At 59.3% G+C, this 57,671-nt stretch carries 46 protein-coding genes, 1 tRNA gene and 3 pseudogenes (2 of these 50 cut by a window edge); 31 read left to right on the top strand and 19 right to left on the bottom strand.

Translation table 11 applies throughout. From position 1 onward, the window contains the following. Together ACZ9H3_RS03630 and ACZ9H3_RS03625 are read left to right on the top strand one after the other, a co-directional pair. Positions 1-1,991: pseudogene (locus ACZ9H3_RS03630) on the top strand (ABC transporter permease); it begins 488 nt to the left of the window's first position. Further along, positions 1,981-3,051, top strand: a complete 1,071-nt coding sequence (locus ACZ9H3_RS03625; protein ID WP_476219631.1) for a lipocalin-like domain-containing protein — start codon at positions 1,981-1,983, stop codon at positions 3,049-3,051. The pseudogene ACZ9H3_RS03630 and the gene ACZ9H3_RS03625 overlap by 11 nt, the downstream one beginning before the upstream one ends. Positions 3,052-3,057: 6 nt before the next feature. Here the strand turns inward: ACZ9H3_RS03625 and ACZ9H3_RS03620 are convergent, their stop codons facing one another. Further along, positions 3,058-3,876 carry a helix-turn-helix domain-containing protein gene (locus ACZ9H3_RS03620; protein ID WP_065761410.1) on the bottom strand — a complete coding sequence of 273 codons (819 nt, stop codon included), beginning with the start codon at positions 3,874-3,876 and terminating at the stop codon, positions 3,058-3,060. Positions 3,877-4,050: 174 nt separating this feature from the next. Between ACZ9H3_RS03620 and ACZ9H3_RS03615 the strand changes: the two genes are divergently transcribed. The 7 genes from ACZ9H3_RS03615 (at position 4,051) to ACZ9H3_RS03585 (ending at position 11,995) form a co-directional block, all read left to right on the top strand. Further along, positions 4,051-5,493: an alanine/glycine:cation symporter family protein gene (locus tag ACZ9H3_RS03615; protein ID WP_099774681.1), complete on the top strand. Its 1,443-nt coding sequence runs from the start codon at positions 4,051-4,053 to the stop codon at positions 5,491-5,493. Between the two features lie 97 nt (positions 5,494-5,590). Next, the gene (locus ACZ9H3_RS03610) at positions 5,591-6,583 is read left to right on the top strand and encodes an asparaginase (protein ID WP_476219629.1); all 993 of its coding nucleotides are present in this window, start codon (positions 5,591-5,593) and stop codon (positions 6,581-6,583) included. Positions 6,584-6,699: 116 nt separating this feature from the next. Beyond that, positions 6,700-7,356, top strand: coding sequence for a DNA oxidative demethylase AlkB (gene alkB, locus ACZ9H3_RS03605; protein ID WP_476219627.1), 657 nt, complete (start codon positions 6,700-6,702; stop codon positions 7,354-7,356). Between the two features lie 134 nt (positions 7,357-7,490). Then, positions 7,491-8,573, top strand: coding sequence for a bifunctional DNA-binding transcriptional regulator/O6-methylguanine-DNA methyltransferase Ada (gene ada, locus ACZ9H3_RS03600; protein WP_476219626.1), 1,083 nt, complete (start codon positions 7,491-7,493; stop codon positions 8,571-8,573). Between the two features lie 166 nt (positions 8,574-8,739). Then, positions 8,740-10,170: a purine-cytosine permease family protein gene (locus ACZ9H3_RS03595; RefSeq protein ID WP_099774674.1), complete on the top strand. Its 1,431-nt coding sequence runs from the start codon at positions 8,740-8,742 to the stop codon at positions 10,168-10,170. Beyond that, positions 10,167-11,003: a nitrilase family protein gene (locus tag ACZ9H3_RS03590; protein ID WP_476219624.1), complete on the top strand. Its 837-nt coding sequence runs from the start codon at positions 10,167-10,169 to the stop codon at positions 11,001-11,003. Before ACZ9H3_RS03595 ends, ACZ9H3_RS03590 begins: the two co-directional genes overlap by 4 nt. Before the next feature lie 128 nt (positions 11,004-11,131). Beyond that, on the top strand, positions 11,132-11,995 hold the full coding sequence (locus ACZ9H3_RS03585; protein ID WP_454241476.1) for a LysR family transcriptional regulator: 864 nt from the start codon (positions 11,132-11,134) through the stop codon (positions 11,993-11,995). Here the strand turns inward: ACZ9H3_RS03585 and ACZ9H3_RS03580 are convergent. Then, on the bottom strand, positions 11,969-13,135 hold the full coding sequence (locus tag ACZ9H3_RS03580; protein ID WP_476219621.1) for an HPP family protein: 1,167 nt from the start codon (positions 13,133-13,135) through the stop codon (positions 11,969-11,971). The two genes, ACZ9H3_RS03585 and ACZ9H3_RS03580, sit on opposite strands and share 27 nt — an antisense overlap. Positions 13,136-13,631: 496 nt before the next feature. On the opposite strand from ACZ9H3_RS03580, the gene ACZ9H3_RS03575 reads away from it, so the two are divergent. Next, complete coding sequence (locus ACZ9H3_RS03575) at positions 13,632-15,344, top strand: amidase (protein WP_476219620.1); 1,713 nt, start codon at positions 13,632-13,634, stop codon at positions 15,342-15,344. Positions 15,345-15,561: 217 nt separating this feature from the next. Here ACZ9H3_RS03575 and ACZ9H3_RS03570 read toward each other — a convergent pair. Together ACZ9H3_RS03570 and ACZ9H3_RS03565 are read right to left on the bottom strand one after the other, a co-directional pair. Continuing rightward, a tRNA-Gln gene (locus ACZ9H3_RS03570) sits at positions 15,562-15,636 on the bottom strand. Positions 15,637-16,007: 371 nt separating this feature from the next. After that, positions 16,008-16,520: a GNAT family N-acetyltransferase gene (locus ACZ9H3_RS03565; protein ID WP_476219618.1), complete on the bottom strand. Its 513-nt coding sequence runs from the start codon at positions 16,518-16,520 to the stop codon at positions 16,008-16,010. A gap of 292 nt (positions 16,521-16,812) precedes the next feature. On the opposite strand from ACZ9H3_RS03565, the gene ACZ9H3_RS03560 reads away from it, so the two are divergent. Then, positions 16,813-17,547 carry a phytanoyl-CoA dioxygenase family protein gene (locus tag ACZ9H3_RS03560; RefSeq protein ID WP_476219616.1) on the top strand — a complete coding sequence of 245 codons (735 nt, stop codon included), beginning with the start codon at positions 16,813-16,815 and terminating at the stop codon, positions 17,545-17,547. A gap of 8 nt (positions 17,548-17,555) precedes the next feature. On the opposite strand, the gene arsJ is transcribed toward ACZ9H3_RS03560, so the two are convergent. From arsJ to ACZ9H3_RS03540, 4 genes are all read right to left on the bottom strand, one after another. Further along, on the bottom strand, positions 17,556-18,776 hold the full coding sequence (gene arsJ / locus ACZ9H3_RS03555; protein WP_476219614.1) for an organoarsenical effux MFS transporter ArsJ: 1,221 nt from the start codon (positions 18,774-18,776) through the stop codon (positions 17,556-17,558). A gap of 13 nt (positions 18,777-18,789) precedes the next feature. Continuing rightward, positions 18,790-19,794, bottom strand: a complete 1,005-nt coding sequence (locus ACZ9H3_RS03550; protein ID WP_330522665.1) for an ArsJ-associated glyceraldehyde-3-phosphate dehydrogenase — start codon at positions 19,792-19,794, stop codon at positions 18,790-18,792. A 111-nt stretch (positions 19,795-19,905) separates the two neighbouring features. Beyond that, positions 19,906-20,622 (bottom strand): arsenical resistance protein ArsH, encoded by a 717-nt coding sequence (arsH, locus tag ACZ9H3_RS03545; protein WP_099774662.1) that lies wholly within the window; start codon positions 20,620-20,622, stop codon positions 19,906-19,908. A gap of 73 nt (positions 20,623-20,695) precedes the next feature. Next, positions 20,696-21,052, bottom strand: a complete 357-nt coding sequence (locus ACZ9H3_RS03540) for a metalloregulator ArsR/SmtB family transcription factor (RefSeq protein ID WP_065761202.1) — start codon at positions 21,050-21,052, stop codon at positions 20,696-20,698. A gap of 360 nt (positions 21,053-21,412) precedes the next feature. On the opposite strand from ACZ9H3_RS03540, the gene ACZ9H3_RS03535 reads away from it, so the two are divergent. The 8 genes from ACZ9H3_RS03535 (at position 21,413) to ACZ9H3_RS03500 (ending at position 31,794) form a co-directional block, all read left to right on the top strand. Continuing rightward, entirely contained in the window at positions 21,413-22,492 is a 1,080-nt protein-coding gene (locus ACZ9H3_RS03535) for an ArsO family NAD(P)H-dependent flavin-containing monooxygenase (RefSeq protein WP_476219610.1), read from the top strand. 27 nt (positions 22,493-22,519) lie between these two features. Next, positions 22,520-23,557 (top strand): permease, encoded by a 1,038-nt coding sequence (locus tag ACZ9H3_RS03530; RefSeq protein ID WP_099774655.1) that lies wholly within the window; start codon positions 22,520-22,522, stop codon positions 23,555-23,557. Between the two features lie 19 nt (positions 23,558-23,576). Beyond that, the gene (locus ACZ9H3_RS03525; protein WP_099774653.1) at positions 23,577-23,813 is read left to right on the top strand and encodes a thioredoxin family protein; all 237 of its coding nucleotides are present in this window, start codon (positions 23,577-23,579) and stop codon (positions 23,811-23,813) included. Positions 23,814-24,186: 373 nt separating this feature from the next. Beyond that, the gene (gene speF, locus ACZ9H3_RS03520) at positions 24,187-26,367 is read left to right on the top strand and encodes an ornithine decarboxylase SpeF (RefSeq protein ID WP_476219608.1); all 2,181 of its coding nucleotides are present in this window, start codon (positions 24,187-24,189) and stop codon (positions 26,365-26,367) included. Positions 26,368-26,404: 37 nt separating this feature from the next. Next, complete coding sequence (locus ACZ9H3_RS03515; protein WP_476219606.1) at positions 26,405-28,705, top strand: Orn/Lys/Arg family decarboxylase; 2,301 nt, start codon at positions 26,405-26,407, stop codon at positions 28,703-28,705. Between the two features lie 80 nt (positions 28,706-28,785). Then, a complete protein-coding gene (potE, locus tag ACZ9H3_RS03510; RefSeq protein ID WP_330522670.1) occupies positions 28,786-30,126 on the top strand; it encodes a putrescine-ornithine antiporter in 1,341 nt (446 codons plus the stop codon). Between the two features lie 47 nt (positions 30,127-30,173). Then, positions 30,174-31,079, top strand: a complete 906-nt coding sequence (locus ACZ9H3_RS03505; RefSeq protein WP_099774645.1) for an amino acid ABC transporter substrate-binding protein — start codon at positions 30,174-30,176, stop codon at positions 31,077-31,079. A gap of 76 nt (positions 31,080-31,155) precedes the next feature. Then, complete coding sequence (locus ACZ9H3_RS03500; protein WP_099776659.1) at positions 31,156-31,794, top strand: START domain-containing protein; 639 nt, start codon at positions 31,156-31,158, stop codon at positions 31,792-31,794. A gap of 11 nt (positions 31,795-31,805) precedes the next feature. On the opposite strand, the gene ACZ9H3_RS03495 is transcribed toward ACZ9H3_RS03500, so the two are convergent. Beyond that, positions 31,806-32,306, bottom strand: a complete 501-nt coding sequence (locus ACZ9H3_RS03495) for an HPP family protein (RefSeq protein WP_099774643.1) — start codon at positions 32,304-32,306, stop codon at positions 31,806-31,808. 109 nt (positions 32,307-32,415) lie between these two features. Between ACZ9H3_RS03495 and ACZ9H3_RS03490 the strand changes: the two genes are divergently transcribed. Further along, positions 32,416-32,973, top strand: coding sequence for a TetR/AcrR family transcriptional regulator (locus ACZ9H3_RS03490; protein WP_099774641.1), 558 nt, complete (start codon positions 32,416-32,418; stop codon positions 32,971-32,973). Between the two features lie 16 nt (positions 32,974-32,989). Here the strand turns inward: ACZ9H3_RS03490 and ACZ9H3_RS03485 are convergent, their stop codons facing one another. After that, on the bottom strand, positions 32,990-33,871 hold the full coding sequence (locus tag ACZ9H3_RS03485) for a LysR family transcriptional regulator (RefSeq protein ID WP_099774639.1): 882 nt from the start codon (positions 33,869-33,871) through the stop codon (positions 32,990-32,992). A gap of 99 nt (positions 33,872-33,970) precedes the next feature. On the opposite strand from ACZ9H3_RS03485, the gene ACZ9H3_RS03480 reads away from it, so the two are divergent. The 10 genes and pseudogenes from ACZ9H3_RS03480 (at position 33,971) to ACZ9H3_RS03435 (ending at position 43,416) form a co-directional block, all read left to right on the top strand. Further along, positions 33,971-35,035, top strand: coding sequence for an alkene reductase (locus ACZ9H3_RS03480; protein ID WP_476219601.1), 1,065 nt, complete (start codon positions 33,971-33,973; stop codon positions 35,033-35,035). An 11-nt stretch (positions 35,036-35,046) separates the two neighbouring features. Beyond that, entirely contained in the window at positions 35,047-35,883 is an 837-nt protein-coding gene (locus ACZ9H3_RS03475; RefSeq protein ID WP_102052243.1) for a pirin family protein, read from the top strand. A gap of 48 nt (positions 35,884-35,931) precedes the next feature. Continuing rightward, positions 35,932-36,516, top strand: a complete 585-nt coding sequence (locus ACZ9H3_RS03470) for an isochorismatase family protein (protein WP_099774635.1) — start codon at positions 35,932-35,934, stop codon at positions 36,514-36,516. A gap of 77 nt (positions 36,517-36,593) precedes the next feature. Continuing rightward, positions 36,594-37,481 (top strand): annotated as a pseudogene (locus ACZ9H3_RS03465) (LysR family transcriptional regulator). A 108-nt stretch (positions 37,482-37,589) separates the two neighbouring features. Continuing rightward, a complete protein-coding gene (locus ACZ9H3_RS03460) occupies positions 37,590-37,811 on the top strand; it encodes a LysR substrate-binding domain-containing protein (RefSeq protein ID WP_256587977.1) in 222 nt (73 codons plus the stop codon). 175 nt (positions 37,812-37,986) lie between these two features. Further along, positions 37,987-38,445 (top strand): (2Fe-2S)-binding protein, encoded by a 459-nt coding sequence (locus tag ACZ9H3_RS03455; RefSeq protein WP_476219598.1) that lies wholly within the window; start codon positions 37,987-37,989, stop codon positions 38,443-38,445. Continuing rightward, on the top strand, positions 38,445-40,703 hold the full coding sequence (locus ACZ9H3_RS03450; RefSeq protein WP_476219596.1) for a xanthine dehydrogenase family protein molybdopterin-binding subunit: 2,259 nt from the start codon (positions 38,445-38,447) through the stop codon (positions 40,701-40,703). Before ACZ9H3_RS03455 ends, ACZ9H3_RS03450 begins: the two co-directional genes overlap by 1 nt. Positions 40,704-40,784: 81 nt before the next feature. Then, positions 40,785-41,786 (top strand): annotated as a pseudogene (locus tag ACZ9H3_RS03445) (XdhC family protein); the annotation flags it as partial. Then, positions 41,760-42,458, top strand: coding sequence for a nucleotidyltransferase family protein (locus ACZ9H3_RS03440; protein ID WP_476222683.1), 699 nt, complete (start codon positions 41,760-41,762; stop codon positions 42,456-42,458). The pseudogene ACZ9H3_RS03445 and the gene ACZ9H3_RS03440, both read left to right, overlap by 27 nt. A gap of 31 nt (positions 42,459-42,489) precedes the next feature. Continuing rightward, on the top strand, positions 42,490-43,416 hold the full coding sequence (locus tag ACZ9H3_RS03435) for a transporter (protein WP_330522674.1): 927 nt from the start codon (positions 42,490-42,492) through the stop codon (positions 43,414-43,416). An 85-nt stretch (positions 43,417-43,501) separates the two neighbouring features. Here the strand turns inward: ACZ9H3_RS03435 and ACZ9H3_RS03430 are convergent, their stop codons facing one another. Beyond that, on the bottom strand, positions 43,502-44,200 hold the full coding sequence (locus ACZ9H3_RS03430) for an ion channel (RefSeq protein WP_476219593.1): 699 nt from the start codon (positions 44,198-44,200) through the stop codon (positions 43,502-43,504). Positions 44,201-44,427: 227 nt separating this feature from the next. On the opposite strand from ACZ9H3_RS03430, the gene ACZ9H3_RS03425 reads away from it, so the two are divergent. Beyond that, on the top strand, positions 44,428-45,432 hold the full coding sequence (locus ACZ9H3_RS03425) for a diguanylate cyclase domain-containing protein (protein WP_476219591.1): 1,005 nt from the start codon (positions 44,428-44,430) through the stop codon (positions 45,430-45,432). 204 nt (positions 45,433-45,636) lie between these two features. Here the strand turns inward: ACZ9H3_RS03425 and ACZ9H3_RS03420 are convergent, their stop codons facing one another. The 8 genes from ACZ9H3_RS03420 to ACZ9H3_RS03385 form a co-directional block, all read right to left on the bottom strand. Beyond that, on the bottom strand, positions 45,637-46,044 hold the full coding sequence (locus ACZ9H3_RS03420) for a hypothetical protein (protein WP_476219589.1): 408 nt from the start codon (positions 46,042-46,044) through the stop codon (positions 45,637-45,639). Positions 46,045-46,195: 151 nt separating this feature from the next. Next, positions 46,196-46,804 carry a tyrosine-type recombinase/integrase gene (locus ACZ9H3_RS03415; RefSeq protein WP_476219587.1) on the bottom strand — a complete coding sequence of 203 codons (609 nt, stop codon included), beginning with the start codon at positions 46,802-46,804 and terminating at the stop codon, positions 46,196-46,198. Between the two features lie 151 nt (positions 46,805-46,955). After that, positions 46,956-49,682: an ankyrin repeat domain-containing protein gene (locus tag ACZ9H3_RS03410; RefSeq protein WP_476219585.1), complete on the bottom strand. Its 2,727-nt coding sequence runs from the start codon at positions 49,680-49,682 to the stop codon at positions 46,956-46,958. A gap of 659 nt (positions 49,683-50,341) precedes the next feature. Continuing rightward, entirely contained in the window at positions 50,342-51,220 is an 879-nt protein-coding gene (locus ACZ9H3_RS03405; RefSeq protein WP_476219584.1) for an OST-HTH/LOTUS domain-containing protein, read from the bottom strand. Positions 51,221-51,291: 71 nt separating this feature from the next. Beyond that, entirely contained in the window at positions 51,292-52,122 is an 831-nt protein-coding gene (locus tag ACZ9H3_RS03400; protein ID WP_476219583.1) for a class I SAM-dependent methyltransferase, read from the bottom strand. A 471-nt stretch (positions 52,123-52,593) separates the two neighbouring features. Next, complete coding sequence (locus tag ACZ9H3_RS03395; RefSeq protein ID WP_476219581.1) at positions 52,594-54,348, bottom strand: amidohydrolase; 1,755 nt, start codon at positions 54,346-54,348, stop codon at positions 52,594-52,596. 75 nt (positions 54,349-54,423) lie between these two features. Further along, positions 54,424-56,247 carry an amidohydrolase gene (locus ACZ9H3_RS03390; RefSeq protein ID WP_476219579.1) on the bottom strand — a complete coding sequence of 608 codons (1,824 nt, stop codon included), beginning with the start codon at positions 56,245-56,247 and terminating at the stop codon, positions 54,424-54,426. A 351-nt stretch (positions 56,248-56,598) separates the two neighbouring features. Then, on the bottom strand, positions 56,599-57,671 hold the 3' portion of the coding sequence (locus ACZ9H3_RS03385) for an OsmC domain/YcaO domain-containing protein (RefSeq protein WP_476219577.1). The gene runs 1,132 nt beyond the window's last position; only the last 1,073 of its 2,205 coding nucleotides appear in the window; its start codon lies beyond the right edge, outside the window; its stop codon occupies positions 56,599-56,601.

Raw genomic sequence — 57,671 nt, 5'->3', positions numbered from 1 at the left:
AGATGGCCAATACCTGCCGCCCCTGCACGTGCAGGGGCAATTGGCCCCTGGGGTGATCGTTGTCGATATTGGCTACGCGCAAACACTTCTGAAAGCGCCAGGGCAGGTTTCACGGCTGCTGATGCCAGCGGCCTTCGCCGACAGCGCACCGCGCCTGCCGGCCAACCTGGCTGGCACGTTGCAACTGCACACTTCAAGCGACGCACAGGACTTGCAGCGCCTGACCGAGAGTTTCCACCTGAACCTAAGCGCCCTTGGCCTGCTGGCGTTCCTGGTCGGCCTGTTTATCGTGCATGCCGCCATTGGCCTGGCCCTGGAGCAACGCCGCAGCCTGTTACGCACCTTGCGCGCCTGCGGCGTAAGCCTCGCCGCGCTGGTCAGCGCACTGGCACTTGAGCTTGGTCTGTTTGCCCTGTTGGGCGGTCTGGCCGGCGTGCTCAGCGGCTACCTGCTGGCGGCCTTGCTGCTGGATGACGTCGCTACCAGCCTGCGCGGCCTCTACGGTGTGCAGGTGGCCGGGCAACTGAGCCTGTCACCCACATGGTGGCTGACAGGCCTGACCATCAGCCTGCTCGGTGCGCTCTTGGCCGGAGCAAACAGCCTGTTGCGCGCAGCTCGCCTGCCACTGCTGGCCCTGGCACAACCACACGCCTGGCAGGCGGCACAAAGCCTCTGGTTGCGCCGCCAGGTCCTGTTGGCGTTTGGCCTGGCGCTGCTGGCCTTGGCCTGCTGGCGGTTCGGTGACAGCCTGCGTATCGCCTTTGTGATGATCACTGCCTTGCTGCTGGCCGCCGCTCTGCTGCTGCCGGCCTTGCTCGACGCAGCGTTGCTGCTGCTCGCACGCTACTGTCAGCGGCCGCTGGCGCACTGGGTTCATCGCCGACAGCCGCCAACAGCTACCGGCGCTGGCCCTTGCCCTGATGGCACTGCTGTTGGCCTTGAGCGCCAGTGTGGGCGTGGGCAGCATGACCGAAGGCTTTCGCAAGACCTTCATGAGCTGGCTCGACCAGCGTCTTGCCGCCGAGCTTTACCTGAGCCCACGCGATACTGCACAAGCGCAGGCGATCAATGACTGGCTGACTGCCCAGCCGCAGGTCGAAGCCGTGCTGCCGCGATGGCGCGTAGAACTGCGCCTGCAGGGTTGGCCCGCCCAGCTCTTTGGCATCACCGATCACCCTTACTACCCGCAGCACTGGACGCTACTTGAGCAACAGGATGACGCCTGGCGACAACTGGCCACCGGCCAGGGCGTGATGCTCAGCGAACAACTGGCCCGCCACCTTCACCTGAGCCTGGGTGATCGCCTGTCACTGCCTGCCCCGGCTGCAGCGCCCAGCCTCAGGGTTGTCGGGGTGTATGCCGACTATGGCAACCCGAAGGGGCACCTGCTGGTCAGTGCCGATTGGTTGCAACGCTACTGGCCCGATGCGGATTTCTACGCCCTGAGCGTGCGCCTGGCCGCACAGCAGGTAGCGCCACTGATGGCGCAGCTGCAACAACAGTTTGCCCTGGACAGCAACCAACTGACCGATCAGGCGTCCCTCAAGCGCTGGTCCCGCGAGGTCTTCGAGCGCACCTTCGTCGCCACCGCTGCGCTCAACAGCCTTACCCTGGCGGTCGCCGGAGTGGCGCTGTTCATCAGCCTGCTGACCCTTGGCCAGAGCCGCCTCGGGCAGTTGGCCCCGCTGTGGGCGCTGGGTGTCGAGCGGCGCACGCTGGCCTGGTTGAGCCTGGGGCAAACCTTGATGCTGGCCGGCCTGACGGTGTTGCTGGCAATCCCCTTGGGGCTGTTACTGGCCTGGTGCCTGGTTGCTGTGGTCAATGTGCAGGCCTTTGGCTGGCGGCTGCCGTTGCAGGTGTTTCCATCACAACTGCTGCAGTTGGTTGTACTGGGCCTGCTGACCAGCCTGTTGGCGGCCATCGGGCCGTTGTGGCAACTGCTGCGTAGCCAACCGGCTGACCTGTTGAGGCAATTCGTCGATGAAGCGTAAGGTCCGGATCATCGCCTGTGCCCTGCTGCTGAGCGGGTGCGACAAGGCCCCGCCAGCGATTGAGGGCTTTGCCGGGCTTGGCCAGGCAACTGCGACCTACACACCGGTAGTGCGTGGACAAGCGCTGAGTTTTCCTGCTGACCACGGCGCCCATGCGGGCTACCGCATCGAGTGGTGGTACGTCACGGCCAATCTCACCGACGAGCAAGGACATGACTGGGGCGTGCAATGGACCCTGTTCCGCTCCGCCTTGCGCCCAGGCGCCGAGGTAGCCGGCTGGTCCAGCCCGACCGTGTGGCTGGGGCACGCCGCGCTGAGCAGCGCGTCCAGCCATCAGTTCAGCCAGACCCTTGCCCGTGGCGGCATCGGCCAGGCGGGTGTCGACGCGTACCCCTTCCGTGCCTGGATCGACGACTGGTCACTGGCCAGCACGGCAGGCCAAGGGCTTGAGCAGTTGCAGATGCGCGCTACCGGCAACGGCTTCAGCTATCGCCTGCAACTGATCAGCCAAGGGCCACTGGTGCTGCATGGCGACCGCGGCTACAGCGAAAAGTCTGGCCAGGGCCAAGCGTCGTACTACTACAGCCAACCGTTTTATCAGGTCAGTGGCGAGGTTGAGCGCCATGGCCAACGCTACCCGGTCACGGGACGCGCCTGGCTCGACCGGGAATGGAGCAGCCAGCCGCTGAGCAACACACAACAGGGGTGGGACTGGTTCTCGCTGCACCTGGAAAACGGCGCCAAGCTGATGCTGTTCCAGGTGCGCCAACGCGACGGCCAGCCCTATCGAGCAGGTACCTGGATCAGCCCCGACGGCCACGCCGAGCCGTTGCGAAGCGAGCAAATCCGGCTCGACCCGCAAGCCTGGACGCGCCAGGACAACGGCAAGCAGCTCCCCACTCGCTGGCGCTTGCAAGTCGCCACGCACAACCTGGACGTACAGGTCGCGGCCCTGCAACCCCATGCCTGGATGGGTACTACCGTTGCCTACTGGGAAGGCCCGGTGCAACTGCTGGGCAGCAATACCGGGCGTGGTTACCTGGAGATGACCGGCTACTGACGACGCTCAGGCAATCTCGAACAAACCGTTACGGATGGGCCCGACCTCCAGGCGCGCGCGCACATCATCATCGATGCGCGGATCATCCGGCCGGTACAAGCGGACCTGACGGTAAGCATTGATCCGGTTGATTTCCGGCCCCAGGTACTCCCACACCACTCGGGTGCAGGTCGGGGTGCGCCGGTCACCACTGGAGACGCCGGTCTTCAGCCCATTGAGGCGGGTGATGCGGCTCTTGAAGCTGGGGATGAGGATGGTCTGGCTCATCTCGTTGACCGTCAACGACTCGTAGTCGACCAGAAACAGGCGATCCTGCAGTTGGAACGCTGCCCCCAGGTAGCGGCAACGCACCCAGTCTTCGGCCTGTACGTCGATGCTGCTGGTGCGTTCCTGACGCTCCTGGCGTTCGAACAGGAAGGTACCCCGCTCTTCACGCAAGTGCACCAGTGACAGCAGGATCGAGCCCGGCACCGACATGCAGTTGGAGTACTCGAAGTAGTAACCGCAGTAACGCGACAAGTTACCGCCGTGATCACGCAAAGGACGCAGCAACTCGACCAGCGGGTCCTCCTGACCGGCGCCAGGCAGCACGGTAACGCGCGCGCCGATGAGACGGGCGAACTGCTCTGGCGGCAAACCCAGCTCGTAATCCTCGACACCGAAAAAGTCGCCGATGCGCTTGAGGTTGTAAGGCGTCGGTTGGCTCTGGCCGCTGAGGTACTTGTTGAACTGTCCACGGTTGATCGACAGCTGGCGGCAAACCTCCGAGATAGAGCGGTAGTGGCTGCAAGCCAGTTTGAGGTTTACGCCCAGGTTTTCACTCATTGATGCACTTCCGATTGATGCTAGCGGCGCCAGTTTAGCATCAAGTCGCATCATTTCAGATCAACCCGCGAAATTGTAACCAGGCTTTTCTTGGCCAACCATGCGCGCCATGCCTGCACCGCACTGTTGCGGTCGTTTGTCTTTCACTTAAACAATAAGAATCGAGGTCTCTTCATGCTCGAAGCGCTCAACGATTTCCTTTCGGGGAAACTCCTCATCGTGCTGATCGTCGGACTGGGTAGCTACTTCACCTTGCGCTCTCGTTTCGTCCAGTTCCGTCATTTCGGCCACATGTTCAGTGTGTTCAAGGAATCGCTGCGCGGCCAGGCAGGCCAACTGAGTTCGTTCCAGGCCCTGATGCTGAGCCTTGCCGGCCGTGTCGGTGCCGGGAACATCGCCGGTGTCGGCATTGCCGTTACCCTCGGCGGCCCAGGCGCGGTGTTCTGGATGTGGGTTACTGCACTGGTCGGTATGTCCAGCAGCTTTTTTGAATGCACCCTGGCCCAGGTCTACAAACGCAGCGACGGAGACGGCCTGTACCGTGGCGGCCCGGCGTACTACATCCAGCATGGCCTGAAACTGCGCTGGATGGCGGTAGTGTTTGCCGTGTTGCTGCTGGTGACCTATGGCTTCACCTTCAACGGCCTGCAGTCCTATACCGTTACCCACTCGCTGCAAAACGCGTTTGGCTTTGAACCACAGCAGACCGGCTTTGCCCTGGCAGCCTTGCTCTGCGTGGTGTTCATCGGCGGCATCAAGCGTATCGCCTCGGTGTCCGACCTGCTGGTACCGGTCAAGACCCTGGCCTACATCGGTGTCACCCTGTACGTGATCATCACCCAGATCGAGCACGTGCCGGCCATGCTGGAAACCATCATCAAGAGCGCCTTTGGCCTCGACCCGGCATTCGGCGGTCTGCTGGGCAGCGCCATCGTCATGGGCGTGAAGCGCGGGGTTTTCGCCAACGAAGCGGGCCTGGGCAGTGCGCCTAACGTCGCCGCTGTTGCCGCGGTGCGCCACCCAGCCGCACAAGGCGTGGTACAAGCCTTCAGCGTGTTCCTCGACACCTTCGTGATCTGCACCTGCACCGCTCTGCTGATCCTGCTGTCGGGTTTCTACACACCAGGTTTTGAAGGTGACGGTATCGCCCTGACCCAGAACTCGCTGGCCGCGGTAGTCGGTGACTGGGGGCGTCTGTTCGTCAGCGTTGCGCTGTCGCTGTTCGTCTTCACCTGCATCCTCTACAACTACTACCTGGGCGAAACCAGCCTGCAGTTCCTCAGCCGCAACCGGCTGGTGCTGATCGCCTACCGCGGACTGGTGGTACTGCTGATCCTATGGGGTTCGGTGCAAGACCTCTCCACCGTCTTCGCCTTTGCCGACATCACCATGACCTGCCTGGCCTTCGTCAACCTGGCCGCCCTGGCCATGCTGTTCAAGGTCGGCCTGCGGGTCATGCGCGACTATGACGAGCAGCGCCGTGCCGGCATCGCGCAACCGGTGTTCGACGCCGCACGCTTCGCCGACCTCGACCTGGACCCGCAAGCCTGGCCCGTGGGCCAACACGCCGAAAGCCCGGCGCACGCTGAACCCCAACTGGCACCGGCGCAACGCTGAGTGACCACCTGAAGGCCGCCCTATGCCGGGGCGGCCTTCCCTGCCACTGCTCCCGCGATCTTTCACACCGCACTTTCCATCTGCCTGGACGCTTCCCATGCGCGCAGTAAAGAACCTTCTTGTCCTCTATACCGGCGGCACCATCGGCATGCTGCAAACGCCACAAGGCCTGGCCCCGGCCAGCGGCTTCGAGGCACGCTTGCACGATTACCTGCTGGAGCACCCCGATACCCCGACACCCGCCTGGCGCCTGCTTGAACTGGAACCGTTGCTGGACAGCGCCAACATGCAGCAAGCGAACTGGCTGGCCATGCGTGACACCATCGTCAACGCCGTGGTCGAAGATGGCCACGACGGCGTCCTGCTGCTGCACGGTACCGACACCCTGGCCTACAGCGCAGCGGCGCTATCATTCCTGTTGCTCGGCCTGAATGTTCCGGTGGTGCTGACCGGCTCGATGCTGCCGGCGGGCGCACCGAACAGCGATGCCTGGCAAAACCTCAGGGGTGCCCTCGGCATCATGGCCTCGGGTATCGAGGACGGCGTACACCTGTACTTTCACGGTGCCCTGCTGCACGGTGCCCGTGCCAGCAAACTACGCAGCGAAGCCTTCGATGCGTTCGCCGAACTGCCTCGTCATCGTGAAGGCGCTCGCGCTGAAACACTGCCAGCACGCCTGTGCTATCGCCAGCCACGCACACCGGTCAAGCTGGCGGTGCTGCCACTGTTCCCCGGCTTTCAGGCTGAACAGCTTCGCAGCGTGCTGAACAGCGGCATCCAGGGCCTGCTGCTGGAATGCTACGGCAGCGGTACCGGGCCATCCGACGATGCCGCACTGCTGCAGGTGCTGAGTGAAGCGCGTCAGCGCGGCGTAGTGCTGGCGGCCATCAGCCAGTGCCCACAAGGCAGCGTACTGTTCGACACCTACGCCGCCGGCAGCCGCCTGCGCGATGTCGGCCTGGTCTCCGGTGGCGGCATGACCCGGGAAGCGGCCTTGGGCAAGCTGTTCGCCCTGCTCGGCGCCGGGCTGAGTGTGGGCGAGGCCGAACACTGGTTCGCCCTGGACCTGTGCGGTGAACGCGCGGCCTGACCGACCACTGGGCACGGGCTGGCGCGCAGTTGAGCCCGGTGCCCACGTAATGGAGTACATTGGTGCTGATGTGACGGGCCAAATGGCCGCATCCTCACAACCGCGAAGCAAGCACCATGAGCACACTCGATCTGTTTGAAGGTCTGCACACACCGACGCAGGCCATGGAACCCCTGGCACACCAGGCCTGCGTGTTGCGCGGCTTTGCCCTGCCCTTCGTCGAGGCAGTGCTGCCGGCCCTGGCCCACATCTGCGAAGTCGCGCCGTTTCGGAACATGGTCACCCCAGGCGGTTTCGGCATGTCCGTGGCCCTGACCAACTGCGGGCATCTGGGCTGGACAAGCGACCGCAGCGGCTACCGCTACAGCCCGATCGACCCCGCCAGCGGGCAGCCCTGGCCGGAACTTCCAAGCGCGTTTCTGGCGCTTGCGACAGCGGCGGCAAACGCAGCAGGTTTCCCCGACTTTGTGCCCGATGCCTGCCTGGTCAACCAATATCAACCCGGTTCGCGGATGTCCCTGCACCAGGACAAAGATGAACGCGACTACACCTGGCCGATCATCTCGGTGTCTCTTGGTATCCCGGCCACCTTCCTCTTTGGCGGCCATCACCGGGCTGACAAGCCCCAACGCGTGCCACTGTTTCATGGCGATGTGGTGGTCTGGGGCGGTGAAGACCGGTTGCGTTACCATGGTGTAGCGCCGATCAAGGATGCGCTGCATTCAGTGATGGGCGCGCAACGCATCAACTTTACCTTCCGTAAGGCGGGTTGACGAAACACCGTTTCATCGTGTCTCGATGAGTGACTCATGCTGTCGATGGAATTCAACCGCAAGAGTCGGAGTGCCTCACTGCGGGTAGCGGCTTAACGTGCAGCCTGTAGGCCACTGACAGCGGGAACAGCATTATGAACACAGACAAGGACAGCGCCACAGTGCCGGCCACTTCAGTGGAGCAAGACCCACGCTGGCAAGCCGTACTGGCACGCGACACAACGGCCCATGGGCAGTTTGTCTATGCCGTACGCACCACCGGCGTGTACTGCCACCCGGGCAGCACTGCCCGATTGCCGCGAGCGGAAAACGTCGAGTTTTTCAACACGCCAGAGGCAGCAGAGGCGGCCGGCTATCGTCCCTCGAAACGTGCCGGGGCTTTGCCGTCCATAGTGCTGGCCCAGCATGCAGCGCGAGTGGCCGATGCCTGCCGGCTGATCGAGAGCAGCACTGAACTCCCCTCACTCGCTGACCTGGCGGCCTATGCCGGCTTGAGCCCGTTTCACTTTCATCGGGTGTTCAAGTCCGTGACCGGCCTGACCCCAAAGGGCTACGCCAATGCCCACCGCGCGCGCCGGGTACGCGAGCAACTGGCCCTCGGCGGCCGGGTCACCGATGCCTTGTATGAGGCGGGCTTCAACTCCAACAGCCGTTTCTATGCGGCTTCGGACCACCTGCTTGGCATGCGCCCGAGTGATTATCGCGCCGGAGGCCAGCACCTGGATATCCGCGTTGCCGTGGGTGAGTGCTCACTGGGCTCGATTCTGGTCGCGCAGAGCGCGCGGGGTATTTGCGCGATTCTCCTGGGAGACGACCCGCAACAGCTGCTGCACGACGTGCAAGACATGTTCCCCAATGCCAATTTCATCGGCGCCGACACCAACTTCGAGCAACTGATCGCCACCGTGGTTGGCTTCGTCGAAGCCCCGGCCCTGGGTCTGAACCTGCCTCTGGATGTGCGGGGCACGGCCTTCCAGGAACGGGTATGGCAGGCCTTGCGCGAAATCCCCGCAGGCAGCACCGCCAGCTACGCGCAGATCGCCGAGCGCATTGGTTCACCCAAGGCGGTGCGCGCCGTGGCTCAGGCCTGCGCCGCGAACACACTGGCCGTGGCCATCCCCTGCCATCGCGTGGTGCGCAGCGACGGCAACCTGTCGGGCTACCGCTGGGGCGTGGAGCGCAAACGCGCCTTGCTGGCGCGTGAAGTCAAGCCCTGATGACCGGTCTCAAGTAACCGCCGGTATTACTTCAGAAATTTCTGAAGTAATTATTTCCCTACGCCGATTCCCTCGACCTTACTCACTGTCGGAACATCCACCCCACTTATGTCCGCCAGTGCGGGCCCATTACACGCGTACACAACAACAAGACATGAGGTTCCCAGTGAGCAACGCCAACAAGGTCACCGCTCGACCGAAAATCGAGGTTCGCTCCATCGACTACGTGCCGCGCACCGAACGCCATGGCAAGGTCTGGCATCAGGCACCATTCTGGTTTACCGGCAACTTCGTCCTCACCACCATGGTCACCGGGTTCACCGGCCCCGCACTGGGCCTCGGCGCCTTGTACTCGATACTTGCGATCATTATCGGCGTCTGCTTCGGCACCTTCTTCATGGCCTTTCACGCCAACCAGGGCCCCCGCATGGGCCTGCCACAGATGATCCAGTCACGCGCCCAGTTCGGCCTCAAAGGCGCCATCGTGCCCTTCGCTGCCGTGGTGTTCGTGTACATCGGTTTCAATGTGTTCAACGTTATCCTCGCCACTGACGCCATCAACACCGTACTGCCCGGCCAACGTGCCCCCTGGTACCTGGGCGTCATCGCCGTTGCCGTGGTGCTGGCGGTGGTGGGTCACGACCTGCTGCACACGGTTCAACGCTGGCTGACCTACGTGATGATCGTGGTGTTCGGCGCCTTGACCGTCAGCGCCGTGATGACCCTGCAGGCCGATGCGGCCCTGGACAACGCACACTTCTCCTGGGGTGCCTTCCTGGTACAACTCTCCGCAGCCGCGGGCTACCAGATCAGCTACTCGGTGTACGTCTCTGACTACTCGCGCTACCTGCCTCATGATACGCCTGCCCGCAAGGTGGTGTTCTGGACCTACCTCGGCGCGGCCGGATCGGCCCTGTGGCTGATGTCGCTCGGCGCCTTCCTGGCCTCGGCCCTGCCATCGCCGGATGCCATCGGCAGCGTGCGTGAAGTGGGCAACCAGTTCATCCCGGGGCTGGGCACCTTTACCGTACTGATCTCGATACCGGCGCTGGTCGGCATCATGGCCGTCAACTGCTACGGGGCGATGCTTACCAGCATCAGTGCCATCGACAGCTTCCGCAAAGTCACCCCGTCACTGAAAATCCGCGTCTCTGGCATTGCCATCATCGCTGCCATCGTCTTCATCGTCGCGCTGGCGATTCCCGAGAGTTACCTGGGCAGCTTCAACACCTTCATCCTGTTGATGCTGTACTTCCTGGTGCCATGGACGGCGGTGAACCTCGTCGACTTCTACGGTGTGCGCAAGGGTCACTATGTGATCAGCGAGATCTTCAATCCCAATGGCATTTACGGCGCCTGGGGCAAGGCCGGCCTGAGCGCCTACGGCATCGGCCTGCTGGCGATGGTGCCGTTCATGTCGCTGAGCTTCTACACCGGCCCCGCAGCCGCCGCCCTCGGCGGTGCCGACATTGCCTTCGCCGTTGGCCTGCTGGTAACCGGTGTGATCTATGCACGCCTCTGCCGAACCCTGGACCTGAACGCCGAACAACGCCTGCTGGCCGCCAACGACCGCCAGCTTGAGGAAGCCACACGATGAAACCAACGCCCACACACCTCACCGTCGCCTGCTGCCAGTTGGCCCCCAGGGTCGGCGACCTTGAGCACAATCGGCAACAGGCACTGGCCGCCATACGTGCGGCAGCCAGCCAGGGCGCGCAGGTGGTGGTTCTGCCAGAGTTGGTACAGAGCGGCTACGTCTTCATCGACAAGGCCGAAGCCCTGAGCCTGGCTGAAACCGCCCACGGTGAAACCCTGCGCCAATGGGCGGTGCTGGCCACGGAGCTGGATGTCGTCATCGTCGGCGGCTTCTGCGAGCGCACCGAACGCGACGAGCTGTACAACAGCGCGGCATTGATCGATGCCAACGGCGTGCAGGCCGTGTACCGCAAAGCGCACTTGTGGAACGATGAGAAACGTTTCTTCACCCCCGGCAACTGCCCGCCGCCGGTGGTTGAGACGCGCTTTGGCCGCATTGCCGTGATGATCTGCTACGACCTGGAGTTTCCTGAATGGGTGCGGCTGCCGGCACTGGCCGGCGCCGAACTGCTGTGCGCCCCCGTGAACTGGCCGGACGGCCCTCGCCCTGCCGGAGAGCGTCCTGCTGAAGTGGTGCGGGTGCAGGCCAACGCCTCGGTCAACCGTCTGTATATCGCCGCCTGCGACCGTCGTGGCACTGAACGCGGTGTGGACTGGGTCGGCGGCTCGGTGATTGTCGATGCCAACGGCTACCCCTTGGCCGGGCCACTGCACGGCGCCGCTGCCGACCCTGCGATCATCCTTGCCCACCTGGACCTCAGCGAGGCCCGCGACAAGCGCATCAGCGCCAACAATCACGTACATCAGGACCGCCAGCCGGCACTCTACGATTGAGTGCATTGCGCGGCTGACACCGCCCCTGCCAAACCGGCGTCGGCCTTGCCGGCGCTGCCTCACCCACACATCTCGCCCCATGCCCGACAAAACCACTAGAATGGCCACCTTGCTGATCAGGTGCATTCATGGATATCGAGCTGGCCCGAACCTTTCTTGAGATCGTCCGTTGCGGCAGCCTGGCCTCGGCGGCCGAGCGCTTGCACGTCACACAGACCGCCATCACCGCCAGGGTGCAGAAACTCGAACAACAACTGGCCTGCCAACTGTTCGTGCGCAGCCGCAGCGGCGCCAGCCTTACCGCCGACGGCGAAGCCTTCGTGGTGTACGCCAACCAACTGGTGCAAACCTGGGAAGCCGCGCGCCGCGACCTGCCGCTGCCCGATGGCTGCCATCAGGTGCTGCACATCGGCGGCGAAGTCAGCCTGTGCAACCCACTGATGCTCAATTGGGTCAGTGCCCTGCAACGGGAACTGCCAAACCATGCCGTGCGCTGTGAAGTCGGCGAGCGCAACAGCTTGCTGCAAGAGCTGGAGCTAGGGGTACTCGACGCGGTGCTGGTCTATCAGCCAAGCTACGGCCCGGGCCTGCAGGTCGAGCAACTGATGGAAGAGAAGCTGATCCGCATTCGCAAGGCCTGCACGCCCGAACCCTACGTCTACATTGATTGGGGCGATGCCTTCCGCCGCCTGCACGATGCAGCCTTGCCCGAATGCGCCCGCCCGGCACTGAGCTTCAACCTCGGCCCGATGGCCCTGCAGTACATACTCGAACACGGCGGAAGCGGCTATTTTCGCACACGCGTGGTACAAGCCTACCTGGACAGCGGCGTGTTCGAGCGCGTGCCGCAAGCGCCCGAATTCACCTACCCCACCTACCTGGTGTATGCCCGCGAACGCGACTCGCAAGTGCTGCAACAGGCGTTCAGCGTATTACGCGAAGTCGTCGCCCGCGACAATGACTGGTCACAACGCTGGGACCCGCAGATCTGAGCGCACCGTTGCCACTTTGCTGAGCAACTGACGCTTGAGCGCGGCAATCAGGTCGGTCTGGGTGATCACCCCTACCACCTGCTCACCGTCCAGCACCGGCAGGCAATGCAACCCTTGCTCACAGAGCAACGGCAGCAGCGTGACCGCCTGCTGCTGACTGCCGACACTGACCACACGCCGGCTCATGATCGTCTCGAGCCGCACCGACTGACGCCGACCAAACAGCGCACGCCAACTGAACCGTTGCTGGGCCATGGCCGGGCCAATCAAATCACTCAGGCTGACAATCCCGACCAGGCGCTTCGTCTCATCGAGCACCGGCAAAGCCTTCACATGATGACCCGACAACTGCTGCCAGGCCTGCTCCAGCGTGGTGCCGGGCGTGGCGAACTGTACGTCCCGTGACATCACCCTGGCTGCGGTAATCCCGCCAAGGCTACGCTTCAACGCCTGCTGCTCGGTGGCCATGATGATTCGTTCCAGTTCATCACGGGTGACATCGACAAACTCGCCCAACGCTTCCAGCGCCTGATCCAGATCTTCGCCACTGACCCCTACCCGTTCACTCGGCAATGGGTCGAGGGTATGGTGCAAGTCCTTGCGCGGCGCAGCCGTCTTTGGGTAGCGCACCCCGGTTGCCCGGTTGTACAGCACCGCCACCAGCAACAGGCACAAAGCGTTGAGCAACACGGGCTCCAGGACCTGAACACCGAGTACAGCGAGCGAGGGGTCCGCCAATGCCAGGCTCACCGCCAGTGCCCCGCCCGGCGGATGCAGACAACGCAGCAGGCACATCAGCAGAATGGCCAACATTAGTGCCGAACTGGCGGCCAGCAGCCCGGGGCCGATCCAGTGGTGCAGCCCCAGCGCCACCAATGCGGCGATGACATAGCTACCGATCAGCGGCCACGGTTGTGACAACGCCCCGGAGTGCACCCCGAACAGCAACACGGCCGACGCCGCCAAAGGCCCCAGCAGATGCAGGGCCACCGCGCTGCCGAACAGCGCGCTGCACACCGTGCCCGCGAGCAAAACACCGAGCAACGCGCCAAGACCGGCGCGAAACCATTCTTTGGGGGGGATATTCAGCGTTGCCGGGGCAAGGCGCTGCAGCCAATGACGCAGTCCACGGGTAGACATGGGAGGAGCAAATACCTTTTGAAAAACACGCACCGTCAATACCGAGCGATACACCTTGCGCAAGCAGCCATGCGGGGCAAAACTCGATTGCGCAGGGATTCTGAAGGAGATGAGTACGCTGGCGGTAATGCAAAAAAATGAGGGGAAACTGCATTATTTTTGAGGGGTGCGACGAGGGAGTGCCTCCCCCCTTGAACCCTGGGCGGGAATGGCAATGTGCTTATGGTTATCAGAACGTCACACTGACGTGCGTCACAGGCCGTATTGCAACCAATAACTGCCAGAACGTGCCGCGTCAATAGAAGTCGACCGTAGCAGCAAACCGTTACACTAACGCACCCGCTCCTGGTGTGTTGATAGACAGGACGCCCAAGCGCTTACCCGGCCCAGCGTGCAAGCCCGGCCCCTGCCGTGCAATGAGAACCGACATGAGACACCCTGTTCAGACAACTGACATCCCAGTATCCAATTCCCCGTGTGACGGAGCACCCGCAGCATGATCGAGGTAACCGAGGTTTCCATTGCCGACCTGCGTGCGGCGCTCGAATCCGGGCAGACAACAGCGGTCGCGCTCGTCCAAGCGTACCTCGCCAGGATCGACGCCTATGACGCCCCTGGCACAGCCACTGCGCTCAATGCAGTGGTGGTTCGCAACCCTGACGCACTCAAGGACGCGCAGGCTTCCGATGCCCGTCGGGCCAGGGGCGAAACCTTGGGGCCACTCGATGGCATCCCCTACACCGCCAAGGACAGCTATCTGGTCAAGGGCCTCACCGCCGCCTCTGGCAGCCCGGCATTTGCCGACCTGATTGCCTATCGCGACGCGTTCACCATTGAACGGCTGCGCGCCGCCGGTGCGATCTGCCTGGGCAAGACCAACATGCCGCCCATGGCCAACGGTGGCATGCAGCGTGGGGTCTACGGCCGAGCAGAGAGCCCGTACAACGCCGACTACCTCACCGCCCCCTTCGCATCGGGCTCATCGAACGGCGCCGGTACTGCCACCGCGGCCAGCTTCGCAGCCTTCGGCCTGGCCGAAGAGACCTGGTCGAGCGGGCGCGGCCCAGCCTCGAACAACGGCCTGTGCGCCTATACGCCTTCGCGTGGGGTGATTTCGGTGCGCGGCAACTGGCCACTGACGCCGACGATGGACGTTGTCGTGCCGTACGCCAGAACCATGGCCGACCTGCTCGAAGTGCTCGATGTGGTGGTCGCAGAAGATCCCGACACCCGCGGCGATCTGTGGCGGATGCAGCCCTGGGTGCCGATTCCGAGTGTCGCCTCGGTTCGTCCTGCCTCCTACCTGTCGCTTGCCGCGAAGCCTGAGTCACTCGCTGGCAAACGGCTCGGTGTTCCCCGCATGTATATCAATGCAGACCCCGAAGCAGGCACCTCAGAGGCTCCCGGCATCGGTGGCCCGACCGGGCAGCGCATCAATACCCGCCCGTCAGTGATTGCGCTCTGGGAAGACGCACGAAAGGCACTCGAAGCCGCCGGGGCTGAAGTGATCGAAGTCGATTTCCCGCTGGTCTCCAATTGCGAGGGTGATCGCCCAGGGGCGCCGACCGTGTTTACGCGAGGCCTGGTGTCCAAAGAGTTCCTGCATCACGAACTGTGGGACCTGACCGCCTGGGCGTTCGATGACTTCCTGCAGGCCAACGGCGATCCGAAGTTGAACCGTCTGGTCGATGTGAACGGCCCGCTGATCTTCCCCCACGACCCGGGTACCCTGCCCAACCGCGAGGGCGACCTTGCCGCTGGCATGGACGAATACGTGCGGATGGCCGAGCGCGGGATTACGCCGTGGGACAAGATCCCGACCGTGCCAGACGGGCTGCGCGGGCTTGAAAAGACCCGCCAGATCGACCTTGAAGACTGGATGGAACGGCTTGGCCTGGATGCGGTGATCTTCCCGACGGTGGCCGATGTTGGGCCAGCAAATGCCGATGTCGACCCTGAAGCGGCAGACATTGCCTGGAGCAACGGCGTATGGGTCGCCAACGGCAACCTCGCCATCCGCCACCTCGGGGTTCCAACCGTCACCGTACCAATGGGTGTGATGAAGGACATCGGTATGCCCGTGGGGCTGACCTTCGCTGGGCGCGCCTATGACGATTCAAACTTGTTGCACCTTGCTTGCGCATTTGAATCGACCGGGAACAAACGAATGATCCCACCACGCACACCACCGCTGTCGGCTGGCCAGTAACCGAAATGCCGGGATTGGGGCAGTAAAGGCCCCGATCCCGGCCATCAAATGCAGGACAGGGACATGGCAGTGCGCCAATCGGTGCTATGCCAGAGACGTTACATTGAGGTAAATGCTGCTGATTCAGGAAACACTAGATCGCGCTTCCCGAAAAGACGAACACCCTGAACTCGAGCAGAATCTGCGCGCTGAGCCATACGTGGATGCTGATAGAAAATGGCAGGGGCGGCTGGATTCGAACCAACGCATGGCAGGATCAAAACCTGCTGCCTTACCGCTTGGCGACGCCCCTGTATCTGTTGCGACGAGTGCCATGACTCGATTGATCATTCTGCAGCTTGCGAACCAGCGCCGCTGCAGGAATGTGCGAAATTTATCAACTTTCGCGCTGTATGGGAAGCCTCAAAAACAAAAAAATCGGTTTTAAAACAGCAATTTACTGTCTCACCGCCAAGAGTCCCCAATCAGGCTACCGTCATTCCTCGTTTGCTTGCGGCAATGTCGCCTAGAGGCATCGCCCAGGACGGGCCCCTTGCGAACCCGCGAAATGCGTGCAGAAACTAAATTCCTGCACGGTAGAAATCAAACTGAAAACACCTCGATTTCATGAAGATTTCATTACCTGGCCGAAGGTTAGCAGTGCTTTCAGTACCCTACGCGTACTCAGTGCACCACGCGCGGTAGCAGGAAGCTCAACAGTTCGGGGTCATCATCCGGCTCGATAGCCTGAACCGCGCGCGGCAGGTGCTCCATGACTGAACCCCAGAATGCCGCTGCGGCTTCATCCTGATAGTAGTAACGCACCAGCCAGGCATGCTCCGCACTCATCAGCATCTGGGCCGCTACAGCACGCCCGATGCCTTTACGGCGGTACTTTTTCAGGATGAACAGATCCGCCAGTTCCAGGGCATCGATACCGGGTAAGTCACTGCGCTCGATCAGCAGAAAACCGGCAATGAAACCGTCGACCAGCAACAGGTTGGCGCTCCACTGCGACTCTTGCCAGTAGCGCTGCAGGTGCTCATCGTGGATATAGAAGCGACCGTCCAGTTCAACGTCTTCCTGCTCCCAGTCCGAGGACTCGTAGGCATAGAACTGGTACAGGTTACGCACCAGTTCGATTTGATCAGGGCTGGCCTGCACCAGTTCAAGGGTGATGTCAGTCGTCGAAGGCATGGGAAGCTCAAAGAGAAAATACTAATGGCGGCCGCAGGCAACGGCCGTTTTGCGCGCGCTATTGTTTATAAAAAAAGGCGAGAATGCTACCGGTGATCCGTGCAGTTGCTAAGGATCATGCGGTTGGTGTTGCAACGCCATCACCGTCAAGGTCCTGCTGGCACACCTGACTGATCGTCGTAGTGGGCTCGCAAACGCTGCGCTGAGTCATTGGCCGGTTTTGTCGATTGCTTTAGTCTAGCGCCGGGCCACCCTGCAAGACGCGTTGGTGGCGATGAGAACTGAGGACGCTATGACAGACCGCGAACAGCTCCATCGAGAGGGTTATGTGCTGCTCCGTCGCGTAATCCCAAGCGAGTGGCTGAGTGACCTTCGTGCCGTGTTCGATGCGGGCGTGAAGCCGTCTGACCAATGGCCGGTGCCGCGCGGCATGGACTGGCGTCACTCGCTGCTGGACACCGACGCGAAGGTTCAGGCGGTGTGTCGTCTGCCGCAGGTACTGACGGTGGTTGGCGAGCTGATTGGAGAACGGTTCTTCCTCGCACAGGTCGAGGGTCGCGAACCCCTTGCAGGTGGCGGCCATCAGCAACTGCACCGCGACTTGTCGGCGCAACGACCAGGCGACATCGTCGGTGCTTTAGCTTATTTCGACGATTATGGCCCTGAGAACGGCGCAACCCGTATCGTCCCCGGCAGCCATCGCCCCGTGCACGGAGCACCGCCGTTCGACTTCAACGACGAGTCCCGGTCTGTGCAGCTTTCAGGCTCTGCGGGTGACATTCTGGTGTTTGATGTCGATCTGGTGCATGCCGCCAGCCTGAACGCAATCGGCGCACGCCGTCGCACCCTGCTGATCAGCTATTTTTCTGAGCGTCTGTACGCGTCGCACCTGCAAACAGTGGGCCTGCGAAATGTACGGATGGACACGAGCGATCGATTCGATCCTTCGGATTTAGCCTTCGTTGGGTATGACGATGGTGGTCATTCTGTACGCTCAACCGACCCAAGCGTGGTTCAGGCCGGTTGATTGAATCGTTAGTGCACAATCGCGTGCCGAGGCAAAGCCACGGAAATCAGTGCGGCCAACAGGACGAATGCGGTGGAAACCCACAAGCACGCCTCCAGCCCGTAACGCTGATAAATCCAGCCCGACAACACAGTGCCCAGTAATCGTCCCATTGCATTGGACATATAGTAGAAGCCTACGTCCAACGACACCCCGTCTTCCTTGGCGTAGGAAACGATCAGGTAACTGTGCAGCGACGAGTTCACGGCAAACAGTGCGCCAAACACCAGGAGGCCGCCCAGCAGCACAAGTTGCGGAGAGCTGCCCGCCGAGAGCCCCAGGGCAATGGCCGCAGGCAGGCCTGCCAACAGCCCCGCCCAAACGAAGGCAGCCCGCCCATCAGGAACGTGGCCGCGTTTCTTTCCTGTGATGTTTGGAGCCAGCGATTGGATAATGCCGTAGCCGATCACCCAGGCAGCCAGGAATCCGCCCACCTGCCAGAAATCCCAGCCAAACACGCTACTCAGGTAGACCGGCAAGGCCACCACGAACCACACATCGCGGGCACCAAAGAGGAACATTCGCGCTGCCGAGAGGATATTGATTGCCCGGCTCTTGGACAGGATGTCGCGGAACTTTGGCTTTCCTTTGGCCCTGCCAAGATCTTTCTTCAGCAAGAACAGGCTAGCTAGCCAGATCAACGCCAAGACCGCCGCCATGACCAGTACTGCGCTTTTGAAGTCCATCAGCGCGAGCAATGCGCCGCCTAGGAAGAAGCCAACGCCCTTCAATGCGTTCTTCGAGCCGGTAAGGATCGCTACCCACTGGTAGAGCGTGCCTTGTTGACTGTCGGGCACCAGGAGTTTTATTGAACTCTTGGCGCTCATCTTGTTGAGGTCTTTGGCAATCCCCGACATTGCCTGGGCACCCATCACCCAAGGGATGGTCAGCCAAGCCGCAGGTACGGCAAGCATCAACAACGCCGCAACCTGGAGCCCCAGACCAATGTTCATGGTGCGATTCAGCCCCACCCGGGCGCCAAGGTAGCCACCCAACAGATTGGTAATGACCCCGAAGATCTCGTAGAACAGGAACAGGAACGCAATCTGCAACGGGCTGTAGCCCAACGCATGGAAGTGCAACACCACCAACATGCGCAGTGCACCGTCGGTGAGCGTAAAGGCCCAGTAATTACCGGTGACCAGCAGGTACTGGCGCACCTGCGGGGAGAGGGCTGACAGCGCGTGCATGATCACTCCCTTCTCAGCCTGCCAAACCGACCAGCCTGGCCAGCTCGACAGCACGGTTGGCGTACCCCCACTCGTTGTCGTACCAGGCGTAGATCTTCACCTGGGTGTCATTGACCACCAAGGTCGAGAGCGCATCAATGATCGAGGAGCGCGGGTCGGTGCGGTAGTCGATGGACACCAGCGGGCGTTCTTCATAGCCCAGGATATTTTTCAGCGGGCCCTCTGCGGCCGCTTTAAGCAACGCGTTGACCTCATCCACGGAGGTAGCGCGCTCGACTTCGAACACGCAATCGGTAAGCGAGGCGTTGGCCAGCGGCACGCGCACGGCATGGCCGTTCAGCTTGCCGCGCAGCTCAGGGAAGATCTCGGCAATCGCGGTGGCAGAACCCGTGGTCGTCGGGATCAGGCTCATGCCCGAGGCACGGGCGCGACGCAAATCCTTGTGCGGCTGATCAAGGATGCTCTGGGTGTTGGTCAGGTCGTGAATAGTGGTGATCGAGCCGTGGCGAATCCCCAGGTTTTCATGGATCACCTTGACCACCGGGGCCAGGCAGTTGGTGGTGCAGGAGGCAGCGGTCACGATACGGTGCAATGCCGGGTCGAACAGGTGTTGGTTAACCCCCATGACAACGTTCAGCGCGCCGCTTTCCTTGACCGGCGCGCACACAACCACACGCTTCACACCCTGATCCAGGTAGGCCTGAAGTACCGCAACGGTTTTCATCTTGCCGCTGGCTTCGATGACCAGATCGCAACCCGACCAGTCGGTGTCGGCAATCGCCTTGTTGGCGGTCACCTTGATCCGCTTGCCGTCAATCACAACCTGATCACCCTCGGCGCTCGCTTCGTGGCACCAGCGGCCATGCACCGAATCGAAGTTGATCAGGTGCGCATGCGTTGCTGCGTCGCCTGCCGGATCGTTGATCTGCACGAACTCAAACTCAGGCCAGCTCCAGGCTGCACGCAAGGCAAGACGACCGATGCGACCGAAACCGTTGATACCTACTTTTATACGCATGTGTTTGTTCTCTTGAAGCAACGGCCTGCAGGTAGTTACGACGTGACGATGTCGGACTTGTAGATGCCGTTGATAATGACGTACGGGCATTACGAAACAGTAACGAACCCTTCAAATGGCGCGTTGATTGACACGCCTGGAGAGTTCTTCTGCGGACTCCTTTCGCTCGGAATAACGGTCGACCAAATAGTCGGAGCGCTCACGCAACAGCAGGGTGAATTTCACCAGTTCTTCCATCACATCCACGACGCGGTCGTAGAACGTCGACGGCTTCATACGGCCCTCTTCGTCGAATTCCAGGTAGGCCTTGGGTACCGACGACTGGTTCGGAATGGTGAACATGCGCATCCAGCGTCCGAGTACGCGCAACTGATTGACCACATTGAAAGACTGAGACCCTCCACTGACTTGCATCACGGCCAGGGTCTTGCCCTGGGTCGGACGCACGGCGCCCATGGCCAGCGGTACCCAGTCAATCTGCGCCTTGAACACGGCAGTCATCGCACCGTGACGCTCAGGTGAGCACCAAACCTGCCCCTCCGACCACTGCATCAGCTCGCGTAGTTCCTGCACCTTGGGATGGTTGTCCGGAGCATCGTCAGGCAAGGGCAGACCGGATGGATTGAAGATTCGTGTTTCGGCACCGAAATGCTCCAGCAAGCGAGCGGCTTCCTCCGTCAGCAAGCGGCTAAACGAGCGCTCGCGGGTCGAGCCGTACAGAAGCAGGATGCGTGGCTTGTGCGTGGCCAACAGGGTACTGCCAAGCTTATCGGGAGTCGGCAGTTCGACCAGTTCAGCATTAAGGTTGGGGAGATGTTCTTCAGTCACGGATTGACTCCTGAGCAAGTGCGCCCTGCGGGCTATCTCATAAAAGCCGAGCACAGCTCGGGCAAGCGTTGACTCAACAGCAAGCAGAAAGGCGCTGTGGGCGGTCACCCATCACGTCAAGGCGCTTGGCGTCGGGGCTGAGCCAACGCTGGTTGGCGTCAAGGGTGCTCTTGAGCACAGCGATCACCCAGGCCGGGAGGTTGGGATGCAGGCGGTAATAAACCCATTGCCCCTGCCGACGATCCTCAAGCAAACCGCAATTGCGCAGCTGTGCCAGATGACGGGAAATCTTGGGCTGGCTTTCATCGAGCGCACAGGTGAGCTCACAAACGCACAGCTCTTGCTCACGAGCAATGAGCAACATCAGGCGAACGCGGGTCTCATCGGCCAGGCATTTGAATACGGTGGTTGGCGTCAGGGGGTCAGCCATAGGGGTCTCGACGTTTGGTTTTCACCAGCACAAACCTCTTGATATGTTCATGGCTGTCGTGAAGAGGATGGCGGTAAGCATCGGGCTTGGCGCTCATTGCCAAGTTCAGGGGCTTATATGGTTAAACGAATATATGATTTTTCAAATATACAGTAAAGCGCCACCTTCGTTTCCTGGCTGGTTGGCGAGTCAAGAGGCCTGTGGTTTGCACGAAACGCAAAACGCATAGCAGTCATGGCCATCTGAAAATGCACTTTTTTCGCCTGATAATCGCAATGGCTTTGTGAGCCAGATCAGTTGGCGTCAAAACGGAGTCGCTATACTAAGCACCGCCCCGCATCGACTCCAGGCTCCCCTCCCATGGCTCATCCGCTTAGCAGTCAACTAGACATCGTCATCATCGGTGGGGGCCAATCAGCCTTGGCTGTAGCGTATTTCCTGCGCCGCACCCAACTTTCTTTCGTCATCCTCGACGCAGAGGAAGCGCCAGGGGGCGCCTGGCGTCATGGCTGGAACTCACTGCGCCTGTTCTCACCGTCCACCTGGAGTTCAATCCCCTGCTGGATGATGCCCCCCACGCAAGATGGCTACCCGACACGAAATCATGTGATCGGGTACCTCAACCAGTACGAGCAGCGGTACCAGTTTCCGGTCGAGCGCCCAGTGCAGGTCTCGCGTGTGGAGCGTACAGCGTCTGGCTTGCGAGTACACGCTGACGACAGGCATTGGGATGCCAAGGTTGTCATCAGCGCGACAGGTACCTGGAGCAACCCTTACATTCCTCACTACCCCGGTGCCGAACAGTTCGCTGGGCGGCAGTTGCACTCTGCGAACTATGTTGAAGCACATGCATTTGCGGGCAAGAAAGTGCTGGTGGTGGGCGGCGGTAATTCCGGGGCGCAGATTCTGGCAGAAGTTTCCAAGGTCGCCGAGACCACATGGGTAACCCCTGCTGAACCGGTGTTTCTGCCTGACAATGTTGATGGGCGGGTACTTTTCGAGCGTGCGACTGAGCGATTGAAAGCTCAACAGGAGGGGCGTGTCATTGACCAACCCGTCGGCGGGTTGGGAGACATCGTCATGGTGCCTCCCGTTGTCGAGGCTCGTGAGCGTAACGCTCTCAGATCTGTACGCCCTTTTGAACATTTCACTCGCAACGGCGTGAGGTGGGCCGATGGAACTGAATCTGCCGTGGATGTGGTGATCTGGTGTACCGGATTCAGGCCAGCCCTGCAGCATCTGAATGGACTTGGCGTAATCAATGCCGAAGGCCGCGTTGACGTCGAAGGCACTCACTCGACCCAAGAACCGAGGCTATGGCTGGTCGGCTATGGCGAGTGGACAGGTTCGGCTTCTGCCACGTTGATCGGCGTAACACGCACCGCACGTAGCACCGTCAACGAAATTTCAGCCTTTCTTGGCCATTCGTCCGTGGTCTAGTGCGTCTGCACCCTGGGAGTCGTGTGCATGAACGAAGTAATTGTGCGCTGGCCTGAACGTAACCCCCGCCTCTTTTTGGCAGTGGCCGCGTCTGTCTGGTTCGGACTGTATGAGGCCCTGATTCCTGCGTCCGAAGCGTTGGTCGCAACGCTTCCGGTTGATCGCAATAGCCACCTTGGCGGCGCCTTACAGTTTTTCTTCTACGACACACCCAAAGTGCTGATGCTGCTGACCGGCATTGTGTTCTTGATGGGCATGATCAACTCCCACTTCACGCCTGAGCGCACCCGCGCAATGCTGGCGGGACGAAGCGAGGGGATGGCCAATGTCATGGCCGCGTCACTTGGTGTGTTTACTCCATTTTGCTCCTGCTCAGCCGTTCCTCTATTCATAGGTTTTGTTCAAGCGGGCGTGCCACTAGGGGTGACGTTCTCTTTCCTCATTTCCGCGCCTATGGTGAATGAGGTAGCGCTGACACTGTTGCTTGGCCTGTTCGGCTGGAAGATCGCACTGCTGTACCTGGGCTTGGGTTTGTTTATTGCGGTTGTCGCAGGTTGGGTCATTGGACGCCTGAAAATGGAGGCCTATCTGGAGGACTGGGTTCGTGAAATGCCCAAAATCCAGGCAACCGCCGGTGACACGAGTATGCCGCTGTATGAGCGGATAAATGCCGGGTTTAGCAGCGTACGTGAAATCGTTGGGAGAGTATGGCCTTACATCCTTGCCGGTATTGCCATTGGCGCAGGCATTCACGGGTATGTGCCTGAGGATTTCATGGCCAGCTTCATGGGCAAGGAAGCCTGGTGGTCGGTTCCGCTCGCGGTACTTATCGGCATCCCCATGTACACCAATGCTGCAGGCATCATCCCGATTGTGCAGGCACTGCTCGCAAAGGGCGCGGCGCTGGGCACTGTGCTGGCCTTCATGATGAGTGTCATCGCCCTCTCCCTTCCGGAGATGGTGATCTTGCGCAAGGTGCTGAAGGTTCGCCTGATAGCCACCTTCATTGGGGTCGTCGGCGTCGGCATTCTCATCGTCGGTTACCTCTTCAACTTCGCGCTTTAATCCACGTATTGAGGTTTTTATGAAAGACATCAAGGTTCTGGGTAGCGGTTGTGCCAAATGCAAATCAACGGTGGCCATCATCGAACAGGTGGCGAGCGCGACAGGCATCCCGGTGAAGCTGGAGAAGATCGAAGACATGCAACAGATCGTCAGCTACGGGGTTATGTCCACGCCCAGCGTTGTGATTGATGGAAAAGTTGTTCACTCAGGGGGCGTCCCCTCCCGTGACAAGGTCGAACAGTGGCTCAGCGCTTGAGGTAGGCAGCCAGCGACACAAGGGCAAACAGGGCCCTGTCCATCGCTGACAGGATCTTTAGGGTTCGCACGCTTACTGGCTCACGCCCCGCCTCTGGCGGCCTTGGTAGTGGTTGCCGAGGTAACCCGTGATTGTTTCATGACATTGACCCTATCGACGCCCGACCTCGCTGGCACGTGACTGTGAAGTTCTGTGGATGAAATCGACAGCGTGCAGCCTCGCTGTTCACCCTTTCGACAAAACATTACGCGCTCATCAATCATGATCTATAACCAATAAAACCGATGGCTTGGGGTCGGAATCATTAACCCACCCTAAACACTGCTGTTCCATTGAAACAGACGACATACACACCCCCTTAAGAGGCCCATTCATGGACGCCTTGAAAGTCGCTGCCAATGATTCGGTTCGTGCTTGCTTCAATACCACTCGAGACGTTGTACCCCTGGATCAAACCGACTACACCGACGTCGCCGCTGCAGTGTTTTCGCTGGACGATGTGCTGGCGGGAGCGCTTGAGGTCATTAAGCGTAACGGCTTTGATATCCCCATTTTTTTCGCCGTCGAACAAGGCGGTAAACGTGCCCTGGAAGACTACAAGCGTGTGCAGGACGTACTCCTGCAGGTCAATGGTGTTTTCGAACTCTCCAGTCATAACGCCGACTATTACGGTCATCAACTAGAGACCGCGGCCAAGGACTATGAGGACGCCCTCCTGCCTCCGTTCTTCAACGCACTCAAGTACTACACGGAGGCGGCCAACTCAACATTTGCCTGCCCCGGCCACCAGGGTGGCCAGTTTTTTCGCAAACACCCGGCAGGCAGGCAGTTTTTCGACTTCTTCGGCGAAACACTGTTTCGCGCCGACAGGTGTAATGCTGACGTCAAACTGGGCGATCTGCTGATTCATGAAGGCCCTGCACTGCTTGCACAAAAACATGCAGCCACGGTGTTCAACGCCGACAAGACCTACTTCGTGCTCAACGGCACCTCGGCCTCCAACAAGGTGGTTACCAACGCCCTGATCACCCCAGGTGACCTGGTCCTGTTCGACCGCAACAACCATAAGTCCAACCATCAGGGTGCTTTACTCCAGTCGGGCGGCACTCCGGTTTACCTGGAGACTGCGCGCAACCCTTACGGTTTCATCGGCGGTATTGATGCCCACTGTTTCGATGAAGGCTACCTGCGTCAGTTGGTCAGCGAAGTCGCGCCAGACAAGGCAACCCTGCCACGCCCGTTTCGCCTGGCGATCATCCAGTTGGGCACCTATGACGGCACCATCTACAACGCCCGTCAGGTGGTAGATCGTATCGGCAAGTTGTGCGACTACATTCTTTTCGATTCAGCGTGGGTAGGTTACGAACAGTTCATTCCGATGATGAAGGATTGCTCACCTCTGCTGCTGGATCTGAATGAAAACGACCCGGGCATCTTCGTCACCCAATCCGTCCACAAACAGCAAGCCGGTTTTTCCCAGGCCTCGCAGATCCATAAAAAAGACCGCCACATCAAAGGGCAGCCGCGCTACTGCAATCATGCCCGTTTGAACAACTCGTTCATGGCCCAGGCCTCCACCAGCCCTTTCTACCCGCTGTTCGCGTCTCTGGATATCAATGCACGTATCCACTCCGGTCGCAGTGGCGTGCGGCTGTGGGACGACTGCATCAAGTTCGGCATCAATGCACGCAAGTTGATCCTGGAGGCCTGCACCCTGGTCCGGCCGTTCGTGCCGGGCACCATTGACGGCCGGCCGTGGCAGGACTATCCGACCGACGAAATCGCCAAGGACATCCGCTTTTTCGAGTTTCAGCCAGGGGAGCGATGGCACGCATTCCCAGGGTATGCCGACAAGCAGTATTTCATCGACCCCTGCAAACTGCTGTTTACAACACCGGGCATCAATCCCGCCGACGGCAGCTATGCGGATTTCGGTATTCACGCCGGCATACTGGCGAACTTCCTACGCCAGAACGGCATTGTTCCGGAAAAATGCGACCTCAACTCGATCCTGTTCCTGCTTACCCCCGCAGAAGACTGGGCGAAGATGAGCCATCTTGGCGCACAGATCGCCCGTTTCGAGCGGTTCATCAACGATAACGCCCCCATGAGCCGGGTGCTGCCCACGGTCTACGAGCAGTATCAGGAGCGCTACAGCGGCTACACGATCCGCCAGCTCTGCCAGGAAATGCACGACCTGTACCGCCAGCACAACGTTCAGCAATTGCAGAAAGACATGTTCCGCAAGGCGCACTTTCCGAAAAAAGCGATGAACCCTCAGGACGCCCAGATCCAGTACATCCGCGGCAACGTCGAGCTCATAGCACTGGCTGACGCCGACGGCCGCATCGCCGCCGAAGGCGCCTTGCCCTACCCGCCTGGCGTGCTCTGCGTAGTGCCGGGGGAAATATGGGGCGGCGCAGTACTGAAGTATTTCCTGGCGCTGGAAGAAGGCATCAACCAACTGCCCGGTTTCACGCCGGAACTGCAAGGCGTGTATTTGAAACAGGACGGTGGACGCACCCGCGCTTACGGCTACGTGCTCAAGACTTGACGCGACACACGCTATCCACCCTCAAGGAGCCTTCCCGATGAGTCAATCGCAAACGCGCTTACCCGCCGACATGGTTCAACGCTTCCCCGTGCTGATCGTGATCAATGCCAAGGGGCACGACGACAGCATTATCGTGCGCAGCGCCCACGCCATCGCTGATGCGCTGCATGAACATGAACTCGGGGTGGAGCTGGTGGGGTCGCTCGATGAGGCAGAGATCGCCATCAGTGCCAACTCAACTTACAGCTGCGCCATTATCGGCTGGGGGCTATGCGACGCGGCACCTGAACAGGCGCTGCGACTTATTCGCCTGATCCGGCGACGCACCGCACAGTTGCCGATCATGCTGGGCCTGAGCCAAGCGACCCAAGGCCAGATTCCGCTGGCGTTCTTCGAGCACATCGACGGGATTATCTGGCAACCTGAAGACAGCCCTCAATTCATCGCCGGACGCATCGAAACGGCTGCCCGTCGCTACCTCGACAGCATCCTGCCGCCGTTCTTCGGTGCCCTGGTCAATTTTGCCGGCACCCATGAGTACTCCTGGCATACACCGGGCCATACCGGCGGCACGGCGTTCATGAAGACCGCCGTCGGACGTAGCTTTCTCGAATTCTATGGCGAGCAAATGCTGCGTTCAGACCTCAGCGTCTCGGTTGGCGAGCTAGGCTCGCTCAACGACCATTCCGGCCCGGTGGACGAAGCAGAAAAATACGCCGCGCGGGTGTTTGGTGCCGACTACACCTTCTTCTCGATGGGCGGCAGTTCCGCGAGCAACCAGATGGTCTTGCACGCTGCCGTGACCGACGGCGATGCAGTACTGGTCGACCGTAATTGCCATAAATCGTTGAACTATGCGCTGAACATGTCCGGTGCGGTACCGCTGTACTTGCGCCCACGCCGTAATGCACGCGGCCTGATCGGCCCTGTACCGCGCAGCGAACTGACACCGGCAGCCGTGGCCCAGAAACTCGCCGACAGCCCCTTGGCAACCCACAAGCAGGCACGCCCGGTATTGGCCGTGCTGACCAACTCGACCTACGATGGCCTGTGCTACAACGTGCAGGTCACCACCCGAGAGCTGAGCCAGAGTGTCGACCGCATCCACTACGATGAAGCCTGGTTCGCCTACGCGCGTTTCAACACACTCTATGAAGGACGCTATGGCATGCACCGTGGCGAGCGCCATGCCGATGATGCGACAGTCACCGTCACCCACTCGACCCACAAACTGCTGGCTGCGCTGTCACAGGCGTCGATGATCCACATCCGCTCAGGCAAGGTGCCGGTCAAGCCGGCACTGTTCAACGAAGCCTTCATGATGCACACCTCGACGTCGCCGCAATACAGCATTATCGCGTCGATCGATGTCTCGTCGAAGATGATGGACGATGCCGGCGAGTACCTCACCGACGAATCGATCAGCGAGGCCATTGCCTTCCGCCAGGCCATGGTGCGCCTGAGCAACGAACTGCGTGAGCGCGATCCCGGCGACTGGTGGTTTGGCGTCTGGCAACCGGATGAGGTCAACGGCGTGCCCTTTGCCGAGATCGACCCCGATGCGCTACACCGAGGCGATGCCTGGGTGCTCAAACCAACGGCCAGTTGGCACGGGTTCGGCGACCTGGGTGACGACTACTGCATGCTTGACCCGATCAAGGTCACGGTGCTTACGCCCGGTCAGACACTCGAAGGCGCAATGGAGCCCAGCGGTATCCCGGCCCCCTTGGTCTCGACCTTCCTCGCCAGTCGTGGAACCGTGGTGGAAAAGACGGAACCGTACTCGATACTGCTGCTGTTCAGCATCGGCGTGACCAAAGGTAAATGGGGCACGTTGGTCGCTGGCCTGATGGAATTCAAGAGGCACTACGACAACAATTCGCCGCTGGAACAGGTACTGCCCGACCTGGTCGCCAGCCATGGTGATCGCTATCGCGACATGGGCCTGAAGGACCTTGCCGAGCAGATGCACCAGGACATGCTTGCCTCGAAAATGCTGCACAACATGGATGCTGCCTACACCCTGCTACCTGACCCGGTCGCCTCCCCCCGCGCCACCTACGCCAGGCTGGTTCGTGGCGAAATAGAGCAGATTGCCGTACGCGACATGCTTGATCGAACGGTCGCGGTGCAGATCGTTCCCTATCCACCGGGCATCCCGCTGATGATGCCGGGAGAGAAAGCCGGTGCCGACAAAAAGGCCATCGTCGATTACTTGCTGGCAATGGAGCTGTTCGATGGTCACTTTCCGGGTTTCGAGCATGACAACCATGGCATCGAAATCGAGCGTGATGGCCAGGGGCGGCCAACCTACAAGGTGTATGTGGTCAAACAATAGCGTTTAGCCCCCTCCCCTGCGGCTTGCAGTAAACCGCCGGAATCAGGGTCAGTGCTTTTGAGAGCGTAAGGAGTTTTCAGATGGCTGATTCAAGCAAGAAAATGAGCCTCGTGGGGCTGACCACTCTGGTAACGGTCAACATGATGGGCTCCGGCATCATCATGCTGCCCACAAGCATGGCCCAACTCGGCGCAGTATCACTGTTGTCATGGCTAGTGACCGCTGTTGGGTCCATGGCCATCGCCTACTGCTTTTCCCAATGTGGCATTTTCTGCGCACGATCAGGCGGATTGTCTGCCTATACCGAAGAGGCGCACGCAAAGTCCGGGTTCTTCCTCTGTTCGTACCTGTACTTCCTGTCGCTGGCCATCGCCAACGTCGCCGTCGCCATTTCCGCAGTGGGTTACATGACCTCATTCGTGCCCTGGCTGGGCAGCGGCGCCATTCCGTTGTTCATCGGTACAGTGGGCCTGCTCTGGTTGACCACCCTGGCCAACTTTGGCGGGCCCAGCATCACCGGCAAGATCGGTGCAGTCACCGTCTGGGGCGTGATCATCCCGGTGGCAGGCCTGTGCATCATCGGCTGGTTCTGGTTCAAGCCTGACGTGCTGGCCGCGGCCTGGAACCCTAACAGCCTGCCGATCTCCGAGGCAGTGAGCAAAGCCATTCCCTTGACCCTGTGGGCATTTCTGGGCATGGAGTCGGCCGCGCAGGCCTCCGATGCGGTAGAAGACCCCAAACGTACAGTACCGCTGGCCTGCCTGTTCGGGACACTGGGGGCTGCGGTGGTGTATGTGCTGTCGACTACCGTCATCCAGGGCATCATCCCCAACGCTGAGCTGGCCAACGCGTCAGCACCTTTCGCACTCGTCTATGCGCACATTTTCAACCCAACGGTCGGCAACATCATCATGGCGCTGGCAGTGATGGCGTGCGTAGGCTCGCTACTGGGCTGGCAGTTCACCCTGGCGCAAACGGCCAAGATGACCGCCGACCAAGGCATGTTCCCGAAACTGTTCAGCAAGGTCAGCGCACGGAATGCACCGATCATCGGCATGATCGTCTGCGGCGTACTGCAGACCCTCATGGCACTGTCGACCATTTCGCCCAATGCCAGTGCCCAGTTCAGCAAACTGGTCAACCTGGCGGCAGTGACCAACCTGATTCCCTACGTGACAGCGCTCACCGGGCTGCTGGTCATGATGTACAAGGCCAAGGCTTCATCAGCAGTCAACACACGCAATACCGCCGTGCTGCTGGTTGCCGTGGCCTATTCGTTGTATGCCCTCTATGCCTGCGGTAGAGACGCCGTGTTCGGTGGCACTCTGGTGCTGGCCTTCGGTTACCTGCTCTACGGCTTCCTCGCCAAACGTTTTGTCAATGAGCCTCAAACCGCCCAGGCCAGGGCCGGCAATCCTTAGGCGTTGCTGTCAGGACTGCAAAGACATCTGAACACGGGGAACAGGATATGAACGTACAGTTAACCAAACCCGCAAGCCTGCTGATGACCTGCTTGCTTGCGCTGATGCCGGTCGTGGCCAGCGCAAACACCCTGGAGCGCGTTCGCGCCAACAACACCTTTAACCTGGGCTACCTGCCAGACTACGCACCGTTCAGCAGCATGGAGGGCGACAAGGTCGGCGGTTACGCCATCGACCTATGCCTGAAAATCGCCGACAAGGTCAAGGCCGAACTGGGGCTGACCTCGCTGCAAGTGCACTACCAGCCCATCAACATCACCGAGGCCACCAGCGCCGTCGGCTCGGGCAAGATCGACATCCTCTGTACGCCAACACCGGCGACACTGGAACGGCGCAAAACCGTAAGCTACTCAATACCAGTCTACACGGCCGGGCTTTCCGTGGTCGTGCGTGACAACGCCAATGAGGCGTTACTCAATGTGCTCAATGGCAAGGTGGCCCACAGCGGGCCGACCTGGCGCGCCACCGTCAACCGTGGTCTCGCCAACCAGACCTTCGTCACCACCGGTGGCGGCGTCTCCGAGGCGTGGATCCGCGAGAAAATGCGCTTGCTCGGCGTTGTTGCCACACTGATCACGGTCAAGGACAACGACGAAGGGATAAAACTGGTCGCCGATGGCAAGGCCGATGCGTTCTTCTCTGAACGGATGTCGCTCAAAACCCATGTCGCCGCCGATTACCCGGGCGCAAAGCTGATGATACTGGACCGTATCTTTGAATTCGCACCCGTCTCATTGATGGTGGAGCGCGGCGATGAAAACTTCCGCTTGCTGGTCGATACCACACTCAGCGAAATGTACCGTTCCGGCGAAATCGAACAGGCCTACGACAAGTACCTGGGAGGCGCCGGCGAGACGGCCAAAAAACTCTTCAAGGTGTATGCCCAACCCTAGAACCGGAGACTCACAGCAGCGGAGCGGCTCAACGTGCTAGTACACAGGGAGTCTGACCATGAACCTACTCCCAGCGATGGCCACGGGCCTGTTGCTCATGCTGGGCTTGTGCCGCCCAACGCTGGTCAGCGCCGAGGACTGGCAACTGGCCGCAAACGAGGACGGCATCCAGGTCTACCTGAGCAACGTGCCGGGCTCTCCCTACCAGCGCTTTCGTGGCGTAGCGCTGATCAAGGCCAGCGTGGCCACCCTCAGCGACCTGCAGGAAAACCTGCGGGTCGCCTGCAAATGGCTATACGCCTGCGCAGACATGCGCCTGTTGAAAGTCGAAGGCGATGACACCTGGGTTTACCTCACCACCGCCCTGCCATGGCCGGCCAATACCCGCGACATCGTACTCAAGGTACACACTGAGCGTACCGACGACGGCGCAGTCATACGCCACCTCAGCGCCGTGCCTGGCATGGTGCCTGGCGTACCGGGCCAGACCCGGGTGCGCAAGCTGAGTGGCCTTTGGAAAATGGTGCCCAAAAGCGACAGTGAAACGGAGGTGACTTACCAACTGCAAGCCGATCCTGCAGGGGATATTCCTTCATGGCTGGCCAATCAGTTCGTCATCGACGCCCCGATGATTACCCTGAGAACACTACGCGCTGTCGCCGAACGGCAAGGCCTCCACCCGGCCTCGACCGACAGCAGCGAACCTCGCAACTGAGCACAGTCGGCCTATAGCCAGTACTTCGGATAACTGGAACGGCTACGGGCGTTGTTCAAGCACCAGGCAACGGCAACGATCACGATTGAGCCGGCCAATACCGGCGTGAGCAGAAAACTGAAAGGCGCACCGGCTGCCAAAACCACCAATGGATTCCCGCCTGCCGGAGCATGCAATGTGCGCGTGTGTTGCATCGCTACCAGCGCCAGGCCCACGGCCAGCGCACCGGCCCACCACGAATTCCCCAACGTGTGAAGTACCAGCAACCCGACCAGTGTCGATACCAGGTGCCCACCGATGATGCTGCGCGGCTGGGCCAAGGGTGACTCCGGCAACCCGAAGGCGAGTACACAGCTTGCACCAAAGGACGCCATCAACCAGGGAGCTCCAGACACATGGCTAAGCCAGCCTGTGGCACCAATCGCGATAACCGCACCAATGAATGACAACAGGCTGAAATGCAGCGAAGGCGCGGGGGGCGCACTCGATTTGAGGATGGGGCCGATGGGCATCGTAGCAACTCCAGAAAGGCTTTAGACCGCGCAAAAGATACCGATCGGTATACATGCATGTCAACCGATCGGTGTACACTACGTCCAGTACCCCAGGAGGCCAGAACACATGAGCACATCCCAGACCATCACCGCGTCGGCCTTGCGCTTGTTTTACCGCCAGGGCTACCACGCCTCCGGCGTAGAGCAACTGAGCCAGGTGGCCGGGGTCACCAAGAAAACGCTGTATCGGCATTTCCCGAGCAAAGAACACCTGATCGACGCCGCGCTACAGCTTCGCCATACCGAATTCATGGCGCAGATGAAGGCAGCGCTAGAGGCAGCGCCTGGCCCGCTGCGACCACTGGCCTACATCGACTTCATTGCCGCTTGGGCGCAAGGGCCAGACTTTTTTGGCTGTGCGTTTATCAACGCCGCTGCTGAATACAGTGACCAGCGCGAAACACCTCACCAACTGGCAAAGCAACATAAGCAACAGGTGCTCGCCTACCTGGAAACGATCTGTACCGAGGCACAGCTCAAGCAACCGTCTGTGGCTGCGATGCAGCTTTTCGTGATCGGTGAGGGGCTGATCGTCACGTGCCAGGTCAATGGGGCTTCGACGGCATTCATCGCGGCAGCACGAGAGATGGTTGCGGGGATGCAAATGCCTGCCAAGCCTCTATGAAGCGCGCCTAAGACGCTCAGGCGGTTTCGAGCTTGTCGCGCAAAAACTCGATAAACCGTTGAGTCTTGGCTGGCAACAGCCGTGTCTCGGTCAGTGCGTAGACCGATACCGGTGACGCTTGCCACTGCGGCAGAACTTTTCGCAGTGCCCCACTGGCCACATCCTGTGCGGCAATACCCTCCGGCAGCAAGGCAATGCCCAGGTCCAGGGATGCCAGGCGCCTGAGCATCCCCACACTGTTGAGTGCGAATCGCCCTCTTACGTCCACGTGCTCATTGCCGGCCTCGCTGGACAGCGTCCAGCGGTCGGCACCTACTCCGCGCATCCGTAGACATTCATGGTTGATGAGCTGGGAGGGATGGTCCGGCTCACCAGAACGCTCAAGGTATCTGGGTGAGGCGTACAGGCAACGTTGCAGGCTTGCGAGTTTACGCGCAATCAGGTTTGAGTTGGGCGGCTCGCCCATACGGATGACAACGTCCACAGGCTCACTGACGAGGTCCACCTGACGGGGCGTCAGATCGAACTCGAAGCTGATGCCGGGATACAGCCGGGCGAACTCGGCAATCAATGGCGCCAGGTAGATGTTGGCGAAGTCTACCGGCAGTGAAGCTCGCAACAAGCCACCAGGGCGGGCCAGCATCTCGCCCAACTGCTCATGGGCCAAGCGGGCCTCGTCGACGATGCGCTTGCAGCGCTCGAAGTAGAGCTGACCGGCTTCGGTTAGCTCGATCCTGCGAGTCGTGCGATGGAGCAGGCGCAAGCCAATCTGCTTTTCCAGGCCGCTGATGCGCCGCGAGAGCGTCGAGTTCGGCATGCCCAAGGACTCCGCCGCCCCGCGGAAACTGCGCATCTTCACGACCTCGACGAACAAGGCCATGTCATTGAGATATTCCAAATGATTGCTCCATCAGTGGATCAGTGATTTCAATTTTACCGGATTTATCCCGTATTCGGATTGATCCATCATGGCTCCATCACCACTGAGGAGCCCCAAATGAACGCTCTGTTTTCCGAAGTCCAAGTAGGTCGCTACACGCTCTCCAACCGCATGGTCATGGCCCCCATGACACGCTCGCGCGCTGACGATGCGGGTGTGCCGAATGATCTGGTCGCCACCTACTATGCACAACGGGCAAGTGCCGGGCTGATCATTTCTGAAGGCGTGTTTCCCGTTGCACTCGGCAAGGGCTATGTCCGTACGCCTGGTATTGAAACCGCCGAACAGGTCGCCGCCTGGAAGAAAGTCGCTGAAGCCGTACACGCTCGCGGTGGCCGCATCTTCATGCAACTTATGCATTGCGGTCGTGTTTCACACCCGTCGTTGCTGGCTGACGGAGCTCAACCGCAGGCGCCTTCTGCCATTAAGGCGGCGGGTCAGACCTACACTGCCACGGGGTTGCAAGACTTCGTCACACCGCACGCACTGACCGTTAGCGAGATTGCCGCTGTTGTCGAAGGCTACCGCCAAGCCGCGCGCCGCGCGATTGAAGCCGGGTTCGACGGCGTAGAACTGCACACCGCCTCGGGTTATCTGCCTGAACAGTTTCTGTCGACCGGCAGCAACCAGCGCGATGACCACTATGGCGGTTCGGTTGAGAATCGAGTCCGTTTCGTATTGGAAGTGATTGGCGCCCTGATAAGTGAAGTGGGCAGCGACCGTGTGGGTATCAAGATTTCCCCCGAGATGAACTTTAACGACATCGTCGATGCCAATCCGCAGGAAACCTACACCTATCTGGTCAAGCAGCTTGGTGGTCTGAACCTGGCCTACCTGCACGTGGCACTGTTCGGCACCACGTTCGACTACCACGCGGCATTGCGCCCTCTGTTCGGCGGCAGCTACCTGATTGGCAGCGGCCTCAACAAAGACAGCGCCGAATCGTTGATCGCTACCGGCAAAGCGGATGCCGCTGTATTCGGCGGCGCATTCCTCGCCAACCCCGACCTGCCTGATCGCTTCCGTGCAGGCGCCGAGTTGAATCTGCCAAACAAGGACACCTTCTACGCACCGGGCGCTGAAGGCTACATCGACTACCCAACCCTGTCCCAAGGGGCCTGAGGAGCACTGTCATGCAACCCATCGCCCGCTTGCAGCGTATGAATCACGGCAGCCAGTTCAGAGCATTCAGCCTCCGTGGCGACCTGTATGCGAAACCGATCGATCCGTTCCTGGGGGTAGATCATGCCTGGATGAGTGGGCCGACATTCCCCGCCCATCCTCATGCGGGCTTCTCGGCAGTGTCTTACCTGTTTCTGGACTCGGAAACCGGTATCGACAACCGCGACGCCTTGGGCAATCGCAACCTGATTCAACCGGGTGGCCTGCACTGGACGGCGGCGGGTAACGGTGTGGTGCATGAAGAGGTTCCAGCCGAACCAGGCAAGACGGTTCACATGCTGCAAATTTTCATCAACCTGCCGGAGGACAAACAGGCAGGCGCGCCTTTTGTCTTCAGCCTGGAAGCGCAGGACGTGCCTGTTGTCCGCCTGGCAGGCGCTAACGTTCGAGTGCCCCTCGGAAGCTTTGCGGACGCAGTGTCACCCCTGTCACTCCCTACGGACGTCCGGCTGCTGGATATCGCCCTTGAGCACGGATGCGAGGTGCAGATTCCCGTTCCAGAAGGGCACGTCGCATTCGTGATGCCGATTGACGGGGAGATTCATGTCGATGGTCATGCCTTTGACCTGACTGACCCGAAAGCCCCGGTAAACCTGCCGCATGGGCCGGATCGACTGGTTACGTTGCACGCAAAAAACGGACACGCGAAAGCCGTGGTGTTTTCGGGTACTCCGTTGAATCAACCGGTGTATTGGCAAGGCCCTCTTGCCCTTGCTTCGCCGGAGGCGCTGGCCAAGGCGGTAGACGACTACCGGCGCGGTGCCTTTGGAACACTGCACGCTCGTTGACCCCACCACTGGGTGTTGTACCCACCTGTAACGATTAGGAGAATCACCATGAAGTACGAAAAGTTCAGCGCTGACAATGCCGCCTTCCTGCTGATTGATCATCAGGTCGGCACTATGGGCTGGGCCAAGTCCATGCCCTTTGACGAGCTGAAACGCAACGCCCTGATGCTTGCCAAGGCCGCACGCATTTTGAAGATGCCTGTCGTGTTGACATCAAGCATGGAAGCATATGCACAAGGCCCGTTGCTGAGCGAATTGGAACAGATCCTTCCCTCGGCGTTTGCCGCCCGCGTAAAACGGCTGGGTATCGTGAACGCGATGGATGACGAAAACTTCGCTGCTGCGGTGAAAGCTACAGGTCGCAATAAGCTCATCATCGCGGGCGTAACCAATGACGTGTGCACCGTATACCCAGCACTGACGTTGGTACGGGAAGGTTATGAAGTCCAGGTAGTCGCCGATGCAGGCGCCTCGCCAACGGCAATGGCCGATGACATCGCATTGCGCCGGATGGACAAGGCCGGTGTAACACTCACCACCACCAACCAGTTGATTGCCGAACTGGCAGGTAGCTGGGCAACCCCAGAAGGTGGAGAGCTGGTTCAAGTACTCATGGAATCCTTCGGCAGCTAGAGGGCTTTTCAGGTCATCCATGAGCGAGTACGTTGCCAAGCCTGCTACAGAGGCGGTTATTCGAGGTTTGCCAGCCCATGGAACACAAGACCCTACGCGACGCTTTTGCCGGCCTGACCGTATTTTTTGCGGTGGCGCGGGAGCGGAGCTTCACCAAGGCAGCCGCACGCCTGGGCCTGTCCCAGACCGCCGTCAGCCACGCCGTGCGTACGCTGGAGACGTGCAGTTGCTGTCACGCAATACGCGTACCGTGACCCCAACCGAAGCCGGTGAGCAGTTGTTGCAGACCGTGGCGCCGCAAATGGAGCAGATAGACGCCGAACTCGAAGCGCTGAATGATCTGCGCGACAGCCCGACCGGCACCCTGCGCATCACCGCCTCGGACCACGCGGTTCATACCGTGCTGATGGGCAAGCTGAAGCGCTTCCTGCCCAAGTATCCCGGTATCAAGGTGGAGGTATTCACCGACAACGGGCTGGTGGATATCGTCGCCGAGCGCTTCGATACCGGCGTGCGGCTCGGTGAGTCCCTGGACCAGGACATGATCGCCGTGCGCATCGGCCCCGACGCACGGTTCGCTGCGGTGGCAACCAGAAGCTATCTTTCCCGACACCCCGCACCTGAACAGCCTGAGGATCTGATGCACCATAACTGCATCAATATCCGCCTGCCCACCCATGGCAACCTGTGGCCCTGGGAGTTCGAGAAGGACGACCGCCGGTTGAACATCCGGGTCGACGGCCAGTTGATCTTCATCACGACCTTCGACTGCCTGGACACCGCCATTGCCGGGCTGGGCGTATCTGCCGGAAGAACTGGCCGAGCCCTACCTGCGCTACGGGCATCTGGTACGACTGCTGGATGACTGGTGCCCGATGTGGCCCGGCTTGCACCTGTACTATCCCAGCCGACGGCAACCCACCGGCGCCATGTCACTATTGATCGCAGCACTGCGTCTGGAGTGAAGCGCCCCACCCTGTCGGCTTGATTAATCAATTTCTTGCATAGGTACATGCGCTTTATGCGGGTTACCTGCTAGTCGAGCAGCACCTAAAGTAGGCAGCTTCGTCCCCTTGGGGACTTGTCGCATACGGAGGAGAGCCCTCATTTCAGGATGGGGCCTGGCGTACGTACCCGAAGACCTGGCCCGCCCACACCTGGCGTCGGGCCGGGCAGTGCCGGTGCTCGAAGAATGGTGGCGCAGCTTTCCCGGCTATCACCTCTACTACGCCGCCCAGCGGGAGACCTCACGGGCCATGCAGGTCGTGATCGACGCCTTGCGCCTGGTGGACTGATTGCCTTCAGGCGCACTACGGCATAGCCCGTTTTATCAAGCTCATCGCTAGGTCATAGCAATACCCTGCGGGCATCGCCGGGCCGACCTTGTGCTAGCGTCTTTGGATGACGTGCGCCTAGCGTATTGCTCCCACGAGAAAACCGAGACACCAACCGACTGATTGCAGGTGAGCCATGGAGCTTCGAATCAACCAACAGACCTACCAGGTCGATGCCGACGCGGACACACCACTGCTGTGGGTCATCCGGGACGACCTGGGGCTGACCGGGACCAAATACGGCTGCGGCCTGGCACAGTGCGGCGCGTGCTCGGTGATGGTCGACGGCAACGTGCTGCGCGCCTGCGTCACCCCCATTGCGGGCGTCGTCGGGCGCGATATCACCACCATAGAAGCCATCGAAGCCGATGCGGTGGGCAAACGGGTGGTCGCCGCCTGGGTCAAGCATCAGGTCGCCCAGTGCGGCTATTGCCAGTCCGGACAAGTCATGGCGGCCACCGCCCTGCTCAAGCACTCGCCCCATCCGACCGACGCAGAGATCGCGGCGGCAATGACCAACCTGTGCCGTTGCGGAACCTACAACGCCATCCAGGCCGCCGTGCATGAGGTAGCGGCCGATCAGGAGAACAGCTGATGAACGACAGCATATTCAGCAGCCCCGACGGACAGCCATACCCGCTCGGAGAACCGGTGAATATTTCCCGGCGCCGGTTTCTCCTTGCGTCCGCTGGAACCGCCGCTGGCGCGTTGGTGCTCGGCTTCGGCCTGCCAATCAGCCTGACCCGGGCCCAAGCCGCCGCAAATGGTGGGCAGGCGGCGGGCACACAAGTCCCGGCGTTCCTGGAAATCCGCCCGGACAGCACTGTTCGCCTGCTCAGCCCATTCATGGAGGGCGGGCAAGGTACTTTTACCGCCATGGCACAGATCGTCGGCGAGGAGCTGGATGCCGACCCTGCGACCTTCCTGGTCGACAGCGCCCCGCCCGGCGAGCAATACGTGGTCATGGACAACGGTATGCGCATCACTGGCGGTAGCATGTCGGTGCGTACCAGCTACCCAACCATGCGCCGCCTCGGTGCCCTGGCCCGGGCCATGCTCCTGCAGGCAGGCGCTGAACGCCTGGAGGTGCCGGTCGGCGAACTGACCACCGAACCCGGTCGCGTGGTCCATGCCGCCTCGGGCCGTGTCCTGAGCTATGGCGAACTGGCCGAACGCGCCATGGACCTGCCGGTGCCTGATCCTGCCCATGTGCAACTGCGTGATCCGAGCCAATTCCGCTGGATCGGCAAGCCGGTGCAGCGGGTCGATGGTTACGACAAGTCCACCGGAAAAGCCATCTACACCATTGATGTCAAACTCGACGGCATGCTGCACGCAGCCGTGCAGCATGCGCCGCGCCTGGGCATGACCGTAGGCGCCTTGCTCAACGAAGCGCAGGTCAAGGCCATGAAGGGCGTGCATTCGGTTCATCGCCTGCCCGGCGCGGTCGCCGTGGTTGCCGAGCGTTGGTGGCATGCCAAGCGCGCCGTGGAGGCCGTGCAGGTGGAGTGGCAGGAAGCTGGCAAAGACTCGCCGCTGCGCCCGATGCCTGCTGACTTCTCCAGTAACGCCTTTCGTGAGCGACTGGCCGGTGAGCCGGGCCCAGGCCGCGATGCGGAGAACGAGGGCAACTTCAGCGCGGCGTTCGCCTCGGCGCCAACCAAGGTCGAGGCCACCTACCACAACCAGTACCTGAACCACGCGCAGCTTGAGCCCCCTTCGGCCCTGGCACGCTTCAACGCCGATGGCACGCTTGAGCTGTGGTTGCCCAACCAGGCACCCGACATGTTCCGCGCCGATATTGCCAAGCGTACCGGCCTGGACCCGTCACAGATCACCCTGCACTCTCCCCTACTGGGTGGTTTCTTCGGCCGTCACTTCCTCTACGACAGCGCCAACCCCTACCCACAGGCGATCCTGCTGGCCAAGGCCGTCGGGCGCCCAGTCAAACTGATCTGGAGCCGCGAGGAGGAGTTTTTGCGCGATGCCTTGCGCCCCATGGCGGTGGTCAAGTTCCGCGCGGCACTGGACGCCGAGGGCCTGCCCGTAGCGCTTGAAGCCGTGAGCGCGACCGAAGGCCCAACCGAAGCAATCGCCGGAAAACAGGGCGAAAGACTCGACCCCTCGGCACTCGAGGGGCTGGCGGGCAAGTCGTACGCCATCACCCACAAACGCATCGCCCAGGTGTATGTCAAAGGCCCGGCAATGCTGGGCTACTGGCGCTCGGTGGGCAACTCGATGAATGACTTCTTCTACGAAGCGTTCCTCGACGAACTGGCCGACCACGGCAACAAGGACCCCTTTGAGCTGCGCTTGCACCTGCTGCGCGGCAACGACCGCCTGACCCATCTCCTGCAGGCGGTCGCCGAACTGTCGGGTGGCTGGAAACGTGGCCCGTTCACCGCCGAAGATGGTTCGCGCCGGGCACGGGGCGTGGCCATGGCCTCGCCGTTCGGCTCGGAAGCGGCGGTAATTGCCGAGGTGTCCATCGAGCAGGGCCAGGTAAAAGTCCACGATATCTGGCAAGCGATTGATCCGGGCAGCATCGTCAACCCGGCCATCATCGAGGCTCAGGTCAATGGCGCCGTAGCGCTGGGATTGTCCCAGGCCCTCGTGGAGGAAGCGGTGTATGCCAACGGCCAGCCACGTGCACGCAACTACAACCTCTACCCTATCCTGACACCGCAGCGCATGGCGCGGGTGCATGTGCGCATCATCGAGAGCGGCGCGAAGATGGGCGGGATTGGCGAACCGCCGTTGCCGGCAGTCGCACCGGCGGTGGCCAACGCGGTGGCGCGGCTGACTGGCCAGCGCATCCGTAGCATGCCGTTGTCCAGGTACACCTTCAGCTAGACAGGCCTGAAGCCGCGAGGCCGATGAACATCGAGCCTCAGGCTCAACCTGTGAAGCCGAAGTGCTCACTGAGGATATTCCATGGAAAGCATTGACCTGCTCGTTCTTCGCACCGCCCGGGATTGGCTCGCTGCCGGCGAGCGCTGCCTGCTGGCGACGGTGGTCCGTACCTGGGGCTCGTCGCCAAGGCCGGTAGGCTCGATGATGGTGCTGCGCCACGACGGACGCGTCGTGGGCAGCGTCTCCGGAGGGTGCATCGAGGATGACCTGATTCACCGCTACAGTAGCGCCTACGAAGGGTCCGGCTTGCCGGAAGGTGCACCGCAGCTTGTTCGCTACGGGGTGAGCACCGACGAAGCACACCGCTTCGGCCTGCCCTGTGGCGGCACGTTGGAGATCGTCCTTGAATTCGCACCGTGCCTGCAGGCACTGGAACAGCTTCTGGCACGACTTGATGAAGGCATGCTGATGCGTCGCCACCTGAACCTGGCGACCGGCGAGGTCGCACTCGAAGCAACCACCACACCAGATCCGTTCAGCTTCGACGGCCAGCGCATCAGCAACCCACTCGGCCCGGGTTACCGCATGCTGCTGATTGGCGCCGGCGCACTGGCTGAATATGTGGCGATCATGGCCCAGTTCAATGGCTTCAAGGTCTCGGTGTGCGACCCCAGGCCCGAGTACATCAACACCTGGACGGTTACCGGCGTCGATACAGTGGTCGGCATGCCCGACGACGTCGTCCGGGCCTTCGCACCTGACGTGCGTACCTGCATCATTGCCCTGAGCCATGACCCGAAACTGGACGACCTGGCCTTGCTCGAAGCCCTGCATGGCCCGGCGTTCTACATTGGAGCCATTGGTTCCCGGCGCAACAGCCAGAACCGCCGAGAGCGGCTGATCGAGCATTTCGGTGAGACCGAAGCGTCGCTCAGGCGCTTGCATGGGCCGATCGGCATTTACATCGGCAGCAAGACCCCGGCGGAAATCGCGGTCAGTGTCATGGCCGAAGTGCTTGCCGCCAAGAACAATGTCGCACTGCCTGGCGAGCTGTCCGTGGGCCAGGCCAAGCGTACGAGGGAGCAACACGACAGGTGTAATCAGCAGCCTCATGGCTCGCAGGGCGGCTGTGTCGCGCTGGTACTGGCAGCGGGCCGCGCCGAGCGCTTTGGCAGCGACAAGCGAAAAGCCCGACTGCGTTCGGGGCAATCACTACTGGCGGCAACCCTGGCGCGTGCGCGGGAGGTGTTCGACGACGTTCGGGTGGTGCTACGTCCAGGTGACGTCCCCGAACAGTTGGCAATCGACCTCCAGGTCGACATCGTGTGGGCGGCGCATGCAGATGACGGTATGGGGGCCAGTCTCGCGGCGGGCGTACGCGCACTTGAGCATTCAGGGGCAAAGGCCGTGGCGGTTCTGCTCGGTGACATGCCATGGATCGACGCGCAGACGCTTAAGCAACTGCGCACGTTGTCCAGCACCGACCATATCGTCCTGCCCTTCCATCAAGGACAGCGGGGGCATCCCGTGGTGTTTGGTCGGCGCTTCTGGCCAGCGCTTGCTCATCTGCAAGGCGATCAGGGCGGCAGGCAGGTCATCCTCGACAATGCTGATGCCTGTATTCCGGTAGAGGTTGAAGATTCAGGTGTCCTGCTGGATATCGACTCACCCACAGACATCCTCAGCGATCAGCACATGGAGCGGGTAGCCGCGGCCAGTGCCAAACAAATCCAGATGCGCTACAACAATACATAGAACTTCAGGGCCTGACAGGAAGCAAACGTGGATGAAACACAAACGCTGCGTCGTCAGGCTGGTTCGATTCGCATCCGCTTCGCTCGTCATCACAGCCCCCAACGCGGTCGCAGAGGATCTCGAACCCAGGTCTTACGCCAATACGCCGGTCGGTATCAATTTCCTGCTGATGGGCTACAGCGATCTCCATGGCAGCGTGACGGCCAACCCCTCAGTTCCGCTCCAGGATGCCAAGCTCAACATCAAGACAGTCGTGTTTGCCTTTGCCAGGTCCCTCGACGTCTGGGGCCGCTCGGGGAAGTTCGACATCGTCGTGCCTGAGGCAAAACTGAGCGGCTCTGCCCTGTTCAACGGTGAACCCAAGGAGCGCAATGTCACGGGTTTGATCGATCCAAGATTGCGCTTCTCGGTGAACCTGTATGGCGCCCCGGCGATGTCCCTGGCTGAATTCCCCCGCTATCAACAAGATGTCATTATCGGCGCCAGCCTGGCGATCACAGCGCCTCTGGGGCAATACGACGCGAACAAACTGGTGAACCTGGGCAACAACCGCTGGTCGTTCAAACCCGAGCTTGGGATTTCCAAACGCCTGGGGCCAGTGACCCTGGAGTTATCCGGCGCGGGTACCTTTTACACCGACAATAACGAGTTCCTCGGCGACCACACGCTGTCACAGAACCCGATCTACCAAGTACAAGGGCATCTCATCTATGCCTTTAGCAATGGTGTTTGGGCGTCGCTGGATACAACCTATTTCGCGGGCGGAAGTAGCTCAGTCGATGGGGTCGGCAACCATGACTTTCAGGAAAATACACGCTACGGATGCACCCTTACGCTGCCATTGAACCGCAACCATTCGCTAAAGCTGAACGCGAGTAATGGCGGGCATACCCGTACGGGCAGCGAATACGATGCCATTGGCATCGTCTGGCAGTACCGCTTCGGCGGAGGGCTCTGATCCCCAAGACATGCGCTGCATCGCCTTCATGGGATCGTCTGGCATGTGTGTACTCAATCAAGAACACGTCAGTCAAAATCGAGCGTCACCTGATCTGATTCGACGGATAAAGGCCGGCAAGCCGCGCGATGACAACACCCACGTAAAAGACGCCTGAAAATTCTTCGACCATCACCAGTGAGCGGGCGTGGTCAGTCAACGGGATGACATCACCATAGCCGGTGGTCGTGAGCGTCGTGAGGCTGAAATAGATCAGCTTGAAGAACGAGCCGGGCTGCATGAAGTCGAGTTGGCCGGGGCCGAAGGAACCCGCGCTGGATACCTCGACCAGGCCATAGACGAAGGACCAGACGAAGGCCAGCATGATGTAACCTGCAAGCGCACCATGCAGCTTGTCGGCTGTAATAGGCCCGCGTTTGAGAATGTAGCGGAGCACGCCGCTAAACGAGACGGCAAGCGACGCCGCAAAACATACAGCGGCAAAGACAAGAGTCGCGACACTCTCAGCCCACAACGCCGTCCATTGAAGGCCAACCCCAAGCAACGCCAGGCCCAGCTTGAGGATCAACCCCCGTCGAGTCTGCCGAGTGGCAGAGGCGCCCACCAGCAGCACGATTGAAAACAGAATGCCGAGCAACGTGCGGGCCAGTATCCCCTCCTCGAGAAAAGGAAACAGGAGGATCAATCCGAGCAACAGCAACAACAGGTAGGTGCAGGGGCCCCGCCCTATTACCATCTGGGCCAGATCCTCTTCGGATTCGGTTTTGTCTTGCAGATTTGCCATACCGGTATCCCATAGACGGAAATAACACTAGCGACCTGACATTGCAGGGTTGAAACCGGACCTGGCTTTAGAAGGGTCGGCAGTGGAATTCTAGTCGCGAATGCCGGTGAGAGCGCATCGCTGATCGGTCGCAGGACAGATGACGTTGCAACACACTCAGTAAATTTCCACGACTGCCTGCTTAAGGCTAAAGTGGCTTACTGATATGACTCTGAGGGCTATTGCGTATGTCCGATGCAAGCGAGTTCGTTAATGACAGTGAGGTGTACAGAACCTTGCTGGAGTCGACCAAGGCGATTCCTTGGAAGATTGATTGGGCCTCAATGAAATTCGCCTATATCGGCCCTCAGATCGAAGCGTTGCTGGGCTGGAGCCCTGAAAGTTGGGTGAGCGTGGAAGACTGGGCTATGCGCATGCATCCAGAAGATCGCGAATATGTGGTGAATTTCTGCGTAACACAATCCCAGGCTGGCGTGGACCACGAGGCGGACTACCGAGCGCTGACCAAGGACAACGGCTATGTGTGGATTCGCGACGTTGTGCACGTGGTGCGCAATGACAGAGGCGAGGTCGAAGCACTGATCGGCTTCATGTTTGACATCAGCGAACGCAAGAAGACCGAGGACCAACTGCTGAGCTTGCAGAAAGAGCTAGAGGTGCTTTCGTTCAAGGACGGTTTGACGAGTATCGCCAACCGCCGCCGCTTCGATAGCTGCTTCGAGTTGGAGTGGGAACGCGCGCGCCGCGAGCGCCAGCCACTGTCTCTGCTGTTGTTTGACGTCGATTTTTTCAAGCAGTACAACGATTTGTACGGCCATATTCAAGGCGACAAATGTTTGATAGCGATTGCACAGACGCTGAGTTTGGCGTTGGATGGCCCTCGCGATCTTGTGGCTCGCTACGGAGGCGAAGAGTTTGTCGTGCTGCTGCCCGAAGCCAATGCCGAGGTGGCGCGTAGAGTTGCTGAGCGCTGCCAGCGGTTGATTCAGAAGCAGTCCATCGTGCATGCGCTATCGCCGCATGGTCACCGCGTCACGGTCAGCATAGGCGCGGGCTCGGTAGTGCCAGGTGAGTGGGAAAAGCCTACAGACTTCATCAACGCCGTAGACCAGCAGCTATATGCGGCTAAAAACAATGGACGGCACCGCATTGAATATGTGCAGTTGGAGGGTGAAGCGCGCGGGTCTGCAGTTGAAAGTGCAGAAGAGCAAACAACTACCGGTCATTCATAGAGAACCTTTGAGCTTCTGCTAAGGGTCGGGTAGCGCTCATCCATGACCAGCAGCCCTTGACCCAAAGCTGCCCTTCGCGGAGGGCAGGTAACGGCCATTTGAAGCCTTTCACGAGAGGCAGCAATCGACCAGAAGCGGACATTTGGTATGTCACAATGGAGGGCTCAACCCTCAGTGTATGGCACGTGAGGTTGACGCTTTTAATCATTGGTTTTCAGCAGGACTATTCCACATCAGCACTGCCAGAATAGCTGCAGCGATGATGCTGGGCACAAATAAAGGAATACTGACGTTAAGCGGTTGAACACCGTAAATCATGACCGCAGCTGCAAGCATTCCGCACAACAAGCCGACCATCAACCTGGGCTTGCTTCTGAATCTAGGTCGCGACCACAGTAGTCCAAAGTAGATGTACCACCCCGAATAAACCCCTAGCCAACCGAACACTACCGTTGGGAGTGTCAGCCAACCCGAGAAGTCGCCTTCTGACATAATCGCGATTGAAGCCATCAGCCCCATAACACCGAATAATGCAGCGAATGCTGTCGGCGGAACCATTACAAACAACGCCATTGTTGTGAGTAAAACTCTACGTTTTGTGAGAGGGGTCATAGACCAATTCCAGTTGGCTGTATAACCGAAAGAATAGTCACGGTATTCGATTGCTACCATTCGCCACTGGCAGCTTTGGGTCGGATAGCGACGGTCTAGCATCGACCGTCGCAGTGGGTGGTTAAACTTCCGCCTGTTCCGCCTGTTCCGCCTATTCCGCCATTTCCAGGGCATCATCGACCTCGATTCCTAGGTATCTGACGGTGCTTTCAAGCTTCGTATGACCAAGCAGGAGTTGGACAGCTCTCAGGTTCTTCGTCCTGCGATAGATCAGCGATGCTTTGGTTCGCCGTAGCGTATGAGTACCGTACATAGTTGGGTCAAGGCCAATGGCGACCACCCACGCTTTGACTATCCGAGCGTATTGTCTGGTGGAGAGATGGTCTGAGTCGTGCAACCGGGTCGGAAACAAGAAGTCCTCACTGCGGAGGTGGGCCTGATGCATCCAAGCCTCCAGAACCGTTCGGGTTTGCTCCGTGATTTCAAATTGTACTGGGTGCTGAGTTTTCTGCTGCATCACGATGGCCCGCGACGACACGTGCTCCCCATGGGCTATGTCTCGGACTCGCAGCTTGGTTAAGTCACAGGCACGCAGCTTGCTGTCGATGGCCAAGTTGAAAAGCGCCAAATCTCGCGTCTTCTCAGCAAGCTGGAGTCTTACTCGGATGGCCCAGATATCTCTCACTCGGAGCGGGGCTTTCTGCCCGACAAGCTTTCCCTTGTTCCAAGGCTGATGGCTGTATGTAGCAATAGTGTTCATGGCTTGTCCTCCACGTTGAGGGAGGACAAGGGTGGATCAGTCACAATGAGTGGTGGTCGCTATTCGACCCATAGCTGATGGTGGCAACAGGCAAGAATCGGCCAGAAGCGGAGTTTGGCATGGCTATCACTGTTTATCAGTCAACTGGCATTTAGCCGGTCGGCGGGAGCTCTGCCTTTTCAAGTATATTAACGACTTTCACAAGTTCATCTTTGGTAGCGCAACGTCTTCCCTGTAGTTCAAGCTCCTTCGCAAGAAGTTGGATAGCTTGAGGGTTGTTGATCAGGTACTCGATTCTCTCCAAGGGCGTCACTCCCTGAGTATTACGCTGCCAGGCAAGCTCGGGGGCCAACTGCAGCAGACGCTGTGTCGCATGCAGATTTCCGCTCCAGGCTGCGGTATGTAGTGGCGACTGGCCGTCGAGAGTGAGCTTATCCAGGTGGCACGGGTGATCAAGCAGTGCATCGACGCAACTGCCTACGTGGGACTTGATCGCCGAGTGAAGGGCGGTCATACCCTGCCGGTCCTGCATTTCTGGATCGGCACCGGCCTGCAACATGATCATTACCAGCTCAGTATCCCCGGCCTCAGCCATCAGCATCAATGGAGTCTGCTTTTTGAAATCGGTAATGTTCAACTGTTTCGGTGCTTGCTGTGCCAGCAGCCCGATGGACTGACGCCAATGCTCCAGCATAACTTCAAACTTGTTCTGCTCCGTTTGCAGCTCGGCGGGGAGCATCTGGCGCATCATTGGGAGGCTTTTCACAAAATGTGCGCGCCCCTTGATCCAGTTCATCAACAGCGAGTCACCGGTCACCAGCGGTAGGCTTGAGTTGAGCTTGCTGCGGTTGCGTGTCGTCCATTCACGCAGCCCATCCGAGTCGCCGGACATCAAAAGTCTGAGCGACTCCTCTACCCTCTCGCGCATCAAGGGCGCCATGCGCTCAATTCCCGGATAAGGTTTGTATAGGGTGTTCCAAAAGTAGTCGGCAGCCCAACGCGCCGTATCTTCGATATTGGGAACCTCGCCGCCCTCGACCATGCCGCCAGCCAGCATCTCCCGGTAATACTTTTCGTGGCTCTCCGGTATCAGCCGTTGGTTTGCTACAGCCATTGCAAGGCAGTCCCTAGCTACCTCGCCACGCAGTGGCCCGCAGTTGCGTTCCCGTCCAGCCTCCAGAGCTTCCCTGAATAGCTTTTCAGCGTTCTCGAAGTCATTGCACGCCAACAGATGCTTAGCCTTGTATTGCAGGAGTGGCGCTCTCCACAGTTGATGCCCCTCGCAGGCCTCGGCTTCTTCGAGCAAGGCCTGGACCCGCTTGCAGGTGTCTTTCGGCCGTTGCTTGCCCTCATCGTTCAGATACCCATCGAGTTCGAGCAGAATGGTTTGGACAGTTTGAGCGGGCGTGCTGGCCAACTCACGTAGGCGCTGGATGGTGGCCTCTTTGGCGTACGGGCTGAGGTCTGCATGATTTGCCACCTGGCTGATCACCCAGTAGCGGTGCTCGCTTTGCAGGGCCCGCCATGAGGAAGAGTTATTCATGCGAGCAACCAGAAGCAGTTCAGTGTTCAGTTCGTCTGCAATGGCCACAGCCCGTTGCGCATTACGCTTGATGATCGGCATCGCTGACTCTGCATCGAGCCCCACGTGATCTTCAAGCTCTGCCCCTGCCTGCAAATCGAAGAAATGGCGAGTCAGCAGGTGTGCCAACTCCAGATAGCCGGTTTCCCGTCGCGAAGGCAGGATGGAGAGAAACAATCCATGTTTATCCGCAGAGGGCAGAAGCTCCTCGAACCAGGCATTCTCCGCCGCCTCGCCCTGCTCCCTGCAGTTGCGCCAGGCGTCAATGGTCAGGTTGTAGATAAGTTTGTAGATGGCGAACAGCTGCAGCAGCTTGTTCTGTCTGGCGTCGGCACATAGCCGATCAACGCCCGGGCATATGAGCTTGAGCAGACGGGTATAGCCATCCTGCACCATGCGCGCAAACAGCAGGCGTTGGCGGATGGTGTGCGGGGAAGGGACAGCGTAGCGGTCAGCCAGACATCCAACAAAATCAGCCCTCTCATCCTCATCCGCGGTGCCATTCAGAATCGCCTTCAGACGACCTGCCTGCGTCATCGGGATTTCTAGTCGCAGTTTGTCGGGGGTCAGCTTCTTGCGCGTCACGAAGTCGAGGGCGTCGGCGAACTGATCGGCAGGAGAGCGGCTGCTGTCCAGCGAGAAAACGCCCTTGAACTCCACATCCATTTCATCAGGGAAGTACTCCTTGATGGAGGCCGGGTTGGGCGTGGTTTCCTTGCGCCAGTTGTACAGCGAGCGCATCAGGGGTTCTGAGGATTTGTCGCCAGTGTCTTTTAGGCGCTGGCTGCGTTTGTCGGCAAATTCTTCCAGCGGCATCCCCAGCAGATCCAACAACCAGTCCACAACCTGAGCGACCGGCAGGTACAGGCTGGGCTTGCCGTCCACTTCGCGGGGCTCGGGCAGATACCAGAAGCGCCCGCCCGGCATGCCTTTGTCCAGTGCTTCCTCTAAATTCCAGAAAGCTGCCATCCGAGCAACGCCGGGCGCGTAGGAGTAGCCCTGCAACATCCAGAGAACCTGGCGCTTGTCGGCTGCAAAGGTCCAGGTATTCAGCTCGAGGTTTTTGTTGAAGTTCGCCAAGTCCAACACGTTGTGCATGATGTCGCCGCGCGCCTGCTGGTCGAGATCAAGCGCATCGAATATGGCATCGAAAATTTCGTCAGCCATCTCTTTATGATGAGAAAGCTGCTTTTGACCAGTAGCAAAGTCGCGCTTCAGCGAGGTCTGGTAGGGTGTGCACCCTAGGCTCTGATGAACCTGCAATAGAATCGACTCAAACGAGGGTAGTGTGCTCATAGTGCCTGTCCTTGGTGTTGTTGACGGTGCGGTAATCCTTACAAAGCTAGGCCACCTTACCACTGTAAAATCCCGTACCTCCCCTCAAAGGCCAGTGATGGAAGGGGGGGACGCGGTTCTTCATACCTTTCTAACGCCCCCGCTGACACCCTGCGCGGACTCAATTCCTCGGAGTCCGTGTCATGCATACCCCCCTCTGGTCATCAATTGACATCTCACCGAAGCCTACAACTACCGTTAGCCTCCGCGACAGCCTGCTCTCGGCTGGAGAGGGCATATGAAGTATTGCGCAAACAAAGATATTGACCGAATGATCCGACAACTGCTCCGCCAGGGCTGGAGTTACCGAAACGGAAGCAAGCATAGCCGCTTAACTCATCCTGCCGGTTGCCCGACATTAACGGTGTCACGGACACCAAGTGATTGGCGAAGCGTACAGAACTTTATTCGCGATCTTCGTCGGGTGAAGCCAGCAGTTCTGGTTCGGACTAATTCAACTAAGCAAACTCGTGAAAGCCATCGAGCCTCTGGGTAAATGGCAGTATCTGACCGGTAGCGGCCGCTCGCGAGTTACCGCTATTGGCCGTTTGCTGCCTTCAGGAGAGGGCAGCTATCGGCCAGAAGCCCTCACTCCACGCACGCACAAAAAGAGGATCGATTCAGCTTTCCATTAAGTTGGTCTTACTGCGATACCAAACGGTAGTAAGCCGATATTCAGCTTGGGTTTTTCGTATTTCGAACTGCTTTGATTCGTACAGGACATGCATCCAACTGCTGCAACCATAGCGTTTGGGGGTCTGCTCTGGATAGGTAATACCAATCCAGCGGATAGCGGCTTCCAGTCGAGTCCAACCTCCTTCGGAACGGTTGGTTTCTGCTTCACGTAAACAGCTGCATATCCCACTGCGAGGCCAATCGACTGAACCATCCACACAGATACCGTCGATAAACATATCCAAGAAATCTGGGCTACGCATAAACGAAGCCATTTTAGCTTGTGCTTCATTCATGGATTTGGCCCAGCTTTGCAGATTCAGGTAATGCCGATTAATGGTTTCGTAGCTTTCCTCCAGGAAACCATCCGCCGCCTGGCAGCCTGACGCAGACCACAGATCGAAACACTCAAGGAATTGGTGAACCAGTTTATTGCGCAAGTCGACCAACTCCTTGAGGGCAACCTTCGTTGCCTCATAGTGCTCGGCTGGCATTTCCACCTGGTATCGATAGCTCAACCAGATCTGGTCACTTGTATCGATTTGTGTTTTTGGTTCTTCCTCATTTGAAAGCGGCAGGGTCAGAAAGCTATTGGTCAGCATCCCGACCAACGTGCCCATTGTCTTGTTTTGGGTGCATGCGATCTTCTGCTCACGGATGGTATGCAGTTGATCCGCTGGGCAGCTCAATTCATTATGCGCGACCATGGTTTTCAGCAACCGTTCGTATTGTTGCAAACGCACCAGGCAGCGCCCGAGCTTGCGCTGCACTATACGTTGAAGGTCAGGTACATCATCCGAGGGGATAGTAGTGGTTTCACCCATGAACAACGACTCAGGTATAAGTGGGGTAGCCGAAGCGATTTACTTCAACGTACTTACCCTGCGAGCATAGCTCACTTCCTCGCAACGATCTGTGCAAGAGCAATCCGCCCCTCTTGCAGGTTTCGACCCTGATTCTGCGCCATTACCTTGAAATCAGCGCCAAGCAGCAAATGGAATCCAAGGGATGGTAAGCCTTCTTTCTGGATCTTCTCGGCCAGGGTCACAAACCACGCGCGCGCCGCTTCTGTTGTGTCAGACCAGTCGTTAATCGTGAATGCTGCTTCCTCGAGAAGCGCGCGCAACTCAGTTGGCGACACGAGAAAACTCGTATCCGGTGTGTGCGCCCACGGGACCGGAAACAGCACCGGGCCAGACGGACCAGCAAGTACATCGTAGATAGCGAGCGTGCCGCCCGGCTTTAGAACGCGGTGCATTTCCTTGTACAGCCGCGTCTTGTCCGGGATGTTCATTGCCACATGCTCCGTCCATACGACATCGAATGTCTGGTCATCAAATGGCAGCTTGGTGGCGTCGCCTTGGCGGTAGTCGACGAGGTGTGCAAGGCCAGTCTTGGCCGAGAGCATCGAAGCAGCGCGGCAGTACTCGTCTGTAAGGTCGATGCCCGTGACACGGCAACCGAACTCCTTCGCCAGGCAACGCGAGGTCCCGCCTACGCCGCTACCCACATCAAGTACGTGCTTTGATGCATCGAGCCCTGCAGCCCGGGCAAGCTCGAGGGTCGCCGCCCGTCCGCGGATATGAAACTGATCGATGGGCGCCAAGTCTTCGGGCGTGAGGTGGTTTATGTCCTTGCCCGCTTTCTCCAGCGCCGTCAGTATGACGCCCCCCAAATCCGCACGGGTGTAGTGCGTCTGGATTGCTTCATTGATACGCGTTTGCATAGACACGGTCCTCCTCGTATTGGCGCTGCCTGACGTGTGATGAGGCGCACCCGCCCGTTGATCCTGGGTCACGTTCCGCGGTGAATCCCGGTGTGGGCTATGCTGCCATTCTCGCTGTGTTATCGAATGTCGGCTAATGGCAGATGGCGGCGAAATGCAGAAAACGGCCAGAAGAAGCCCTTAAAATCGATCACGAAGGCAACGCCCCAAAAGCAACCGTGAGTTCACATTATCGCTACTGTACTGGCATCTGTCCCGTTTGGATTCTGAACAGCCACACGAAAAAGATGGCTTTCGCGCATCCTACATCCTAGACAAACCGAGTTAGCTGCGTTTCCGCAAAGCTTTATCGAATATCCTTCTAGTCAGTAACGGGCAAGTCAGCCGGTATCGCTAAATTTTTTGCCAAGCGACGCGGCCCGATTAGCTAAGCAGGTGATTCGTCACTCACGTGCTCACTAACGACGCCCACTATCTCTTCGGTGTACTCGACGTGGCGGTGTGTGCCTTGCCCTCAAACACTGTGCCCCAAACCTTGATGTCGCGAAGCCCTTTCACGCCAACGTCATAGGGGTCGTTATCGAGCACGGCAAAGTCGGCGAGCTTGCCTGATTCAATACTCCCTATCTCATTTTCCATGCCAATCATATAAGCGGCGTCGATGGTGATGGCGCGCATGGCCTGATCCAATGTCAGCCGCTCGGTGGGGGCAAACACTTTTGCGCTCAGGGTTTCACGGGACGCGGCGGTCCAGGCTAGAAACAGCGGTTCGGCAGGTGCCATTGGGAAGTCCGAGTGCAGCGCTACCGGCACATTACGCCTTACCAATCCGCCCAATGGCGCAATGCGCGCGGCGCGATCAAAGCCAAGGCCCGTCTCGGCATAGCGATCACCCAGGTCATAGAGGTAGAAAGGGTTGGCTGAGACTTGGGCGCCCAGCTTGGCTATGCGTCGCGAGGTGCCGTCGTTGGCATAACCGTAATGTTCGATAGTGAAACGGTGATCTGCGCGCGACTTTTCGTCCTCTAGGGTCTGCAACGTGTCGAGCACCATTTTGGCGCCACCGTCGCCATTGGTGTGCACATGGATCTGGTAACCAGCGTTCCAGTAGCTGCGGGCAAATTCAGCAAACGCTTCAGGCTGGGTAATCCACTCGCCTTTGTGGCCATCGATATAGCCCGGATCGCTGATCTGCATAGCCTGAGAGAACATTGCACCATCGGCAAACAGCTTGATGGCATTATTGAAGATCAGATGGCGGGTGTTCTGATCCTTCAACTGGCCGACCAGTTTCATCGCCACGTCGGGGCTCTTCAGGGCAAGGCTGAGCTTGTAGACATCTGGCGTCAGGCGCACCCGAATCGGCGAGTCTGTGGTATCCATGGTGCGCTTTAGGGCGGCCATTTCCATGTCCCAATTCGTGCTGCCGGTGGACAGGTCCGCCACTGTCGTCACGCCATTGTAGGTCAGGTAGTCACGCGTCTTTAAGTACGCAGGGTCTACTGAAACGGGGTCGAGCAGACTGCCTGCCAGGTAAGGCAAGACCACGCTAAACATACCGTCTTCCCAGAAATGACTGTTCTTCCAATTGATCTGAGGGTGATCCTTGTACTTTTGTTCGTCGAGTCCCTTGGATTTCAACAACGCCATCATTGGGCTATTGAAGTACACCTCGTGCATGGAACGCTGCAGCACCATGATGGGGACATCCTTGGATATGCCGTCCAATACCTCGCGCGACAGCTCACCGTGGGTGTCTGCGCTGAAGCCCCAGGTCATGAATATCGGGGCGTCTTTATTGCGCTCGGCAAATGCTGTTTTAAGGGCTGTTCTATAAGCCTTCTCACCAAAGGTGGCGGGAGTCTTATGGCCCATTACATTCCAAGGCTCGGGGGTGATCCAGACAGTCTGAAAGGCGATGGCTCCAAGCATGGGATGCATGTGCGGGTCGATCAAGCCAGGCATTAATACCTTGTCCTTGAACTGGGAGTCGACCGTGTACTGTTTATCCTTCAACCAGGGCGCAAGGTCTGGCAGAGAGCCGACGCCGAGGATCATCCCGTCGCGCACAGCGACAGCAGTCGCGGTTGGTCGCGTCGGGTCCATCGTCACAATCTTTTTCGCAGTGAAGACGGTAATCGCGCTTGGATCTTCTTGTGCGATGACAGTGCGTACTGCTACCAAGGCCACCAACGCACACATTGTCGATTTACGAGCCCGTTTCATTGACCCATGTCCTTTGCGTGATAACCGAGGGAAGCGTGCTCGCGTTACATACCCAAGTTTGCCCAATGGTAAATTTCAATGCGCATGAGCATGTATGAGCCCTGCCATACCCAGCACTCGACTTGCGACCATGAAACAAGCATCCGATTCGGCGCAACCGGTTATCGCGTCAGCCTTCAGCGCGGTATCGCGTCGGTAGACGGTCTTGCCTTCCTTAATCGTCTCAAGCACCTTGATTTCGGCAATTTTCAGCGGGTCTACAGTGAGCACATTACCGTCGAGCACTGCAAAGTCCGCGAGTTTTCCTACCTCGAGCGAGCCCTTCGATTTCTCTTCAAAGTACTGATATGCCGACCAGAGCGTATGGGCTTTTAGTGCAACCAATGGCGTCGTTCGATGTTCGGGGCCAAGCACCTTGCCGCTGCGGGTAACGCGATTGACCGTGGAAGAAATAACCCGCAGCGCATCAGGCATTGCTACTGGCGCATCATGGTGCGAGGTGAAAATCATGCCGCGCTCGATTGCCCAGCCAGTCGGAGAGATGTTGGACGCACGATCAGCCCCCAATACTGAGTCTCGATGCCAGTCACCCCAGTAGTATGTGTGCATCGGGAAAAAAGACGGAATGATGCCCAGCGCCTTGAATGCCTCAACCTGATCCAAGCGCGCAGTCTGCGCATGTATGGCGACTGGGCGGCGATCAGCCATGCCATATTTCTTTTCAGCAGTACGTATGGCACCAATGAATTGATCGATGGCGGCATCGCCGTTCACATGTGCCAGAACTTGCCAGTTATTTTTGAACGCTTGATCAACGAAGCCGTTAACCTGCTGGTCAGTGAACGCAGAGTAGCCGTGATAGTCCGGCGCCTGTCCGGTTGGCACTTTGTAATACGGTTGAGTGAGCCATGCTGTTTTACCCTGCGGCGAACCGTCGAGCGTGAGCTTGATCCCTCCGAGACGGAAGTGACCTGAATAGGTGCCTGACAGCCACGGCGCCTTCATGGCCTCTGCGCCCACGGTAATGTCGGGATAAGCCACTACGTCGATGTCCAGCTTGCCACTGTTGGCCACCGCTTCCATGGTGGCCACCGAGGCGAGCGATGCCTTGCCTTCCTGTGCTGTGGTGTAACCGAAGCTCTTGTATAGATTGACGCCTGCTGCGAATAGCGCCTTGTTTGCATCCGGACTGAGTTTGCCCATCAGGCCGAAGAGCTGGCTAAAAAAAGCATTCTCTTCAAGCACCCCATCGGGCTCTTGGCTGCCTTTCTTACGTCGAATGACGCCGCCGGGAGGGTTTATTGTGCCTGCATTAAGGCCAAGAATATCCAGGGCTTTACTGTTCATTGCCCCTAGATGTCCGGATTGGTGAACGATCACCACCGGCAACGTGCTCGAGACTTGGTCCAGGTCATCGCGTGTTGGATGGCGCTGTTCTTTGAGTTGTGCATCGTCGTAACCAAACCCGACAATCCAGCCGTACTGCGCGGTGAGCTTCTGGTTCTGCTCGGCCCAGGCCTTTAACGCAGCCTGCAATTCGGCGATGTCGTTCACACCACCGTCTGGACGTGGTAACAGATTGGCCGAGATCGCCTGAATGCCGGTATTGAACACATGGCCATGTGGGTCGACGAAGCCTGGCACCAGGGTGTTGCCAGCCAAGTCAACCAGCAGCGTTTTGGCGCCCTTGTACTTCATGACCTCGTCGCGATATCCGACTGCGAGAATACGGCCGTCCTTGACTGCAATTGCCTCAGCCTGCGGCTGAAACTCATTGACGGTGATTATGTCACCGCCTGTGTAGATGGTATCCGCCCCAGTCTGCGCCTGTGCTCCAAACGAGTGAGTGACAACCAAGGTAAGTAAGGCGCATCCCATCGCTTTAGCTGTCCGCTTCATTGTTTGCTCTCTCACACTAAAATGACGAGTGGGAAATATTGGATGAATACTAGTCCACTGGAATGACCGGATGACCTCTTATTTTGTCGCCAGAGTCAAGAATCGTTATTCGGCTGTGTACTCAAGCGGCGGATGCCGCACACTAGTACCGGCATAAGTAAAAGGCTTTGAAGATCAAAAAGACCTTGAAGCTATTACAGTGAGAGCCTAGCACCGGCGAAGTGCATAAAGATGAAAAATTTTTCGCGTGTGCTAAACGTCCACTATTGGCCGGTTTCAGCCGGTCGTGATAGCCATCAAACGCCTCACAAAAAAAAGCCAGGCAGTGCCTGGCTTTTCACGGCTGCGCTATTAGCGGGACAGCGCCGACACATTGGCCCGCGCCGTGTGCAGTTTTTTATAGCTCTCGATCAGACGCAGGTGCCTGTCGAGCCCCTCCAGCTTCATGCTCGTAGGCGTCAAGCCGAAGAAGCGCACGCTGCCGTCCACTGACCCCAACACGGCGTCCATCCGCGGGTTGCCAAACATCCGGCGGAAATTGACTTCGTAATCTTCAAGCGCCAAGTCATCGTCCAGCAGTACTTCCAGCACCACGTTCAAGGCCTGATAAAACAAACCGCGCTCGACCGTGTTGTCGTTAAACTGCAGGAAGGCTTCCACCAGCTCTTTCGCCTCTTCAAATTTCTGCAAGGCGAGATAGATCAGCAGCTTCAACTCTAGAATCGTCAGCTGCCCCCAGGCGGTATTGTCGTCAAACTCGATACCGATCAAGGTGGCTATGTCGGTGTAGTCGTCCAGTTCACTGTCTTCTAAACGCTCAACCAGTGCTTCCAGGCCGGCGTCATCCAGACGGTGCACGTTCAAGATATCCTCGCGGAAGAACAACGCTTTGTTGGTGTTATCCCAGATCAGATCTTCTACCGGATAAATCTCCGAATAACCCGGTACCAGAATGCGGCAGGCGGTTGCGCCGAAATGCTCGTACACCGCCATGTAAACTTCCTTGCCCATGTCTTCGAGAATGCCGAACAAGGTCGCAGCTTCCTCGGCATTGGAGTCTTCACCTTCGCCGGAGAAGTCCCACTCAACAAATTCGAAATCAGCTTTGGCACTGAAGAAGCGCCACGACACCACACCGCTGGAGTCGATAAAGTGTTCAACAAAGTTGTTCGGCTCAGTCACCGCATTGCTTTCAAAGGTAGGCTGAGGCAAATCGTTCAGGCCTTCAAAACTGCGGCCCTGCAGCAGTTCCGTCAGGCTGCGCTCCAGCGCCACCTCAAAGCTTGGGTGCGCCCCGAACGAGGCAAATACGCCGCCAGTACGCGGGTTCATCAAGGTGACGCACATCACCGGGTATGCCCCGCCAAGCGACGCGTCCTTCACCAGCACCGGGAAGCCCTGCTCTTCCAACCCCTGAATACCGG

The sequence above is a fragment of the Pseudomonas sp. TE3910 genome (genome assembly GCF_056279025.1).
The sequence above is the reverse complement of the archived record's forward strand: the minus strand, read 5'-3'. Positions and strand labels throughout refer to the sequence as shown.

Excerpts from the sequence above, each read along its gene's own strand:
- ACZ9H3_RS03625 (WP_476219631.1), top strand. The coding sequence starts at position 1,981 with ATGAAGCGTAAGGTCCGGATCATCGCCTGTGCCCTGCTGCTGAGCGGG.
- ACZ9H3_RS03620 (WP_065761410.1), bottom strand. The coding sequence starts at position 3,876 with ATGAGTGAAAACCTGGGCGTAAACCTCAAACTGGCTTGCAGCCACTAC.
- ACZ9H3_RS03615 (WP_099774681.1), top strand. The coding sequence starts at position 4,051 with ATGCTCGAAGCGCTCAACGATTTCCTTTCGGGGAAACTCCTCATCGTG.
- ACZ9H3_RS03610 (WP_476219629.1), top strand. The coding sequence starts at position 5,591 with ATGCGCGCAGTAAAGAACCTTCTTGTCCTCTATACCGGCGGCACCATC.
- alkB (WP_476219627.1), top strand. The coding sequence starts at position 6,700 with ATGAGCACACTCGATCTGTTTGAAGGTCTGCACACACCGACGCAGGCC.
- ada (WP_476219626.1), top strand. The coding sequence starts at position 7,491 with ATGAACACAGACAAGGACAGCGCCACAGTGCCGGCCACTTCAGTGGAG.
- ACZ9H3_RS03590 (WP_476219624.1), top strand. The coding sequence starts at position 10,167 with ATGAAACCAACGCCCACACACCTCACCGTCGCCTGCTGCCAGTTGGCC.
- ACZ9H3_RS03585 (WP_454241476.1), top strand. The coding sequence starts at position 11,132 with ATGGATATCGAGCTGGCCCGAACCTTTCTTGAGATCGTCCGTTGCGGC.
- ACZ9H3_RS03580 (WP_476219621.1), bottom strand. The coding sequence starts at position 13,135 with ATGTCTACCCGTGGACTGCGTCATTGGCTGCAGCGCCTTGCCCCGGCA.
- ACZ9H3_RS03575 (WP_476219620.1), top strand. The coding sequence starts at position 13,632 with ATGATCGAGGTAACCGAGGTTTCCATTGCCGACCTGCGTGCGGCGCTC.
- ACZ9H3_RS03565 (WP_476219618.1), bottom strand. The coding sequence starts at position 16,520 with ATGCCTTCGACGACTGACATCACCCTTGAACTGGTGCAGGCCAGCCCT.
- ACZ9H3_RS03560 (WP_476219616.1), top strand. The coding sequence starts at position 16,813 with ATGACAGACCGCGAACAGCTCCATCGAGAGGGTTATGTGCTGCTCCGT.
- arsJ (WP_476219614.1), bottom strand. The coding sequence starts at position 18,776 with ATGCACGCGCTGTCAGCCCTCTCCCCGCAGGTGCGCCAGTACCTGCTG.
- ACZ9H3_RS03550 (WP_330522665.1), bottom strand. The coding sequence starts at position 19,794 with ATGCGTATAAAAGTAGGTATCAACGGTTTCGGTCGCATCGGTCGTCTT.
- ACZ9H3_RS03540 (WP_065761202.1), bottom strand. The coding sequence starts at position 21,052 with ATGGCTGACCCCCTGACGCCAACCACCGTATTCAAATGCCTGGCCGAT.
- ACZ9H3_RS03535 (WP_476219610.1), top strand. The coding sequence starts at position 21,413 with ATGGCTCATCCGCTTAGCAGTCAACTAGACATCGTCATCATCGGTGGG.
- ACZ9H3_RS03530 (WP_099774655.1), top strand. The coding sequence starts at position 22,520 with ATGAACGAAGTAATTGTGCGCTGGCCTGAACGTAACCCCCGCCTCTTT.
- ACZ9H3_RS03525 (WP_099774653.1), top strand. The coding sequence starts at position 23,577 with ATGAAAGACATCAAGGTTCTGGGTAGCGGTTGTGCCAAATGCAAATCA.
- speF (WP_476219608.1), top strand. The coding sequence starts at position 24,187 with ATGGACGCCTTGAAAGTCGCTGCCAATGATTCGGTTCGTGCTTGCTTC.
- ACZ9H3_RS03515 (WP_476219606.1), top strand. The coding sequence starts at position 26,405 with ATGAGTCAATCGCAAACGCGCTTACCCGCCGACATGGTTCAACGCTTC.
- potE (WP_330522670.1), top strand. The coding sequence starts at position 28,786 with ATGGCTGATTCAAGCAAGAAAATGAGCCTCGTGGGGCTGACCACTCTG.
- ACZ9H3_RS03505 (WP_099774645.1), top strand. The coding sequence starts at position 30,174 with ATGAACGTACAGTTAACCAAACCCGCAAGCCTGCTGATGACCTGCTTG.
- ACZ9H3_RS03500 (WP_099776659.1), top strand. The coding sequence starts at position 31,156 with ATGGCCACGGGCCTGTTGCTCATGCTGGGCTTGTGCCGCCCAACGCTG.
- ACZ9H3_RS03495 (WP_099774643.1), bottom strand. The coding sequence starts at position 32,306 with ATGCCCATCGGCCCCATCCTCAAATCGAGTGCGCCCCCCGCGCCTTCG.
- ACZ9H3_RS03490 (WP_099774641.1), top strand. The coding sequence starts at position 32,416 with ATGAGCACATCCCAGACCATCACCGCGTCGGCCTTGCGCTTGTTTTAC.
- ACZ9H3_RS03480 (WP_476219601.1), top strand. The coding sequence starts at position 33,971 with ATGAACGCTCTGTTTTCCGAAGTCCAAGTAGGTCGCTACACGCTCTCC.
- ACZ9H3_RS03475 (WP_102052243.1), top strand. The coding sequence starts at position 35,047 with ATGCAACCCATCGCCCGCTTGCAGCGTATGAATCACGGCAGCCAGTTC.
- ACZ9H3_RS03470 (WP_099774635.1), top strand. The coding sequence starts at position 35,932 with ATGAAGTACGAAAAGTTCAGCGCTGACAATGCCGCCTTCCTGCTGATT.
- ACZ9H3_RS03455 (WP_476219598.1), top strand. The coding sequence starts at position 37,987 with ATGGAGCTTCGAATCAACCAACAGACCTACCAGGTCGATGCCGACGCG.
- ACZ9H3_RS03450 (WP_476219596.1), top strand. The coding sequence starts at position 38,445 with ATGAACGACAGCATATTCAGCAGCCCCGACGGACAGCCATACCCGCTC.
- ACZ9H3_RS03435 (WP_330522674.1), top strand. The coding sequence starts at position 42,490 with ATGAAACACAAACGCTGCGTCGTCAGGCTGGTTCGATTCGCATCCGCT.
- ACZ9H3_RS03430 (WP_476219593.1), bottom strand. The coding sequence starts at position 44,200 with ATGGCAAATCTGCAAGACAAAACCGAATCCGAAGAGGATCTGGCCCAG.
- ACZ9H3_RS03425 (WP_476219591.1), top strand. The coding sequence starts at position 44,428 with ATGTCCGATGCAAGCGAGTTCGTTAATGACAGTGAGGTGTACAGAACC.
- ACZ9H3_RS03420 (WP_476219589.1), bottom strand. The coding sequence starts at position 46,044 with ATGACCCCTCTCACAAAACGTAGAGTTTTACTCACAACAATGGCGTTG.
- ACZ9H3_RS03415 (WP_476219587.1), bottom strand. The coding sequence starts at position 46,804 with ATGAACACTATTGCTACATACAGCCATCAGCCTTGGAACAAGGGAAAG.
- ACZ9H3_RS03410 (WP_476219585.1), bottom strand. The coding sequence starts at position 49,682 with ATGAGCACACTACCCTCGTTTGAGTCGATTCTATTGCAGGTTCATCAG.
- ACZ9H3_RS03405 (WP_476219584.1), bottom strand. The coding sequence starts at position 51,220 with ATGGGTGAAACCACTACTATCCCCTCGGATGATGTACCTGACCTTCAA.
- ACZ9H3_RS03400 (WP_476219583.1), bottom strand. The coding sequence starts at position 52,122 with ATGCAAACGCGTATCAATGAAGCAATCCAGACGCACTACACCCGTGCG.
- ACZ9H3_RS03395 (WP_476219581.1), bottom strand. The coding sequence starts at position 54,348 with ATGAAACGGGCTCGTAAATCGACAATGTGTGCGTTGGTGGCCTTGGTA.
- ACZ9H3_RS03390 (WP_476219579.1), bottom strand. The coding sequence starts at position 56,247 with ATGAAGCGGACAGCTAAAGCGATGGGATGCGCCTTACTTACCTTGGTT.